This window comes from Brachybacterium sp. Z12, from assembly GCF_014400405.1.
Classification (GTDB): Bacteria; Actinomycetota; Actinomycetes; order Actinomycetales; family Dermabacteraceae; genus Brachybacterium.
The window spans coordinates 1,406,573-1,463,186 of record NZ_CP060496.1 but is presented as its reverse complement, the minus strand read 5'-3'; the positions used below and the strand labels follow the sequence as shown (position 1 = coordinate 1,463,186).

At 70.1% G+C, this 56,614-nt stretch carries 48 protein-coding genes and 10 pseudogenes (2 of these 58 cut by a window edge); 26 read left to right on the top strand and 32 right to left on the bottom strand.

Going from position 1 to position 56,614, the window contains the following annotated elements:
- The 7 genes and pseudogenes from H3H54_RS07800 to H3H54_RS07770 all read left to right on the top strand — a co-directional run.
- Positions 1–1,565, top strand: a pseudogene (locus H3H54_RS07800) (lactate utilization protein B); it begins 27 nt to the left of the window's first position.
- Positions 1,562–2,302, top strand: coding sequence for an LUD domain-containing protein (locus H3H54_RS07795; protein WP_262426166.1), 741 nt, complete (start codon positions 1,562–1,564; stop codon positions 2,300–2,302). The pseudogene H3H54_RS07800 and the gene H3H54_RS07795 overlap by 4 nt, the downstream one beginning before the upstream one ends.
- Positions 2,299–2,463 (top strand): hypothetical protein, encoded by a 165-nt coding sequence (locus H3H54_RS07790; protein ID WP_262426568.1) that lies wholly within the window; start codon positions 2,299–2,301, stop codon positions 2,461–2,463. Before H3H54_RS07795 ends, H3H54_RS07790 begins: the two co-directional genes overlap by 4 nt.
- A pseudogene (locus H3H54_RS07785) lies at positions 2,406–3,265 on the top strand (aldose 1-epimerase family protein). Before H3H54_RS07790 ends, H3H54_RS07785 begins: the two are co-directional and overlap by 58 nt.
- A gap of 137 nt (positions 3,266–3,402) precedes the next feature.
- Positions 3,403–4,878: a sugar ABC transporter ATP-binding protein gene (locus H3H54_RS07780; RefSeq protein WP_262426430.1), complete on the top strand. Its 1,476-nt coding sequence runs from the start codon at positions 3,403–3,405 to the stop codon at positions 4,876–4,878.
- Positions 4,879–4,945: 67 nt separating this feature from the next.
- A complete protein-coding gene (locus H3H54_RS07775) occupies positions 4,946–5,950 on the top strand; it encodes an ABC transporter permease (RefSeq protein WP_395963745.1) in 1,005 nt (334 codons plus the stop codon).
- A 165-nt stretch (positions 5,951–6,115) separates the two neighbouring features.
- Positions 6,116–7,172: pseudogene (locus H3H54_RS07770) on the top strand (substrate-binding domain-containing protein).
- Between the two features lie 103 nt (positions 7,173–7,275).
- Here H3H54_RS07770 and H3H54_RS07765 read toward each other — a convergent pair.
- The 17 genes and pseudogenes from H3H54_RS07765 to H3H54_RS07690 form a co-directional block, all read right to left on the bottom strand.
- Complete coding sequence (locus H3H54_RS07765; RefSeq protein WP_262426164.1) at positions 7,276–7,605, bottom strand: Lsr2 family protein; 330 nt, start codon at positions 7,603–7,605, stop codon at positions 7,276–7,278.
- 115 nt (positions 7,606–7,720) lie between these two features.
- The gene (locus H3H54_RS07760; RefSeq protein WP_262426163.1) at positions 7,721–7,903 is read right to left on the bottom strand and encodes a hypothetical protein; all 183 of its coding nucleotides are present in this window, start codon (positions 7,901–7,903) and stop codon (positions 7,721–7,723) included.
- A gap of 1 nt (position 7,904) precedes the next feature.
- Complete coding sequence (gene lysS, locus H3H54_RS07755) at positions 7,905–9,413, bottom strand: lysine--tRNA ligase (RefSeq protein ID WP_262426162.1); 1,509 nt, start codon at positions 9,411–9,413, stop codon at positions 7,905–7,907.
- 44 nt (positions 9,414–9,457) lie between these two features.
- Positions 9,458–10,333 (bottom strand): pantoate--beta-alanine ligase, encoded by an 876-nt coding sequence (gene panC, locus H3H54_RS07750; RefSeq protein WP_262426161.1) that lies wholly within the window; start codon positions 10,331–10,333, stop codon positions 9,458–9,460.
- Positions 10,330–11,239, bottom strand: a pseudogene (locus H3H54_RS07745) (Rossmann-like and DUF2520 domain-containing protein). The gene panC and the pseudogene H3H54_RS07745 overlap by 4 nt, the downstream one beginning before the upstream one ends.
- Positions 11,236–12,270 (bottom strand): PH domain-containing protein, encoded by a 1,035-nt coding sequence (locus H3H54_RS07740; protein ID WP_262426160.1) that lies wholly within the window; start codon positions 12,268–12,270, stop codon positions 11,236–11,238. The pseudogene H3H54_RS07745 and the gene H3H54_RS07740 overlap by 4 nt, the downstream one beginning before the upstream one ends.
- Complete coding sequence (locus H3H54_RS07735; RefSeq protein WP_262426159.1) at positions 12,159–12,821, bottom strand: PH domain-containing protein; 663 nt, start codon at positions 12,819–12,821, stop codon at positions 12,159–12,161. The genes H3H54_RS07740 and H3H54_RS07735 overlap by 112 nt, the downstream gene beginning before the upstream one ends.
- Positions 12,822–12,953: 132 nt before the next feature.
- On the bottom strand, positions 12,954–13,499 hold the full coding sequence (locus tag H3H54_RS07730) for a PH domain-containing protein (protein WP_262426158.1): 546 nt from the start codon (positions 13,497–13,499) through the stop codon (positions 12,954–12,956).
- A 103-nt stretch (positions 13,500–13,602) separates the two neighbouring features.
- The gene (locus H3H54_RS07725; RefSeq protein WP_262426157.1) at positions 13,603–14,112 is read right to left on the bottom strand and encodes a DUF3180 domain-containing protein; all 510 of its coding nucleotides are present in this window, start codon (positions 14,110–14,112) and stop codon (positions 13,603–13,605) included.
- Positions 14,109–15,032 carry a 2-amino-4-hydroxy-6-hydroxymethyldihydropteridine diphosphokinase gene (gene folK / locus H3H54_RS07720; RefSeq protein WP_262426156.1) on the bottom strand — a complete coding sequence of 308 codons (924 nt, stop codon included), beginning with the start codon at positions 15,030–15,032 and terminating at the stop codon, positions 14,109–14,111. The genes H3H54_RS07725 and folK overlap by 4 nt, the downstream gene beginning before the upstream one ends.
- Positions 15,029–15,886: a dihydropteroate synthase gene (folP, locus tag H3H54_RS07715; protein WP_262426155.1), complete on the bottom strand. Its 858-nt coding sequence runs from the start codon at positions 15,884–15,886 to the stop codon at positions 15,029–15,031. Before folP ends, folK begins: the two co-directional genes overlap by 4 nt.
- Positions 15,887–15,891: 5 nt before the next feature.
- The gene (gene folE / locus H3H54_RS07710) at positions 15,892–16,458 is read right to left on the bottom strand and encodes a GTP cyclohydrolase I FolE (protein WP_262426154.1); all 567 of its coding nucleotides are present in this window, start codon (positions 16,456–16,458) and stop codon (positions 15,892–15,894) included.
- A 1-nt stretch (position 16,459) separates the two neighbouring features.
- Positions 16,460–18,483: pseudogene (ftsH, locus tag H3H54_RS07705) on the bottom strand (ATP-dependent zinc metalloprotease FtsH).
- Positions 18,484–18,595: 112 nt separating this feature from the next.
- Positions 18,596–19,150, bottom strand: a complete 555-nt coding sequence (gene hpt / locus H3H54_RS07700) for a hypoxanthine phosphoribosyltransferase (protein ID WP_262426153.1) — start codon at positions 19,148–19,150, stop codon at positions 18,596–18,598.
- A gap of 44 nt (positions 19,151–19,194) precedes the next feature.
- Positions 19,195–19,695: a hypothetical protein gene (locus tag H3H54_RS18835; RefSeq protein WP_316249163.1), complete on the bottom strand. Its 501-nt coding sequence runs from the start codon at positions 19,693–19,695 to the stop codon at positions 19,195–19,197.
- The gene (tilS, locus tag H3H54_RS18830) at positions 19,662–20,234 is read right to left on the bottom strand and encodes a tRNA lysidine(34) synthetase TilS (protein ID WP_316249162.1); all 573 of its coding nucleotides are present in this window, start codon (positions 20,232–20,234) and stop codon (positions 19,662–19,664) included. The genes H3H54_RS18835 and tilS overlap by 34 nt, the downstream gene beginning before the upstream one ends.
- 52 nt (positions 20,235–20,286) lie before the next feature.
- Positions 20,287–21,693 (bottom strand): D-alanyl-D-alanine carboxypeptidase/D-alanyl-D-alanine-endopeptidase, encoded by a 1,407-nt coding sequence (locus tag H3H54_RS07690; RefSeq protein ID WP_262426152.1) that lies wholly within the window; start codon positions 21,691–21,693, stop codon positions 20,287–20,289.
- 67 nt (positions 21,694–21,760) lie between these two features.
- Here H3H54_RS07690 and H3H54_RS07685 point away from each other — a divergent pair, with 67 nt between their 5' ends.
- Complete coding sequence (locus tag H3H54_RS07685; protein WP_262426151.1) at positions 21,761–22,273, top strand: inorganic diphosphatase; 513 nt, start codon at positions 21,761–21,763, stop codon at positions 22,271–22,273.
- A gap of 109 nt (positions 22,274–22,382) precedes the next feature.
- On the opposite strand, the gene H3H54_RS07680 is transcribed toward H3H54_RS07685, so the two are convergent.
- Together H3H54_RS07680 and H3H54_RS07675 are read right to left on the bottom strand one after the other, a co-directional pair.
- A complete protein-coding gene (locus tag H3H54_RS07680) occupies positions 22,383–23,135 on the bottom strand; it encodes a hypothetical protein (protein ID WP_262426150.1) in 753 nt (250 codons plus the stop codon).
- Between the two features lie 132 nt (positions 23,136–23,267).
- Positions 23,268–23,948: a peptide deformylase gene (locus H3H54_RS07675; RefSeq protein WP_262426149.1), complete on the bottom strand. Its 681-nt coding sequence runs from the start codon at positions 23,946–23,948 to the stop codon at positions 23,268–23,270.
- Positions 23,949–24,184: 236 nt separating this feature from the next.
- On the opposite strand from H3H54_RS07675, the pseudogene H3H54_RS07670 reads away from it, so the two are divergent.
- From H3H54_RS07670 to H3H54_RS07660, 3 genes and pseudogenes are all read left to right on the top strand, one after another.
- Positions 24,185–25,269 (top strand): annotated as a pseudogene (locus H3H54_RS07670) (ABC transporter ATP-binding protein).
- Positions 25,270–25,424: 155 nt separating this feature from the next.
- Entirely contained in the window at positions 25,425–26,666 is a 1,242-nt protein-coding gene (locus H3H54_RS07665) for a DUF4032 domain-containing protein (RefSeq protein WP_262426148.1), read from the top strand.
- Between the two features lie 16 nt (positions 26,667–26,682).
- Positions 26,683–27,393 carry a YitT family protein gene (locus tag H3H54_RS07660; RefSeq protein ID WP_262426147.1) on the top strand — a complete coding sequence of 237 codons (711 nt, stop codon included), beginning with the start codon at positions 26,683–26,685 and terminating at the stop codon, positions 27,391–27,393.
- On the opposite strand, the gene rlmB is transcribed toward H3H54_RS07660, so the two are convergent.
- The 4 genes from rlmB to H3H54_RS07640 form a co-directional block, all read right to left on the bottom strand.
- A complete protein-coding gene (gene rlmB, locus H3H54_RS07655; protein ID WP_262426146.1) occupies positions 27,378–28,352 on the bottom strand; it encodes a 23S rRNA (guanosine(2251)-2'-O)-methyltransferase RlmB in 975 nt (324 codons plus the stop codon). The two genes, H3H54_RS07660 and rlmB, sit on opposite strands and share 16 nt — an antisense overlap.
- 19 nt (positions 28,353–28,371) lie before the next feature.
- Positions 28,372–29,811, bottom strand: a complete 1,440-nt coding sequence (gene cysS / locus H3H54_RS07650; protein WP_262426145.1) for a cysteine--tRNA ligase — start codon at positions 29,809–29,811, stop codon at positions 28,372–28,374.
- An 80-nt stretch (positions 29,812–29,891) separates the two neighbouring features.
- The gene (locus H3H54_RS07645; RefSeq protein ID WP_262426144.1) at positions 29,892–30,374 is read right to left on the bottom strand and encodes a phage holin family protein; all 483 of its coding nucleotides are present in this window, start codon (positions 30,372–30,374) and stop codon (positions 29,892–29,894) included.
- Positions 30,375–30,425: 51 nt separating this feature from the next.
- Positions 30,426–31,613 (bottom strand): LacI family DNA-binding transcriptional regulator, encoded by a 1,188-nt coding sequence (locus H3H54_RS07640; RefSeq protein WP_262426143.1) that lies wholly within the window; start codon positions 31,611–31,613, stop codon positions 30,426–30,428.
- A 145-nt stretch (positions 31,614–31,758) separates the two neighbouring features.
- Between H3H54_RS07640 and H3H54_RS07635 the strand changes: the two genes are divergently transcribed.
- The 4 genes and pseudogenes from H3H54_RS07635 to H3H54_RS07620 all read left to right on the top strand — a co-directional run bounded on the left by H3H54_RS07635 (position 31,759) and on the right by H3H54_RS07620 (position 34,783).
- Positions 31,759–33,084, top strand: coding sequence for a sensor histidine kinase (locus tag H3H54_RS07635; RefSeq protein WP_262426142.1), 1,326 nt, complete (start codon positions 31,759–31,761; stop codon positions 33,082–33,084).
- Positions 33,081–33,733, top strand: a pseudogene (locus H3H54_RS07630) (response regulator). Before H3H54_RS07635 ends, H3H54_RS07630 begins: the two are co-directional and overlap by 4 nt.
- 133 nt (positions 33,734–33,866) lie before the next feature.
- Entirely contained in the window at positions 33,867–34,166 is a 300-nt protein-coding gene (locus H3H54_RS07625; RefSeq protein ID WP_262426141.1) for a hypothetical protein, read from the top strand.
- A gap of 32 nt (positions 34,167–34,198) precedes the next feature.
- Positions 34,199–34,783 (top strand): DUF4097 domain-containing protein, encoded by a 585-nt coding sequence (locus H3H54_RS07620; RefSeq protein ID WP_262426140.1) that lies wholly within the window; start codon positions 34,199–34,201, stop codon positions 34,781–34,783.
- A gap of 2 nt (positions 34,784–34,785) precedes the next feature.
- Here H3H54_RS07620 and acs read toward each other — a convergent pair whose 3' ends face one another.
- On the bottom strand, positions 34,786–36,765 hold the full coding sequence (acs, locus tag H3H54_RS07615; RefSeq protein WP_262426139.1) for an acetate--CoA ligase: 1,980 nt from the start codon (positions 36,763–36,765) through the stop codon (positions 34,786–34,788).
- A gap of 293 nt (positions 36,766–37,058) precedes the next feature.
- Here acs and H3H54_RS07610 point away from each other — a divergent pair, with 293 nt between their 5' ends.
- Both H3H54_RS07610 and H3H54_RS07605 read left to right on the top strand, forming a co-directional pair.
- Positions 37,059–38,165, top strand: a complete 1,107-nt coding sequence (locus H3H54_RS07610) for an NADH:flavin oxidoreductase/NADH oxidase (RefSeq protein ID WP_262426138.1) — start codon at positions 37,059–37,061, stop codon at positions 38,163–38,165.
- A gap of 19 nt (positions 38,166–38,184) precedes the next feature.
- On the top strand, positions 38,185–40,065 hold the full coding sequence (locus H3H54_RS07605) for an SDR family NAD(P)-dependent oxidoreductase (protein WP_262426137.1): 1,881 nt from the start codon (positions 38,185–38,187) through the stop codon (positions 40,063–40,065).
- Here the strand turns inward: H3H54_RS07605 and H3H54_RS07600 are convergent.
- Together H3H54_RS07600 and H3H54_RS07595 are read right to left on the bottom strand one after the other, a co-directional pair.
- Positions 40,046–41,438: pseudogene (locus tag H3H54_RS07600) on the bottom strand (L-serine ammonia-lyase). The gene H3H54_RS07605 and the pseudogene H3H54_RS07600 overlap by 20 nt on opposite strands.
- 53 nt (positions 41,439–41,491) lie before the next feature.
- A complete protein-coding gene (locus tag H3H54_RS07595) occupies positions 41,492–43,078 on the bottom strand; it encodes a DEAD/DEAH box helicase (protein WP_262426136.1) in 1,587 nt (528 codons plus the stop codon).
- A gap of 119 nt (positions 43,079–43,197) precedes the next feature.
- On the opposite strand from H3H54_RS07595, the gene panD reads away from it, so the two are divergent.
- The 6 genes and pseudogenes from panD (at position 43,198) to H3H54_RS07565 (ending at position 49,194) form a co-directional block, all read left to right on the top strand.
- The gene (gene panD, locus H3H54_RS07590) at positions 43,198–43,623 is read left to right on the top strand and encodes an aspartate 1-decarboxylase (RefSeq protein WP_262426135.1); all 426 of its coding nucleotides are present in this window, start codon (positions 43,198–43,200) and stop codon (positions 43,621–43,623) included.
- A gap of 147 nt (positions 43,624–43,770) precedes the next feature.
- A pseudogene (locus H3H54_RS07585) lies at positions 43,771–44,097 on the top strand (AEC family transporter); the annotation flags it as partial.
- A gap of 101 nt (positions 44,098–44,198) precedes the next feature.
- Positions 44,199–44,657: an AEC family transporter gene (locus tag H3H54_RS07580; RefSeq protein WP_316249161.1), complete on the top strand. Its 459-nt coding sequence runs from the start codon at positions 44,199–44,201 to the stop codon at positions 44,655–44,657.
- Between the two features lie 230 nt (positions 44,658–44,887).
- Positions 44,888–47,854: pseudogene (gene leuS, locus H3H54_RS07575) on the top strand (leucine--tRNA ligase).
- Between the two features lie 163 nt (positions 47,855–48,017).
- Positions 48,018–48,371 (top strand): hypothetical protein, encoded by a 354-nt coding sequence (locus H3H54_RS07570; protein WP_262426133.1) that lies wholly within the window; start codon positions 48,018–48,020, stop codon positions 48,369–48,371.
- Between the two features lie 28 nt (positions 48,372–48,399).
- Positions 48,400–49,194: a hypothetical protein gene (locus H3H54_RS07565; protein WP_262426132.1), complete on the top strand. Its 795-nt coding sequence runs from the start codon at positions 48,400–48,402 to the stop codon at positions 49,192–49,194.
- Positions 49,195–49,212: 18 nt separating this feature from the next.
- Here H3H54_RS07565 and H3H54_RS07560 read toward each other — a convergent pair whose 3' ends face one another.
- Positions 49,213–51,843, bottom strand: a complete 2,631-nt coding sequence (locus H3H54_RS07560; protein WP_262426131.1) for an ATP-dependent Clp protease ATP-binding subunit — start codon at positions 51,841–51,843, stop codon at positions 49,213–49,215.
- 323 nt (positions 51,844–52,166) lie between these two features.
- Between H3H54_RS07560 and H3H54_RS07555 the strand changes: the two genes are divergently transcribed.
- Both H3H54_RS07555 and H3H54_RS07550 read left to right on the top strand, forming a co-directional pair.
- The gene (locus tag H3H54_RS07555; RefSeq protein WP_262426130.1) at positions 52,167–53,090 is read left to right on the top strand and encodes a PrsW family intramembrane metalloprotease; all 924 of its coding nucleotides are present in this window, start codon (positions 52,167–52,169) and stop codon (positions 53,088–53,090) included.
- The gene (locus tag H3H54_RS07550; protein WP_262426129.1) at positions 53,048–53,524 is read left to right on the top strand and encodes a hypothetical protein; all 477 of its coding nucleotides are present in this window, start codon (positions 53,048–53,050) and stop codon (positions 53,522–53,524) included. Before H3H54_RS07555 ends, H3H54_RS07550 begins: the two co-directional genes overlap by 43 nt.
- A gap of 71 nt (positions 53,525–53,595) precedes the next feature.
- Here the strand turns inward: H3H54_RS07550 and H3H54_RS07545 are convergent, their stop codons facing one another.
- From H3H54_RS07545 to H3H54_RS07525, 5 genes are read right to left on the bottom strand one after another with little or no spacing between them, the layout of a single operon-like run.
- Entirely contained in the window at positions 53,596–54,027 is a 432-nt protein-coding gene (locus H3H54_RS07545) for an RNA-binding S4 domain-containing protein (RefSeq protein ID WP_262426128.1), read from the bottom strand.
- Positions 54,024–55,484: an amidase gene (locus H3H54_RS07540; RefSeq protein WP_262426127.1), complete on the bottom strand. Its 1,461-nt coding sequence runs from the start codon at positions 55,482–55,484 to the stop codon at positions 54,024–54,026. Before H3H54_RS07540 ends, H3H54_RS07545 begins: the two co-directional genes overlap by 4 nt.
- Positions 55,481–55,996 carry a low molecular weight protein-tyrosine-phosphatase gene (locus tag H3H54_RS07535; protein WP_262426126.1) on the bottom strand — a complete coding sequence of 172 codons (516 nt, stop codon included), beginning with the start codon at positions 55,994–55,996 and terminating at the stop codon, positions 55,481–55,483. The genes H3H54_RS07540 and H3H54_RS07535 overlap by 4 nt, the downstream gene beginning before the upstream one ends.
- On the bottom strand, positions 55,993–56,253 hold the full coding sequence (locus tag H3H54_RS07530; protein WP_262426125.1) for a GNAT family N-acetyltransferase: 261 nt from the start codon (positions 56,251–56,253) through the stop codon (positions 55,993–55,995). The genes H3H54_RS07535 and H3H54_RS07530 overlap by 4 nt, the downstream gene beginning before the upstream one ends.
- A complete protein-coding gene (locus H3H54_RS07525; protein WP_262426124.1) occupies positions 56,207–56,359 on the bottom strand; it encodes a hypothetical protein in 153 nt (50 codons plus the stop codon). The genes H3H54_RS07530 and H3H54_RS07525 overlap by 47 nt, the downstream gene beginning before the upstream one ends.
- Before the next feature lie 24 nt (positions 56,360–56,383).
- Here H3H54_RS07525 and H3H54_RS07520 point away from each other — a divergent pair, with 24 nt between their 5' ends.
- Positions 56,384–56,614 carry the 5' portion of a DUF952 domain-containing protein gene (locus H3H54_RS07520; protein WP_262426123.1) on the top strand. 135 nt of this gene lie beyond the right edge of the window, so only the first 231 of its 366 coding nucleotides appear in the window; the start codon lies at positions 56,384–56,386; its stop codon lies beyond the right edge, outside the window.

Sequence of the window (56,614 nt, the reverse complement as noted above, 5' to 3'; positions counted from 1 at the left end):
TCGATCCGTCCGCAGCATGCCTCTCCCGGCTCGACCCTGCGCGGGCAGCGCGGGTTCCCGGAGGCGGCCCGCGAGGACCTCGCCGACGGCACCCTGCGGCAGAACCTGCGGCAGGCCACCTCCACGATCCAGTCCAAGCGCAGCGCGGCGGTGCGAGAGGTGCGGGACTGGCAGAAGCTCCGCAACGCGGGCAGCGCCTTGAAGTGGCAGGTCACCGACCATCTGCCCGAGATGCTGGAGCAGCTCGAGGACTCCGTGACCGCCGCTGGCGGAGTGGTGCACTGGGCCCGCGACGCCGACGAGGCCGGAGACATCGTCACCCGCCTGACCCTCGAGCGCGGTGCGAGCGAGGTGCTCAAGGTCAAGTCGATGGCGACACTGGAGATCAACCTCAACGAGGTGCTGGCCAATGCCGGCATCCGCGCGATCGAGTCCGATCTCGCCGAGCTCATCGTGCAGCTCGCCGATGACACCCCAGCCACATCCTGGTCCCCGCGATCCACCGCAACCGGGCAGAGATCCGCGAGATCTTCCTCGCCGCGATGCCGGATCTGGACCCCTCGATCACCGATGAGCCCTCCGAGCTGGCGGAGGCGGCACGACGCTTCCTGCGGGAGAAGTTCCTGGACATGCCGGGGTCGGTCGCGATCTCCGGGGCGAACTTCGCGGTCGCAGAGACCGGCACCATGGTGGTCGTCGAGTCCGAGGGCAACGGCCGCATGTGCCTGACCCTCCCCAAAACGCTCATCTCCGTGGTCGGCATCGAGAAGATCGTCCCCACGTTCCAGGACCTCGAGGTGTTCCTGCAGCTGCTGCCCCGCTCCTCCACCGGGGAGCGGATGAACCCGTACACCACGATGTTCACCGGGGTCCACGAGGGCGACGGCCCCGAGGAGTTCCACCTGGTGCTGCTGGACAACGGCCGCTCCGCGGTGCTCGAGGATCCGGAGGGTCGCAGCGCTCTGCACTGTATCCGCTGCTCCGCGTGCCTGAACGTGTGCCCGGTCTACGCACGCACGGGCGGCCATGCCTACGGTTCGACCTATCCCGGCCCGATCGGCGCGATCCTCTCGCCGCAGATGACGGGGATGAGCGGGACCGACGACCCGAACTCGACCCTCCCCTACGCCTCCAGCCTCTGCGGAGCCTGCTACGACGTGTGCCCCGTCAAGATCAACATCCCGGAGATCCTGGTGCACCTGCGGGCGAAGGATGTCGACCGCCGCCGAGAGACCCGCGGGGACTTCCACAGCACCTGGGACATGGCGCTGCAGGGCGCGAGCAAGCTGATGGCTTCTCCTCGCGCCTATGACCTCGCCGTGCGCTCGGCCGGCCCGCTGTCGTCGGTGCTGCGCGGGAAGAACATCGGAAAGGTCCCCGGTGTGCTCCCCCTGGTGCCCGGCTGGACCGATCATCGGGACCTTCCGAAGCCGGGCACGTCCTTCCGCTCGTGGTGGGATCAGCATGAGAAGGACCGCGACGCGAAGCAGGCAGACCCCGCACAGGTGCCCTCGGACGAGCCTTCAGCACAGGACGGCACCACCACGCCCGAGGAGCAGGGATGAACGACTGGAACGATGCGCGCCCGTCCCGGGCTCCCGGGATGAGCGCGAAGGAGGAGATCCTCGCCCGCGTCCGCACAGCGCTGTCCGCCCCGCGCCGTGATGAGGTCACCACAGCGGAGGAAGTGCCGCGCAGCTACCAGCGCGCGGATGACAAGCAGGAGCTGCGGACCGCACCCGAGAAGGTGCGCGGAGTGCTGGTCCAGCGTTTGGAGGACTACACCGCGATCGTGCATCGGACCACCCCGTCGAAGGCCCCTGAGGCCATCGCCGCCGCGCTGGCTGATGCGCGCACCGTCGTGATCCCCGCTGCTCTGCCCGGTACGTGGACCAGCGAGGTGGAGTCCGAGCTGATCATCGACGACGGCAGCGCCGACCCGCATGAGCTCGATGCAATCGATGCCGTGCTCACCGGCTGTCACACCGCGATCGCGCTGACGGGCACGATCGTGCTGCGGGGCGATGGCCGGGGAGGCCGGCGCGCGATCTCGCTGGTGCCGGACCATCACGTGGTGGTGGTCGAGGCCGATCAGGTGGTCCTCGGCGTCCCCAAGGCGATCGAGCGCATGTCCGAGGATCCCCGCGCCGCCTGGACGATGATCTCCGGCCCGAGCGCGACCAGCGATATCGAGCTGGAGCGCGTCGAGGGCGTCCATGGGCCGCGCCGCCTCGAGGTGGTGCTCATCGAGCCCGAACCAGAGCCTGAAGCCGAAGCCGTCGAGCAGGAGAAGACCTCATGAACGATTCCACCACCACCACCGCCGGTATCGAGCTGCCGGTCGAGGGCACCCCCGCGACCGCGGCGAGCTGTTCCGCCTCACCGCAGGGTCCTACTCCGCCGAGATCTCGGCGGTGGGTGCGACCCTCGAAGGGCTCAGCATCGATGGTCGCGACCTGCTAGTGCGAAGCCCCGAGACGGGACCGATGCAGGTCTACCGCGGCGCGATCGTGGCACCGTGGCCCAACCGGATCGGGACGGCGCCTACACGTGGGACGGGCAGGAGATCCAGACCGCCCTCACCGAGCCCGAGCGGGGCAACGCACTCCACGGGCTGGTGTCCTTCCAGCTGTTCACCCCTGTGACGGTGGCCGAGGACGAGCTCGTGCTGAGCACCCGGCTGTTCCCCTCCACGGGGTACCCGTTCCACCTCCTGCTGTCGGTGCACTACGCACTGGACCCTGAGGAGGGCCTGACCACGACGGTCACCGCCCGCAACCTCGGCGAGCAGGACGCGCCCTACGGAGTGTGCCCGCATCCGTACCTGGTCGCCGGGACGGAACCCCTGAATACGTGGTCACTGCAGGTCGAGGCCGCGACGGTGCTGACCGTCACCGAGGACCGGCTGCTGCCCATTGGGACCGCCCCCGTGGAGCCCGGCAGCGAGTTCGACTTCCGCAGCGCCAAAGTGCTCGGGGAGCTGTTCATCGACCATGCCTTCACCGACCTCGGCCGCGACGAGAAGGGGCAGCTGACGGTCACCGTGACCGCCCCCGGCGGCACCGGGGTCCAGCTCGCTGCAGGCCCTGAGTGCCCCTGGTTGCAGGTGCACACCGGTGATCGCCCAGAGCCCGAGAATGATCGGCTGGGCCTGGCGGTGGAGCCCATGACCTGCCCGCCCGATGCGTTCCGCAGCGGGACGGACGTGGTGCGACTGCGCCCCGGCGCCGAGCATGCGGCAGCCTGGACCCTCCGGGGCTGGTGAGCTCGCCCGCCGCCATGCGGTAAGGGTCCTCGGCATGCCCCCGAGCCCCACCCTTTTGTCTGACTGTAAAAAATCTCCGATACTATAGTGATCATGATCACTGACGCTCCCCAGCAGCGCTGCTGCGCGTGACGAACCTGATCAAGCACTTCCCCGGAGCGAAGGCGCTTGACGGAGTGGACTTCGACGTCCGCGCCGGCGAGGTCCACTGCCTGCTCGGGCAGAACGGTGCGGGCAAGTCCACTCTCATCAAGGTCCTCGCCGGCGCCCACCAGCCCGATGACGGCGAGATCCGCTGGCAGGATCAGGTGGTGACGATCCCGTCGCCCACCAAAGCGCTCGACCTCGGCGTGGCCACCATGTATCAGGAGCTCGACGTGGTCGACGGCCTGACGGTGGCGGAGAACATCTATCTGGGGCACGAGCTCTCCCGCGGCGGGTTCCTGCGGCACTCCGAGGCGCGCTCTCGCACCAAGGACCTGCTGCACCGGCTCGGCCACCCGGAGATCCGCCCGGGCCAGGACGTGGGGTCCCTCTCCGCGGCCGGCAAGCAGATCGTCTCGATGGCGCGCGCCCTGTCCCATGACGCGCGCGTGATCGTCATGGACGAGCCCTCCGCCGTGCTCGACCCGGAGGAGGTGGACAACCTCTTCCACGTCGTCGAGTCGCTCACCGCCGAGGGTCTGGCCGTCATCTACATCTCCCACCGGCTCGAGGAGATCCGCCGCATCGGGGACCGGATCACCGTGCTCAAGGACGGCAGGACCGTCACCTCCGGGCTCGCAGTGGCGGACACCCCGACCGGCGACCTCATCGAGATGATGACCGGCCGCCGGGTCGAGAGCGACTTCGGCGGTGCCGGAGTCGAGGAGTTCGGCGACGTGGTGCTGCAGGTCGACGGCCTCGCACTGTCCGACGTGTTCGAGGACGTGAGCTTCGAGGTCCGAGCTGGGCAGGTCCTCGGGTTGGCGGGCCTCGTCGGCGCCGGGCGCTCCGAGATCCTCGAGACGCTCTACGGCGCCCGTCCAGCGGCCGCGGGCACCGTCACGCTCGGCGGACGACCGCTGCGCACCGGCTCCGTCGTCCGCGCCGTGAACCGGGGCATCGGGCTGGCTCCCGAGGAACGCAAGAGCCAGGGACTGCTGCTGGACGAACCGGTCTACCGCAATATCACCCTGTCCACCTTCGCGAGATTCGCACGCGGCGGCTTTCTCGACGAGCGTGCAGAACGTCGGGCGGCCAAGGAACAGATCGCGGCCCTCCAGCTCGCCCCCGACGATCCCGACCGCCCGATCCGGACCCTCTCCGGAGGCAACCAGCAGAAGGCGATGCTGGCCCGCTGGCTGGTGCACGGCTGCGAGGTTCTCCTGCTGGACGAGCCCACGCGCGGTGTCGACGTCGGTGCGCGCGCCGAGATCTACGGACTGATCCGTCGGCTGGCACGCCAGGGCACCGCCGTCGTCATGGTCTCCAGCGAGATCGACGAGGTGCTCGGGCTCGCCGACCAGGTCCTCGTCATCGCGGACGGCGCAGTCGTGCACAACGGGCCCACCGATCAGATCGACGAGCACGGTGTGCTCGACCTCGTCATGGAAGGAACCGCACATGAATGATCAGGCACAGCGCAGTGTCGGAGGGGAAGAGCCGGACAGCGGCTCGGTGCCGCTGGGGAATCGCGCCATGCTGCCCGTGCCGGACGGAGGCGAGAAGGGCGTGCGCGCCCGCCCCGGCAGCAGCGCCGGGCTGGTCCGCAACCTCGGGCTCGTCATCGCCCTCCTCCTGATCTGCGTCGTGGGCGCCCTGACCACCGGTGACCGTTTCCTCGACGTCGCCAACTTCCTCACCATCGTCCGCGGGGCCGCGGTCCTCGGAGTGGTGAGCATCGGGATGACCTTCGTCATCACCGCCGGCGGCATCGACCTGTCAGTCGGCTCGGTGCTGGGACTGGCGAGCGTCTGGGCGACCACGCTGGCCACACAGGCCATGGCTGAGGACGTGCACTGGGTCGTCATGGTCTTCACCGCGGTCGCGGTCGGCACTGCGGCCGGGATCGTCAACGGGATCGTCGTCTCCTACGGCAGGGTCGTCTCCTTCATCGCCACCTTCGCCATGCTGATCGCCGCCCGCGGACTCGCCGAGATCATCTCCGGTCGCGGGACCCAGCTGGTCCGCAACGACGGCTTCGACAACTTCTTCAGCGGCAGCTTCCTCGGCATTCCGACCATCGTGTGGATGTTCCTGGTGGTCGCGGCGATCGGCTGGGTGGTGCTGAACCGGACCACCTTCGGCCGCCGCACCGTCGCGGTCGGCGGCAACGCGGAGGCCGCCCGACTGGCGGGCATCAACATCAAGCGCCACACCGTCTACGTCTTCGCCCTGAGCGGCTTCACCGCCGGGCTCGCAGCGGTGATGATGCTGGGACGCACGGGCGCCGGCAGCTCGACCAACGGGACGCTGTACGAGCTCGATGCGATCGCGGCCGTCGTCGTCGGCGGCACGCTCCTCATCGGTGGGCGAGGCACGATCGTCGGCACCGTGTTCGGCGTGCTCATCTTCCAGACGCTGTCCAACGTCTTCGTGCTGAACAACCTGTCCACCTCGGTCCAGGCGCTGGTGCAGGGCGCGATCATCGTGGTCGCGGTCCTCCTCCAGCAGCGGTTCGTCGTCCGCGCCAGATCGACCTGAGCGGATCCGCACCCCGGCCCTGGCCCTCCCCACCCGGTTCGTCGACTGCGGCCGGTCGTTCGTCGTCCTTCCCGTTCTCCGCATTCGTTCCGTTCACCCAATCCGTCCCGTCCGTCCCATCCGTTCCATTCGTCCCGTTCGTCCCCACACCAAGGAGCACCTCCCATGACTGCATCACTGACGCTGCGTCGCCGTGTCACGGCCGCTTTCGCGATACTCGCCTCGACAGCCCTCCTCGCCTCGTGCACCGGCAACACGCCGGAGGCAACCGGCGAGGCCGGCGGCGGCGGGTCGGACGCCGGCAGCAGCAACGATGAGACGGGTGAGACCGTCACCATCGGTTTCTCCGCCCCGGCCGCCGATCACGGCTGGATGGGTGCGATGAGCACCCGCGCGCAGGAAGCGGCCGACGGGTACGACGACGTCGAGCTGCTGGTCGCCGAGGGCACCAACGACGTCAACCTGCAGATCAGCCAGATCGAGACGTTCATCAACAACGATGAGGTGGACGCGATCGTGGTGGTGCCCTTCGACGGTGCCGCACTGACCGGCGTCGCGCTGGAAGCGATGAAGGCCGGGATTCCGGTCATCAACGTCGACCGCGAGTTCTCCGATCCCAACGCAGCACGCGTGACCGTGGTGGGCGACAACTACGGGATGGGCCACAACGCCGGTGAGTACATCTGCGAACGGGTGGGCGATGATCCCGAGGCCGTGATCGCCGAGGTCACCGGCATCTCCTCCCTGCCCCTGACTGAGGAACGCACTCAAGGGTTCGAGGATGCGCTCAGCGAATGCGGACAGGACGTCGACAACCGGGTCGCCGCGGACTTCACCGTCCAGGGCGGCGAGTCGTCCACCGCCAACCTGCTGCAGGCCGCGCCCGAGATCGACGCCATCTGGAACCACGACGATGACCAGGGCGTGGGTGTGCTGGCCGCCATCGAGAACGCTGGCCGCGACGAGTTCTTCATGGTCGGCGGAGCTGGCTCGGCGAACATGATGCGCCACATCCAGGAGGGTGACTCCGTGGTCGAGGCCACCGTGGTCTACCCCTCCCACTCAGGCCGCTAACGGCGTGGCGCTGGCACGGCTGCTCGCCCAGGACAAGGCGCTCTCGGACCTCGTCGAGAACGAGATCCCCCGTCAGGTCCAGCTCTTCGCCCCGGTGGTGACCAAGGAGAACGTCGAGGAGTACATCGGCACGGCATTCGAGTCCTGAGCACACGAGACAGCGAAGAGGCCCGTCACCGAGTGGTGACGGGCCTCTTCGCTGCTGAGGGATCCCACAGGTCGCGTGCCTCAGCGCCTGCGGGAAGCGGGGATCACGCCCCGTGGGCCTCTTCGTAGGCCTTGCGAATCGTGCCGGAGATCCGGCCGCGATCGGGGACCTCGTAGCCCGCCTCGCGGGCCCACTCACGAATCCGCGCAGAGTCGTTCGAGCTGCTGCGGGAGGTGGCGGTGCCACGCGCCCGACGGCCGCCTACGCGACGCGACTTCTCCACCCAGGTGCCCAGCGCCTCGCGGAGCTTCTTCGCGTTCTCCTCGGTGAGGTCGATCTCGTAAGCGACGCCATCCAGGGCGAAATTCACCGTCTCGTCGGCCTTATCCCCGGTGAGATCGTCGATGAGCTCCACGTACGTCTTCCGTGCCATAGGGGTTCTCCTCGTTGGTCTGACTTCAAAGTTCCGCACGATCTCTCACGAGATCGGCGTCAGACCCAAGTATCGGGCTCCACCTCGTGAATATCAATACCATTCCGATATTCAATCAGGTGGAGTGATTCTGTTCATCCCGGTCACGACGTTCACGGTATTCGCGTTCGGCTTCTCGTTCCATATCGCGCTCTCCGCGATCCGCACGCATAATCGCGCGAATCACGAACCAGAACAGCAGGCCCACGCCGATCGACGGGAGCAGCGCCCCCGCCTCGAACCAGAATCCGGATCCCATCTCAGGCCTCCGGCTTCACGAGCGGGAACAGGATCGTCTCGCGGATCCCCAGGCCGGTGATCGCCATCAACAGGCGATCCACTCCCAGGCCCATGCCACCCGTGGGCGGCAGCGCGTACTCCATCGCCTCGAGGAAGTCCTCATCCAGGCGCATCGCCTCGTCATCGCCCTGCGCGGCGAGCTCTGCCTGCTGCGCGAAGCGCTCACGCTGGATGACCGGGTCCACGAGCTCCGAATAGCCGGTCCCGAGCTCGAAGCCCCGCACGTACAGATCCCACTTCTCGACCACGCCGGGCTGCGAGCGGTGCGCGCGCACGAGCGGGCTGGTCTCGACGGGAAAGTCCCGGACGAAAGTCGGTTCGTGGAGGTGGTCGCTGACGCGGTTCTCGAACAGCTCCTCGACCAGCTTCCCGTGCCCGTACTTCGGATGATCGAGATCCAGGTCGAGAGATCGTGCGATCTCGCGCAGGCGCTCCGGCGTGGTCTCGGGAGTGATCTCCTCGCCGAGGGAGTCCGAGAGGGAGCCGTAGACGGTGATCTTGGCCCATTCCCCGGAGAAGTCGTACTCGGAGCCGTCGACGAGTGTGACCACCTGAGAGCCGGTCGCGCGCTCAGCGGCTTCCTGGACCAGGGTTCGGGTCAGATCGCCGATGGTGTCGTAGTCGCCGTACGCCTGGTAGGCCTCGAGCATCGCGAACTCCGGAGAATGCGTGGAATCCGCGCCCTCGTTGCGGAAATTCCGATTGATCTCGAAGACCTTCTCCAGGCCGCCGACGGCCGCGCGCTTGAGGAAGAGCTCGGGAGCGATCCGCAGATAGAGGTCCAGGTCGAAAGCATTCATGTGGGTGACGAAAGGTCGTGCCGCCGCACCGGAGGGGATCACCTGCAGCATCGGCGTCTCGATCTCCACGTACTCGCGATCGTGGAAGGAGGTGCGCAGCGAATGCATGACCTCGGCGCGCTGGCGCACGGTGTCCCGCGCCTCCTGGCGCACGATCAGGTCGACGTAGCGGTGGCGGACCCGGGACTCCTCGGAGAGGCCGGCATGGAGCACCGGGAGCGGACGCACCGCCTTGGCCGCCATCTGCCAGGTGTCAGCGAAGATGCTCAGCTCGCCACGGCGGGAGGCGCCCACCCTGCCGTGGAAGAACACGTGGTCGCCGAGATCGACATCGGCCTTGAGGTCCGCCAGGCGCTGCTCGCCGATGACCGCCTGGGAGGCCATGACCTGCAGTCGCTGCCCGGCACCGTCCTGGAGGGTGATGAAGGCGAGCTTGCCGGTGTTGCGCTGGAAGACGACGCGGCCGGCGATGCCGACGACGTCCTGGGTCTCCTCACCGGCCTCGAGGTGGCCGTACTGGGCACGCACCTCGGCGATGGTGGTGGTCACCGGGACGGAGACGGGGTAGGCCTCCTCGCCGCGCGCCAGCAGTCGCTCCCGCTTGGACTTTCGGACCGCGACCTGGTCGGAGGTGTCCGTCGTGTCGGGGGCAGGGAGATTCTCGCTCATAGGGGCGATTGTCTCATCACCGCCGTGGGGAATGCCCGTGAGGATCACGGGGCTGTAGCCACTGCCACAGCCGCATCCAGCAGCCGGGTGCCCTCGACCCGGCCGGCGAGCACCAGCAGCACCTCTCCGCGATGGTCCGGTCCGATCATCTCGAGGGTGTCCGGATCCAGGGCATGGGCGTAGTCCCAGTCGATCTCGGCGCGGTCGACTGCGGCGTCGAGAGCATCACGGATCCCGGCGGCCGAGGGCGCGGCCGCGAGGGCTTCGGCGAGGGTGCGGGACAGCGCGAGCGCCTGTTCCCGGCCCTGCTCGCTGAGGTAGACGTTGCGGCTGGAGCGGGCGAGCCCCGTCGGCTCGCGCTGGATCTCGACCGGTTCGATCCGGACCGGCAGGTCGAGATCGGCGACCAGGCGCTGGATGATGGCCAGCTGCTGGGCGTCCTTGCGCCCGAACACGCTCAGGTGCGGTGCGGTCAGCTGCAGCAGCTTGGCGACCACGGTCACCACCCCGTCGAAGTGCCCGGGCCGTGCGGCTCCTTCGAGGATCGTCCCGGCGTGTCCGGCCGTGACGGAGACCGTCGGCGGGAGAACCGGGTACATCTCCTGGACCGAGGGGGCGAACACCACGTCGACCAGCCCGTCGACCAGCGCGAGATCTCCTTCGAGGTCACGCGGGTACGCCTCGAAGTCTTCACCCGGCCCGAACTGGAGAGGGTTGACAAAATCGGTGAGGATCACGTGGTCGGCGAGCTCACGCGCCCGTTCCACCAGTGCCAGGTGTCCGCTGTGCAGGGAACCCATCGTCAGCACGGCGGCGACGGTGCCGGGCATCGCCGCGCGGTGCTCGCGCAGCGCGTCCTTGGTGGTGAGGAGAGTCGTGGTGACGCCTCGCGCCGTCGCAGCAGTGCGGTCCGGGGTCATCGGTCCTCCTCCATGGGCGGGTGGTCCTCCAGCAGGCCCTGGATCGCTGCGCGGGACTCCTCGGGGAGTCTGGCACGGCTGAGCGCAGCCTTCGCGAGGGCGCGGTACGTGGCGGAGGTGTCGCCGTGCTCGCCCGGCACGCCGGTGACGTCGAGGTCGTCGAGGGCCTCGAGGTGAGAGGCGACCGTGCCGGCGTCCCCGCGGACGACCACCGGCCCGGTCAGGGCCTTCCTGCCGTGGCGCAGGGACTCGTCCAGCGCGGCCTCCAGCAGTGGGCGCAGGTAGGCGCCGGGATCCTCGATGCCGAGCCTCGTCAGCGCCTCGCGGGCCTGGTCGACCAGCACCACCAGGTGATTCGCCGCGTGCGCGAGGGAGGCGTGGTAGAGGGAGCGGTCCCCTTCGGCGAGCACGGTCGCCTCTCCCCCCGAGCTCGACCACCAGCGCGGCCGCGATCGGCAGCAGCTCCGGCGGTGCGGTGATGCCCATCGGGCAGCCCACCAGACGCCTGAGATCGGTGGGGGTGCCGGTGAAGGTCATCGCCGGGTGGATGGCCAGGGTGGCGCTGCCGGCTTGGGCGAGCGGGGCGAGGACCTCGGTGCCGTAGCGACCGGAGGTGTGCACCACGAGCTGGCCTCCGGGCATCATCCCGGTCGCAGCGATGCCTGCGGCCAGCGGCGCCAGCTGATCGTCGGGGACGGCCAGGAGGAGCATCTCGCTGCGTTCGACCAGTGCGGGGACATCCAGCAGCGGCACTCCGGGCAGCAGCAGGGCGGCGCGTTCCCGGGAGGCGTCCGAGACGGCGTAGGCCCCGGTGATCGCGTGGCCCTCGGCCCGCAGCGCGGCACCGAGCACGGCGCCTACGCGGCCGGCGCCGATCACCCCGATGCCGAGGCGGGGCGGGGTCATCGCTGCTCCTCGGGCTGTGACGGGCCCGGCGACTGACCGGCTGGTGCGGCGAGGCTGAGGGCGGGCTGCGGCCAGTGCTGCCGGTCCCGGTAGCGGCGCAGCGTGGCCGCATCGTGCGAGAGCGTGGCATGGAGGTCGAGCACCTGCCTGCGGGGCAGGTTGCTCACGGCCACCGTCTCCCCGGCGATCCCCACCTGCAGATCCAGGACGCCGAGCTTCCTGTTCAGGGGGCCGTCGTCGACGGAGAGCTGCTGGATGCGTTCGCGGGGGACGATCTCGATGTGCTTGGTCAGCAGTCCCCCACGCTTCACGAGCGCGCCGGGCAGCAGCACGCTCACCTCGGTGCGGCGGGCGATCCAGTACATCCGCACCCGCGTGCGGAATCCGTCGATCTCGCGGGCCGGGGCGGTGAGCAGGTGCTCGATGAAGGCGGTGTCGTCCGCGGTGCCGAGCGGCACGGCGAGGTGGCCGAGCGTCGCCTGCAGCTCCTCGCGGGTGCCGACGGGCAGCACGTTCTCGGCGCCGTTCTCGCTGTCGTCGTCGATCCCGGCGACGGTGGCGGTGGCAGCGGTCCAGCCGGGACCGCGCCAGAGCAGCGGACGGCGCAGCTCGATGCGCTGGATGCGCCCGGAGACGATGTTGTCGGTGCGAGTGTTGGCCAGGCCGCGGCGCATCCGCAGGCCGCGCTCGGTGATCCTGGAGACGAAGCCCCACCCGGACTCGATGCGGCCGAAGATGTACTTCGGGACGGCGATCGCGGCGGGCGCCAGGGCGATGAACATCGCGATGTTGATGCCGTCCTGCCAGATCGCGAGCGCCACGGCGACGGCCACGCCGACGATGCTCATCACCACGCCGATGAGGAAGCCGATGTCCCGCAGCAGGGAGCGGATGAGGCGCTCGGTGGGCACGTGCGCGATCAGTTCGCCGTCGGTGACCCCGTCGGAGAGGAGCTGCTCGAGCCGCCCGGAGGCGGCACCGGCGGCGTTCGCGTCCTGTGCGCTCTGGTCACCGGGCTCCGAGGGAGGCATCGCCTCGGCGGCGGTGTCCGTGGCCGGCTCGCCCGGAGTGTCCGGGGCGGCGAGCTCGGCGATGCCGAGGATCCCCGGCGGAGGTCCTCTGCCGCGGCGGACTTCACGTATTCGATGTCGAGGTAGGACTCGCCGCCTCCGGCGACCTCGACCCGCACCTTCGCCAGGCCCAGCAGCCGGGCCAGCAGCGGGCGTTCGACCGAGACCGATTCGATGCGGGCACGAGGCGCATATTCGCGGGAGCGGCTGATCATGCCGCTGTGCAGGGAGACGCCGTCCTCGTCGACCGCGTAGGTGGTGAACCACCAGCTGAGGGTCGAGAAGACGATCGCGATGATCGCTGCGGCGAGCAGCAGGCCGGCCCCGATGAGAGCGCGCTGGAGCGTGAACTCGTTGAGCAGCTGCGCGATGTTCTGTGCCGCGATCACTGCGATCACGCCCACCACCAGCTTCCAGCCGGTCACCAGCGGGGTGATCGGGTGGGTGCGGCGACGCGGGGTCGAGGGGTCCGGTACGGTCGCCGTGGGCTGCTCCGCTGTGGTCGGTGGCACGCTCTCTTCGGGAGCCGGACTGGCCGGGCTGGAAGGGCTGGTCTGGCTGGACGGGCTGGACAGAGGCGTGCTCACAGCGCCGCCATCAGCTCGATGCCGCGGTCGGCAAGCAGGACCCGCAGACGCTCCGCCTCAGCCTTCGGGAGCCCGGGCAGGGTCTCCGTGCCGCCACCCCGCAGCGGTGGTGATGGTGAGGGTCGCCAGCCCGTAGCGCCGCTCGACAGGGCCCTCACCGATCTTCACGGACTGGACGCGGCCGTAGGGGATCGTGTGGACGGAGCGGAACATGATGCCGCTGGCGATCGTGAGGTCCTCCTCGCCGTCCAGGTAGCCGATGGCCCGTACCCGGCGCGGGGTCAGCAGCAGGCTCTGGGCGATGAGCACCAGCGGCAGCAGGCCGCAGGCCGCGATCCACCACCACCCGGTCAGCACGGTGCCCACGATCGCGGCGATGACCAGCAGCAGCCAGAAGACGTTCCCGGCGATGCCGCCCACGTAGCGGGCGGGGATCAGCTTCGGGGAGACCGGGCGCAGCCCGTCCGCGCCGAGCCGGCCGGAGGGATCGTCGGAAAGGGTGCGAGCAGGCGCCGCGGGGGCAGTGGGAGCCGCCGCCGGGGCCTCGTCGAGCGATGCGGACTGTGAGATCGGGGGCTCGTGGGGGTCGGGCGCTGAGGTCATGGGAACCATCGTGTCATCCCCAGGCCCCGACCCGCTCCGCCCCGGGGCGGGAGAAGATCCGCCGAAGGTCGAAGGATGCCGGGCACGCTCGTGGCCGAACGGCTCAGCTGCCGGCCCCAGCACCCTCCGCCGAGCCCTCTCCGTCCTCGGGAGGCAGCTGTCCCCAACGCTCGACGATGACGCCCAGCGCCCCGAGCACGATCCCCGCGACCGCCGCGACCGCGGTGGGGAGGATCCCGAGCAGCGGGTCCCCGATGCCGGTGATGAGCAGGAACAATGCCTGGCCGGTGAAGATCCCTCCCACCACCGCGCCGGTGTACGCGCAGGCGCGGGCCAGCAGCACGGTGCGGTAGGCGGTGGGCAGGTCGATCTGGTGGCGGCGCGGCGCGAAGCTGGGGTGCTCCTTGCGCTCGGCGCTCTCGAGCATGTAGCGCCGCAGGGGCAGGCCGTGGACGAGCAGCACGGCGGCCAGCACCAGCAGCACCACGGTGGTCAGCCAGCCGGCGATCGGCAGCGAGTGGCCCCGTGCGGAGAGGGTCTCGAGCATCTGCGCCCCGAAACCTGCCCCGACCACGAGGATCAGCAGCAGGACCGGTACGTTCAGGGGCTTCACGAGATCCCGAACCCCTCGACCTCAGGTCCTTCCTGCAGACCGTCGCGGTCGGTGGTGCGGGCCAGCAGGGCCTCGATCGGGCCGTGGCCGGGCAGCTCCGCCTCAGGGCGGGCCGCATGCCAGGGGGCCAGGACGAAGGCGCGCTCATGGGCGCGAGGGTGCGGCACCGTCAGGGTCGGGTCCTCGCTGGTCCAGTCGCCGTAGGTGATGAGGTCGACGTCGAGGGTGCGCGGCCCCCAGCGCACCAGGCGCTCGCGGTGGGCCGCATGCTCAGCCCGATGGGCCGCGTCGAGCAGCGCATATGGTCCCAGCACCGTGCTCACCGCGATCACGGAGTTCAGGAAGGCGCCCTGGCCCTCGGGCCCGCCGACGGGAGCGGTCTCCAGGACCGGCCCGGCCCACTCCAGCTCGATCCCCTCGGTCGCGGTGAGGCGGGCGAGCGCTCCGCGGAGGTGCTGCTCTCGCTCCCCCAGGTTGGTGCCGAGCGCGAGCACCGCGGTGACCGGGGCGGCATCTCTTTCAATGCTCACGGTGACGTCGCCGACGGGGAGCCCGATGGGCGCGGCGGGTTTGTGGACCTGGATCCCGACGCGGCGCACCAGGGGGTGCCCGGTGTCGGTGAGGATCCGCTGCGCGATCTGCTCTGCGAGGGTCTCGACCAGATCGTAGGGGCCGCCGGTCATCTCCTCATGGACGGCGAGGGCGACCTCGGCGTAGTTCACGGTGCGGGAGAGCGCATCCGCGGTGCCGGCCGGGGTGGTGGACAGGTGGAGGGTCACGTCGACCGCGAACTCCTGGCCCATCCGCTTCTCCTCGGCGAGGACGCCGTGATGGCCCCAGGCGCGGATCCCGGTCACCTCGATGCGGTCCAGGCGCGAGAAGGCATCATCGCAGCGGTGGGAGCAGGGCGGTGTGCTCATCGGCGCACGCTCCGGCGCAGTCGGTCGCCCACCCGCACCGAGGCGAGGGAGGATCCGACGTCGTGGACCCGCACCGCCCAGGCACCGTGCTGGGCGCTGTAGGCGCTGATGGCGGCGGTGGCGAGGTCCCGGTCCACGCCGAGCGCGCTGACGAAGCGCTTGCGGGAGGCACCGATCAGGAGCGGCAGCCCGTGGGAGGCCATCGTCGGCCAGTCCGCCAGCAGCTGCCAGTTCTGCTCACCGGTCTTGGAGAATCCCAGACCGGGATCCGCCACCAGGAAGCGGTCCTCCACCCCCGCCTCGCGCAGCGACTGCAGACGCTCTGCGAGCTCGGCGGCGCTGTCCCGTGCCACGTCCTCGTAGACGGCCAGTTCGTTCATGACGTCGCTGTGGCCGCGCCAGTGCATCGCGATGAAGACCGGCGGAGTGCCCCTGCTCGTGCGCAGCCGGCCCATCTCCCGTCCCATGTCCTCGTCGGCCCGGCCGGCGGAGACGTCGTTGACGATCAGCGCGCCGGCCTCGATGCTCGCGGCGGCGACGGAGGCGCGCATGGTGTCGACGCTGACCACGACGTCCTCCGCGGCGAGGGCGGCGACGACGGGCAGCACCCGGCGCAGCTCCTCGTCCTCGTCGACGCGGGGCGCGCCGGGCCGGGTGGATTCGCCTCCGACGTCGACGATCGCAGCTCCCTGCTCGATCAGCCGCAGGCCGTGGTCGATCGCGGAGGGTGCGTCGTCGTGCTCACCGCCGTCGGAGAAGGAGTCGGGGGTGACGTTGAGGACGCCCATCACCAGCGTGTCGTCTCCGCCGAGACGCTCGGGGAGGCCATCGGGGCGGCGGGACGCGGTGTGCATGTGCCTCACGCCCTGTTGATCAGTGCCATGGCCTCGCCGCGGGTGCTGGCGCTGTCCCGCAGCATGCCGCGCACCGCGCTGGTGACGGTGCGGGCACCGGCGGCGCGCACCCCGCGCATCGACATGCACATGTGCTCGGCCTCGATCACCACGATCGCTCCGTCGGCGCCGAGCTCGTCCATCAGCGCGTCCGCGATCTGGAAGGTCAGCCGCTCCTGGACCTGGGGGCGGCGGGCGTACACGTTCACCAGCCGGGCGAGCTTGCTCAGCCCGGTCACGACGCCACCGCCGGGGATGTACCCGACGTGGGCGGTGCCGTGGAAGGGCAGCAGGTGGTGCTCGCACATCGAGTAGAAGGCGATGTCGCGCACCAGCACCAGCTCCTGGTGCTGGATGTCGAAGGTGGTCGAGAGAGGCTCCTGCGCATCCTGGCCGAGCCCCTCGAAGACCTCGGAGTACATCCGGGCGACACGGGCCGGGGTGTCCAGCAGCCCGTCGCGGTCCGGGTCCTCGCCGATCGCGGCGAGGATCTCGCGCACTGCGGCTTCGACCCGGGGCTGGTCCACGCTCATCTCAGCGCTCCGTCCCGTCGCTGCTCCCGTAGCCGTAGCCGGTGCCGCCATCGCCCGGACCGCCCCCGTGCGGGGCGCCGGGGATCTGGGGCCCATCGCCACCGGGGTGCGGCAGCTCGGGCGCGCCCGGCTGCAGCGGCTCGCCGGCGTCCGAGGACTCGGTCCCGGTGCCGGTCGTGGTCGCACCCACGGAGGGTGCGGCCAGCGCGGGACGCTCAGAGCTGGAGACCCAGACCTCGCGCGGCGGCTGCTTCTTCACGTCGCGGAAGATCTCGGCGAGCTCGTGCTCGTTGAGGGTCTCCCGCTCGAGCAGCTCCTCCACCAGGCGATCCAGCACGTGGCGGTTCTCCACGATCACCGCCCAGGCCTCATCCAGCGCGGTGTCCAGCAAGGTGCGGACCTCCTGGTCGATGAGGCTCGCGGTCTCGGCGCTGAAGCGGGGGCCCTGGGCCTGCTGCATGCCCACGAACACCTCGTCCTGCTCACCGGCCAGTGCGACCTGGCCCACGGCGTCGCTCATGCCCAGCTGCATCACCATGGTGCGCGCGATCTTGGTGGCGTTCTGCAGGTCGGAGCTGGGGCCGGTGGGGTGACGTCGTGGAAGATGCTCTCCTCCACGGCGTAGCCGCCGAGCGCGTAGGCGAGGCGGTCCAGCAGCTCGTTGCGGGACTGGTAGTTGCGGTCCTGGGTGGGCACCACCATCGTGTATCCACCGGCGCGGCCGCGCGGCAGGATCGTCACCTTGGTGACCGGCGCGGAGTTGTTCATGGCGGCCGCGACCAGGGCGTGGCCGCCCTCGTGGTAGGCCGTCATCTGGCGCTCGCGCTCGCTCATCACCTTCGAGTACCGCTGCGGGCCCATCGACACACGGTCGATCGCCTCGTCCAGGGCCCGGTTGTCGATGATCTGGTTGCCCGAGCGGGCGGTCAGCAGCGCCGCCTCGTTGAGCACGTTCGCGAGATCCGCGCCGGACATCCCGATGGTGCGCTTGGCGACGTGCTCGAGGTCGACGTCGTGCGCGAGCGGCTTGCCCTTGGAGTGCACGCCGAGGATGTGCAGGCGGCCCTTGAGGTCGGGAGCCTCGACCGCGATCTGGCGGTCGAAGCGGCCCGGGCGCAGGAGCGCAGGGTCGAGGATGTCCACCCGGTTGGTGGCGGCGATGAGGATGACGTTCTGGTTCTCGTCGAACCCGTCCATCTCCACCAGCATCTGGTTCAGGGTCTGCTCGCGCTCGTCGTGGCCGCCGCCCATGCCGGCGCCGCGGTGACGGCCCACGGCATCGATCTCATCGATGAAGATGATCGCCGGGGAGTTCTCCTTGGCGGTGTTGAACAGGTCGCGCACGCGGCTCGCGCCGACGCCGACGAACATCTCCACGAAGTCGGAGCCGGAGATGGAGTAGAAGGGCACGTTCGCCTCGCCGGCGACAGCCTTCGCCAGCAGGGTCTTGCCGGTGCCGGGAGGGCCGTACAGCAGCACGCCCTTGGGGATCTTCGCGCCGACGGCCTGGTACCGGCCCGGATCGACCAGGAACTGCTTGATCTCGTCGAGCTCCTCGACGGCCTCCTCGGCGCCCGCCACGTCGGCGAAGGTGACCTTCGGAGCCTCCTTGTTGAACAGCTTGGCCTTGGATTTGCCGAACTGCATGGCCTTGCCGCCGCCCTGGGCGTTCATGATCAGGAACCAGAACAGGCCGATGAAGATCAGCAGGGGCAGGAAGGACAGCAGCAGCGTCGACCACCAGGAGCTGGAGGCGATCTCGTCGGTGTAGCCCTTGGCCGGCGCCGCCTCCTCGACGGCCTGGACGATCGCGTCTCCTCGCGCATCGACGTAGGCGAAGCGCACCTCGGTGCCCTTCTTCTCCTCGCCGTCGACGAACTCCTCGGTGAGGACCAGGTCCACCCGCTGCTGGTTGCCGCCGGTGATCTTCGCCTGCTCGACGGTGTCCCCGGCGAGCAGCTCGAGACCCTGCTGGGTGTCGATCTGCTGATAGCCGTCGCGACCGAACAGCGAGAACATGGCCATGCCCAGCAGCAGCGCGACGACGATCCACAGCGCGATGCTCGAGAACGGGCGGCGCTTCTTGCTGCCGGAGCTCTTGTTGCTGCCGGAGCTCTTGGGGGATTCTGCCACGGGATCAGTCCTCGTAGACCGAGCGTGCGAGGACGCCCACGTAGGGAAGGTTGCGGTAGTTCTCGGCGTAGTCCAGCCCGTAGCCGATGACGAATTCGTTCGGGATGTCGAAGCCGATGTACTTCACGTCGATCTCCACCCGCGCGGCATCGGGCTTGCGCAGCAGGGCGGCGATCTCCACGCTCTTAGGCCCGCGCGAGCGCAGGTTCGACAGCAGCCACTTCAGGGTGAGCCCCGAGTCGATGATGTCCTCGACGATGAGCACGTTGCGCCCGGTGATGTCACCGGAGAGGTCCTTGAGGATGCGCACCACGCCGGAGGATTTCGTCCCCGACCCGTAGGAGGAGACGGCCATCCAGTCCATCTCGACCTTGAGGTCGATCTGGCGTGCGAGATCGGCCATCACCATCACCGCGCCTCGCAGGACGCCGACCAGGACCGGCGGCTCGTCCGCGTAGTCCGCGGCGATCTGCTGACCGAGCTCGGCGAGCCGGTCGCGGATCTGCTGCTCGTCCAGCAGCACGCGGTCGACATCGGGGTGGGGGTGCGTCTGGGGCACGCGGATCTCCTCCATGAAACGTGGTGGGGTGCGTCAGCCGCGGATCACGGATCGAGGCGGCGCCACACCAACAGGCCGTCGCGGCGAGCGACTTCGATCCTACCCGGAACGGGCACGGCAGCCTGACCGCGCCATGAGACGACCAGCGCATCGATCGCGAGCACCTGTCGCCGAAGCAGGGACTTCGTCGAACCTGAGGAGCGGTCGGGGCGGATTGCGCGGTCAGCGGAACGTGAGGCGTCGCGCAGGATCCGGGTGCGCAGCGGTGCCGGTGCGGCGGCCAGGGCGTGCACGTCCAGCAGGAGCAGGTCGCCGTCCTCGCGCAGCTCGCCGCCGTCCCGGCGCAGGGAGACCAGCAGCTCCCGGGCCTCCTCGTCGAGGTGGTCGACGTCGGGGCGCACCAGGTCCGCGGTGCGTGCGAGGTTCTCGTCGATCTGGTCGCCGAGGATCTCCCGTAGGAGCGGCAGCGCACGGTGGCGCACGCGGGAGCGCAGCAGCGTCTCGTCCGCGTTCATGGGGTCCTCCCACCACTCCAGGTCGTGCACGCGGCAGATCTCCTCGGTGTCGGCGCGGCGCAGGGCGGTGCTCTCGTCCCTCCCGGTCCCCAGGAAGGGCCGCAGCAGCGCGCCGCGGGTGCGGGGGATCCCCGCCAGCGCCCGGGGCCGGCTCCGCGGGCCAGGCCCATCAGCACCTGCTCGGCCTGGTCGTCGAGGGTGTGGGCCATCAGCAGGGCGATCGCCCCGCGCTCCTCGAGGGCCGCCTCGAGGGCGGCGTGGCGTGCGATCCGGGCGGCGTTCTCGATCCCGCCGGGCGCGTCGGCGTCGACGTCGACGCGCAGCACGTGCGTTTGGACGCCGAGCCGCTGCGCCTGGACGAGCGCACGCTCGGCGACCTGTGCGGAAGATTCCTGCAGCCCGTGGTCGACGATCGCCGCCTCGGTCTCGAGCCCCATCCGGGACCCGACCCAGGCGGTGGTCGCGAGCAGGGCGAGGGAGTCCGCTCCCCCACTGCAGCCGACGAGCAGGCGGGGCGAGAGATGGCCGACGGCGGTGTCGTCCGCGAGCTGCTCGAGACGCGCGGTCACCGCCGCGCGTACGGCGGTGCGGGCACGGGCGACGACGGGAGGGGGCCGGCCATCATCGGACCACCATCTCGGCCGCGATCTGGTCGACGGCGGCACGTGCGGCATCAGCATCGGCCCCGTCGAAGCCGTGCACCACGATCGAGTAGCCGACAGTGCGGTCATCAGGCAGCACGGCGACGCCGGCCAGCGTGGCGGCTCCGCCGAGGTAGCCGGTTTTGCCACGCACCAGCCCGCTGGCCTCGTCGGTTCCCTCTGCATCGAAGCGTTCCGCCAGCGTGCCGGAGAGACCGGCGATGGGGATGTCGAAGAGGATCTGCTCGAGGCTGGGCACCTCACCGGAGGCCACCTCGGCGAGGACCGCGGACAGCAGCGCGGGCGGCACCCGGTTCTGACGCGAGAGGCCGGAGCCGTCGTGCAGCTCGAGGGAGGCGAGCGCCTCCGCCGGCACCGCGAGCTCTTCGGCCAGCTCTCGGATCTCGGCCTCGACCGCGGCGGCGGCCCCGGCAGGCGTGGTCTCCTCCCCTCGGGAGAGGGCCACCAGGTGGGCGAGCAGCTCCGACGTGGTGTTGTCGGAGATCAGCAGGGTTCGGCGCACGATCTCCTCGAGCGGCTCGGAGTGGATCTCGACCGAGGGCGCCGCATCGGGCGCGGCGCCCTCGGAGACCTCACCGGTGACCTCGATCCCGGCATCGGACAGGAGCTGCGCGAACCGTTCGGCGGCGTCGCCGGCCGGGTCGAGCGATTTCGGCCCGTACTGCTGGCCGTCCAGCCATCCGCCGTCAAGCGCGAGCGACGCGGTGGGGGTCACCCAGCCGTCGGCGGCGCCGTTGTTGCCCCAGGCCGCGTTGTGCCCACCGACCAGATAGCTGTCGTCGTAGGCGACCGAGACCTCGTCGATCTCCTGAGTCGATGCCAGCTCGGCCGCCTGGGTCGCGAGATCGCGCAGCTCCGCCTCACTGAGAGTCATGTCACCGCCGCCCACGAGGGTGACCACACCGTCCTGGACCGTGGCCCGCGTGGTGAGCACCTCGTCGCCGCTGTACTGGCGAAGCACCGCCGCGGCGGTGAGGAGCTTGAGGGTCGAGGCGGGCACGAGAGCGGTGCCGGACTGGCGCTCGGCGACCACCTCCCCGCTGTCGGCATCGACCACGCTGAAGGCGAGGCCTCCGTCGACGACGGGCAGCGCCGCCCCGGCTGCCATGCGTTCTTCGAGGTCAGTCACACCTTCGGGGGCAGCCGATGGCGCGGCGGGGGACAGCAGATCCTCGGCGCTCAGCCGCTCCCAGTCCTCGGCGACGGCTCGCGGGCCGGATGCCGGTCCCTCCTCGACGGTGCGCACCGTGATCACCCCGGGGAAGGCGTCGGTGAGGTCTCCGAGCACGTAGAAGCTCGTGGGCACCGCCGCGCACATCACGATCGCAGTGGTGCGCCAGATACGATCTGTTGCTCTCAGCGCCATGCCCCCACGATATGGTGCTCTGGTCATTACCAGTGGCCCATGGGGCCGGAGCAATGGAGCGGCTGTCGTGGAATTCGACGTGACCATCGAGATCCCTCGCGGAAATCGAAACAAGTACGAGGTGGACCACCACAACGGACGGATCCGGCTTGACCGGATGCTGTTCACCGCCACTCGCTACCCGGATGACTACGGCTTCATCGAGGGGACTCTCGGCGAGGACGGCGATCCGCTGGACTGTCTGGTCCTGCTCGAGGAGCCCACGTTCCCGGGCTGCCTGATCCGCTGTCGCGCGCTCGGCATGTTCCGCATGCGCGATGAGGCGGGCGGCGACGACAAGATCGTGGCGGTGCCCGTGGGCGATCGCCGTCAGGTCCGTCGCCAGGAGCTCACCGACGTCTCGGAGTTCCATCGCCTGGAGATCCAGCACTTCTTCGAGGTCTACAAGGACCTCGAGCCGGGCAAGAGCGTCGAGGGCGCACATTGGGAGGGCCGCAGCGACGCGGAGGCGGAGATCCGCCGTTCCTACCAGCGTGCCGTCGGCACCGAGCACGCCAACGACTTCACCCAGGACGTGTGAGGTTTCCCGGGAGCCGCGGCTCCCGGGAAACCTCACCGTGCAGCAGAAGAGGGCCGACCCTGTGGGGCCGGCCCTCTTCTGCTGCGGCCGCCGAGGGGCGGAGCGGAGCTCAGGCCGTGAGGCCGCCCTGCTGGGCGAGCTCGCCCTCGAGTGTGGGCCCGTGCGCGAAGATCTCGAGCATCGCCTCCACGACCGACCTGGACACGGCCCTGGCGCCGAAGCCGCCGAGCACGGCACCGATCCCGAAGGGCAGCAGCCGCATGAGCCACAGCTTGCCGGTCCGCGCCACCACCCGGCGGCGCACATAGCGCGAGACCTGCTTGCTGATCAGGCCCGGCACGAAGCCGCCTCCTCCGCCCAGCACCGCCTGCCACTGCAGTCCCTGCTTGCCCATCGTCTTGGCGATGATCTCGGTGCCGCGCTCTCCGCCGAGCACGCCCATCAGCACCAGACGCCGGGTGTTCTTGTCCGTCATGTCGACGCCGTGGATCTCGGCGGAGGCGAGGGTGAGGAAGGCGCACGCCTCGGCGAAGGAGACGCCTTCACCGACCGTGAGGGCGAGGGCGGCCGCAGTGCCCAGTCCGGGCAGCGCTGCGACACCGCCGATGCCCGCCCCGGTGAGCGTGGTCAGGGCTGTGAAGCGCTTGGTGACGTGCTCGAGGAGCTGCCGGTCGGTGGCCTCGGGATGCTTCTGGCGAAGTTTCGCCACATAGCTGTGGGCGAGCGGGGACTGCACCTTCAGCGCGGTGTCGATCAGCCCCAGCCAGCGCTCGTCGATCTGCTCGACCAGCTCATCGTTCCCGGGCAGCGCCTCAGGTCCGTGCGGGTCGTGGTTCGGGGTGTTCGGGTCGCTCTTTGCCACCGTCGGCTCCGTTCTGTCGGTTGGGGAACAGGGTCAAGCTATCGCGACGACCCGGGACATCCTGAAGGGTTCGTCGATCGCCCCGGCGCGGCGGGACACTGCGGCGGGCGGCTGCGCGAGCCGCCGCGCGCCTCAGCCGATCACGACCTCACCCTCGCCCAGCTCGGTGATCTCACCGGTCAGTCCGAGCCGTCGCACCGCGTCATCCAGGTCGGCGTAGTGCCCGGCGTATCCGGCATCCATGAAGGAGCGCGGGACCGCCACGTCATGGCAGAGCGTCCCGGCCAGGTGGTCGGTCTCGTGCTGGAAGATGCGGGCGGTCCAGCCAACGTGCTCCTCGTCGATCTCCTGCATCCGCCCGTCCTGCAGCAGCTCTGTGGCGCGCAGGCGCACCCGGCGCGATCGCGGCACGATGGACTGCCAGCCATCGACCGAGAGGCACCCCTCGAAGGCGTAGACCCGCTCGGTGCCGAGCGGCTCGACGACCGGATCGAGCAGGAGGCGGAGGGCCAGCGGTCGCCGCTCGAACAGATCGTCGTCAGGGTCCTCCTCATCGGAGGCGAAGCTGTCCTCGACCACGTAGAACCGCAGCGGCAGGCCGATCTGCGGTGCCGCCAGGCCCACGCCCGGGGCGTCACGCATCGTGATCGTCATCGCCTCGGCGAGCTCGAGCAGCAGCTCGACGTCGAGCCGTTCGAGGGCGGTCACCGCCTTCCGGCGCAGCGCGGGATGCCCTGCCTGCACGATCCGCAGGGGAGCACTCTCCTTCTCGCGGCGGTCGAGGATCTTCCGGGTCAGCTCAGTGATGTCCACTCCCCCAGTATCCCGCAGGCGCACCCCTTCCCACGCACTGCCGACCGCCCCGCCGGAGAACGCTGTCCCGACACGCGAGACGGACGGCCTGGGTTGTCTCCGCGCGAGTGAGAGCTGGGATACACTCACTCGAGCCGGTGCGAAGAAGCACCTCCCGTGAGAGCGACCTCGTCCCGGCCACGTATCACTTCACAACGGACCGTCCGGCACGTACCTGCCGGTGAAGGAGAACCACCATGGCAACAGTCACGTTCGACAGCGCCTCGCGCGTCTACCCGGGCCAGGAGCGCCCGGCCGTCGACAACCTCAACATCGAGATCGGCGACGGCGAGTTCCTCGTCCTGGTCGGCCCCTCCGGTTGCGGCAAGTCGACCTCGCTGCGCATGCTCGCCGGCCTCGAGGAGATCGACGCCGGCCGCATCCTCATCGGTGACCGCGACGTCACCGATGTGCCGCCGAAGGACCGCGACATCGCGATGGTGTTCCAGAACTACGCGCTCTACCCCCACATGTCGGTCGCCGACAACATGGGCTTCGCCCTGAAGATCGCGGGCAACCCGAAGGCCGAGATCCGCAAGCGCGTCGAGGACGCCGCCGAGATCCTCGACCTCACCGAGTACCTCGACCGCAAGCCGAAGGCCCTCTCCGGTGGTCAGCGTCAGCGTGTGGCCATGGGCCGCGCGATCGTGCGCTCGCCCCAGGTGTTCCTCATGGATGAGCCGCTGTCGAACCTCGACGCGAAACTCCGCGTCTCCACCCGTACCCAGATCGCGTCTCTGCAGCGTCGTCTGGGCGTCACCACCGTCTACGTGACCCACGACCAGACCGAGGCGATGACGATGGGCGACCGCGTGGCCGTCCTCGATCGTGGCGTGCTCCAGCAGATCGACTCCCCCGCCGCATGTACGACCACCCGGACAACGTGTTCGTGGCCGGCTTCATCGGCTCCCCCGCGATGAACCTGTTCGACGCCCCGCTGTCCGATCAGGGTGTCGAGTTCGGCGGCGCCGTGATCCCCGTGGACCGCTCCACCCTCTCCGAGACCGATCAGACCACGGTCACCGTGGGTGTGCGTCCCGAGGATCTCGAGCTCGCCCCCGACAACCAGGGTCTCGCCGTCGAGGTCGACCTCGTCGAGGAGCTGGGCGCGGACGCGTTCATCTACGGCCGCCGCGCCGGCAGCGACGAGACGGCCAAGCCGTTCATCGCTCGCGTCGACGCCCGTCGTCCTCCGGCCAAGGGCGAGACGGTGTACTTCCGTCCCTCGCCGGAGCACACCCACCTCTTCGATGCGAAGAACGGTCAGCGCCTGGGCGACTGAACCGCAGCAGAAGCACCGCGCGACGGGCGTCCGGCTGCTGCCGGGCGCCCGTCGCCGTCGTCCGAGGCCCTGCCTCGCGGTGTGCTGTCCGTCCCGTTGACGTGACATCATGCCGGGAGTGCTCGAAGCGTCTTCGCTCGGGAGAGAATGGAGCAATGGCACCCCTGGAGATCACCGCGTCCCGTGCAGATCCGGCACTGCTGGACCTGCCGTGGGAGCAACCGCTCGAGCAGTGGCCCGAGGACATGCTCGCCGCGCTCCCGCGTGGCATCTCCCGTCACGTCGTGCGTTTCGTGCGCGTCTCGGGACGGGTCCTCGCGCTGAAGGAGATCTCCCGCGATCTCGCACAGCGCGAGTACGACATGCTCCGCATCCTCGGCCGGCTCGGCATCCCCTGCGTGGAGCCCTTCGCCGTGATCTCGGGCCGGAGCACGCCGACGGGAGAGCCGCTCGACGCGATGCTGATCACCCGGCACCTCCAGTTCTCCCTGCCGTACCGCGCAGTGTTCAGCCAGGTCTCGCGCCCGGACACGGCCCACCGGCTGCTGGACGCCCTGGCGGTGCTGCTCGTCCACCTCCACCTCGAGGGCTTCTACTGGGGTGACGTCTCCCTGTCCAACACGCTCTTCCGCCGCGACGCGGGGGCCTTCGCCGCCTACCTCGTCGACGTCGAGACCGGTGTCCTCCATGAGCGGCTCACTGTCGGTCAGCGCCGCTACGACCTCGACCTGGCACGCACCAACATCATCGGCGAGCTGATGGACCTCCAGGCCGGGGACATGTTCGATCCCGAGGCTGACCCGATTGCGGTAGGTGATGACCTGGTCTCCCGCTACGAGGAGCTGTGGGAGACGCTGACCTCCCGGGAGCGGTTCTCCGCCGATGAGCGCTGGCGCGTCTCCGCCCGCATCGAGAAGCTCAATGCGCTGGGCTTCGACGTGGGCGAGCTCGAGATCACCACGGACCTCGACGGCACCTCGCTGTCGATCATGCCGAAGGTGGTCGATGCAGGGCATCATGCACGCCGGTTGATGCGCCTGACCGGCATCGACGCGCAGGAGAATCAGGCTCGCCGCCTCCTCAACGACCTCGACCAGTTCCGTGCCGACACCGAACAGCAGCTCGAGGACGAGGAGTTCGTGGCCCACGAGTGGCTGAAGGATCACTATGAGCCGGTGGTCCGTGCGGTGCCGCGCTCGATGCGCTCCAAGCTCGAGCCGCCGGAGTTCTTCCACGAGATCCTCGAGCACAAGTGGTTCCTCTCCGAGCAGGCTGGGCAGGATGTCAGCCTCGACGACACCGTGCGCCACTACATCCTCAACGTCCTCATCCACCGTCCGGACGAGCGCTCGCTGGTGACGACGGAGACGTCCGCACTGCCGATCTTCGAGTCCTGAGAGGGTCGGGCGTCCCATGCGCCGTGCACGCGACAGCGCTCCGGCGCGGCTGAACAATCTCTCCCTCCGCGACCAGCTGGGGGCCGACCGGCTCGCCCTGCGCCTGCTCCAGATGATGGCGGGGCTCACCGGTTTCGGGTTCTCCCTGGCGCTGCTGCTCGAGTCAGGACTGGGAGGAGCACCGTGGGACGTGCTGCATGCGGCGATCGCAGATCACATCGGGCTGACCGTGGGGACGGTGAGCATCGCAGTGAGCTTCGTGCTGCTGCTGGTGTGGGTGCCGCTGCGGGAGAGGGTCGGGATCGGCACGGTCGCGAACGCGATCTGGGTGGGCGTCAGCGTCGACCTGGGGATGCTGCTGCTCCCCGAGGCCCGCACAGTGCCGATCGCCCTGGCGATGATGGCCTCGGGAGTGCTCCTGAACGGGATCAGCGGCGCGGCGTACATCGGTGCCCAGCTCGGCGCTGGGCCGCGTGACGGGCTGATGACGGGGCTGGGGCGGGTGCTCAGCAGGCCCGTGGGGCCGGTGCGCATCGTCTTGGAGGTGACCGTGCTGGTGACCGGTTGGGCGCTGGGCGGCCCGCTCGGGGTGGGCACCGTGGTCTACGCGATCGCGCTGGGGCCGGTCATCCAGCTCACGCTCCCGCACGTGACGCTGTCCGTGCGGACGGTGCGCGGCCGGGAGGTCTCCCGGCCGCTGCCCCGCTCGCCTCAGCCCAGTCCCTGACTCTCCCTGACCCCGGAGAGTTCGTAGAGCGCGATCGCGGCGGCCACCGAGGCGTTGAGCGACTCCGCGCGCCCGCCCATCGGGATCGAGACCACCTGGTCGCTGATCTCCCTGGCCAGGCGGGAGAGCCCCTTGCCCTCCGCACCGACGACCAGGGCGACCGGCTGGGTGCCCAGCTCGAGCTCCCGCGTGGTCACATCGCCCTCGGCATCGAGGCCGAGCACGAACACGCCCTGCTCCTTGAGGGAGGTCAGGGTGCGGTTGAGGTTGGTGACCTGGGCGACCCGGATACGGCCTGCGGCGCCCGCGGCGACCTTCCAGACGCTCGCGGTCATCGACACGCTGCGCCGCTCGGGCAGGATCACCCCGTGCGCACCGAAGGCGTCCGCAGAGCGGAGGATCGCGCCGAGGTTGCGGGGATCGGTGATGCCGTCGAGAGCGACCAGCAGCGGCGGCTCGAAGCGATCCGCGGCGATGCTCAGCAGCTCATCGACCTCGGCGTACTCGTACGGCGGGATGGTCAGCGCCACACCCTGATGCACGGAATGATCGGTCATGCGGTCGAGGTCGGTGCGGGTGGCCTCTGCGATCGGCAGGCCGCGCGCGGTGGCCAGTCGCATGATCTCGCCCACCCGCTCGTCGGTGTCGAGGCGGACCATGACCGTCAGCTTGGTGGCGGGCACGTCCTCCCGCAGCGCTTCGAGCACGGAGTTGCGGCCTGCGACCTGATCGCTGCCGAGCTGCTTGCGCGCGCTCTTGGCGCCGCCGGGCGCTCGGCGCCCGGTGGATCCGCCGGCGGATCCAGAGGCCCCCTTGTACGCCTTATGAGCGGGACGGTCCTCGGCCCTGGGGGTCGGGCCCTTGCCTTCGAGAGCTCGACGACGCACACCGCCGGAGCCGACGGTCGCGCCCTTCTTGCCCTTGCGCACCGCACCGCGGCGCGAGCTGTTTCCTGCCATCTGGCGTCTCCTCAGTCCTTCAGTTCTTGGTCTCGAGGGCCCATCGGGCGCCCTCCTGGCCGTCCTCGATACGGATCCCGGCAGCGGTCAGCGCGTCGCGCAGCGCATCGGCGCGGGCCCAGTCCTTCTCGGCGCGCGCCGCTTCGCGGGCTGCGAGCTGGCTGGTGATCAGTGCATCCAGCGCGGCATGCTCAGCGCCTGCCGCCCCAGAGGTGCCGCCCCATTGAGGGGACAGCGGGTCCAGGCCCAGCACGTCCAGCATGGCGCGGAGCCGGCCGAGTCCGGAGGCGACCTCGGGGCCCAGCGCGCCGGCGGCGAGCAGGGAGTTCAGCGCCGACTGCTCGCGGTGGATGACGGCGAGGGCCTCGGGCACTGCGAGGTCGTCATCCATCGCTGCGACGAAGTCCGCGGGCAGCTCGATCGTGCTCAGCTCCGCCTCAGGAGCCGCGGAGGGGTCCTCGCCGAGCAGCTCGGCGGCGCGCCGCGCGGTGGCGCTGAAGCGTTCCCAGACCGTCTCCGCCTCGCGCATCGCGGTCGCGTTGTACTCGACGGTGGCCCGGTAGTGCCCGCTCACCAGAGCGAGCCGCACGGCCGGCGTCGGGTGCTCGGCCAGAGCTTGCGCGGAGGTCACGAAGTTGTCGAGGCTCTTGCCCATCTTCTGCCCGTCCACGGTGAGCACCCCGGAGTGCATCCAGAGCTGGGCGAAGCCGAAGCCCGCGGCGTGCGACTGGGCCTGCTCGTTCTCGTGGTGGGGGAAGCGGAGGTCGAGGCCTCCGGCATGGATGTCGAAGGTCTCGCCGAGGTACTTGCGGCTCATGGCGGAGCATTCGAGGTGCCAGCCCGGTCGTCCCCGACCGAAAGGCGTGTCCCAGGACGCGGAGGCCGGCTCCTTCGGCTTCGCCGCCTTCCACAGCGCGAAATCGCGAGGGTCCCGCTTGCCGGGTTCCATCTCCTCGCCGGCGTCCTGCATGTCCTCGAGGGACTGGCGGGTGAGCGAGCCGTAGCTCGGGTGGGAGGCGACGTCGAAGTAGACCGAGCCGTTCCCGTCGGCGTAGGCGTGCCCGCGCTCGATGAGCAGCTGCATCAGCTGGATCATCTCGGGCACGTGCCCGGTGGCGCGCGGCTCGTAGCTGGGGCGGCGGTTGCCGATGCGGTCCAGGGCGTCCTGGAACTCGCGCTCGAAGCGCAGGGACCACGCCCACCAGTCGGCATCCGCCTCGGCGGACTTCACGAGGATCTTGTCGTCGATGTCGGTGACGTTGCGGACATGGGTCACCGCGAGGCCGCTGCGCTCGAGCCAGCGCACAAGCACGTCGAAGGCGAGGAAGGTGCGCAGATGTCCGAGGTGCGGGGCACCCTGTGTGGTCGGACCGCAGACATACAACGACACCGCCCCCTCGCGCACCGGGGTGAACGGTGCGGCGGTACGGGTGGCGGTGTCGTGCAGGTGGAGAGTCACTCCCCCAGGGTACTGCCCCGCAGCGCGGCGGATGGCCCCGGCTCGCGCGGGGGCAGGCGCGTGGGTGGTGCGTGGGCTGCTCAGTCGGTGCGGGCGCTGACCTGCTTGCCGTAGAGCTCCTCGAAGGTGTCGTCATAGGAGACGGCGTTCTGACGCCGCTTGCCCTGGACCGCGTTGACGGCGGCCTGGGCGGTCTCGATCGTGGTCTCGGGGGCCTTGAGCTTCTTCGACACCAGGAAGGCGACCAGTCCGAAGATCGCGCCGAGCAGGACGAACACTCCCGCGACGATCAGGAATGCGCCCCAGGCGGGAAGGCCCAGCGCCTCGAGGCCGGTGGCGGCGGCGAACAGCAGCATCACCCAGGCCGAGAGGAGGAGGAACAGCAGCACGGCTGCGCAGGCGGCGATGATGCCGACCTTGATCGCAAGTGCCGTGAACTCCTTCTTGGCGATGTCGATCTCGTGGTGCACGACACCGAGGAGCTCGTCACGGATGGACTGGACGAGCTCTCCGATGGACCGCTGGGTGGGCGGCGTGCTCGGGTCGTTCGTGGTGTTGATCATGATCGGAGCCTATCGCAGGGAGGAGGGCGTTCGTGAGTTCCGGGGGCGGGGTCAGTCGACCGAGATCCGCTTGCGCTTGGTGGTCTCGGGGCGCGGGCCCGCGGAGGTCGTGCGGCGCACCACGATGGACGGCGCCACCGCCACATCGCGCGACGGACCCTCGTGACCGGAGACTCGTTCGACGAGGAACTGTGCGGCGAGCGCACCGAGCCGATCGGAGTTGGGGTCGACGCTGGTCAGCTGCGAGACGCCGGAGGAGGCGAGGGAGGTGTTGCCGTACCCGGCCACCGCCAGCTCCTCGGGGACGGAGAAGCCGGCGTCGCGGGCCGCAGAGAGCACTCCGACGGCGGTGACGTCGTTGGCGCAGGTGACAGCGGTGGGCACCCGGCTTCCTCGCAGCAGCATCGAACCGGCGGTCTGGCCGACCTGCTCGGTGAAATCACCGGGTTCGACCCGTGCCGCCTCTCCGAGGCCGTGACGCTCCGTGGCCTTGCGGAAGGCCTCCGCCCGCTCACGGGCCACTGCCGCCCCGACTCCGCCGACGTGGGCGATCTCGCGATGCCCCAGGCTGACCAGGTGGTCCACGAGCAGCCCCTGACCCACCTCATCATCGATGCGGACGGTGTCGAAGCGGCCGACGAATCCCTTCGAGCAGCCGATGCCGACCACGGGACGGTTGCCGGCGGCCTCGAGCACGCTGTCCATGTCTGCGAGGTCGGAGATCATCAGGAAGCCGTCGACCCCGAGGTGGACCAGGTTCTCGATCGCGTCGGTGTCCGCGGCGACCGGGTACTCGGGGAGACGACGACGAGTGGGGACGACGACAGCGGTGCGCCCGGTCGCGGTCAGCTCGATGCGGATGGCGCGCACCAGATCGGAGATCCAGGTGTTTCGCATCGTGTTGACGAGCACCGCGACCACGCCGCGATGCTCGGTCTCCTCGCTGAGCTCTGCGAGCGGGAAGTTCAGCCGCTCGGCGGTCTCCCGGACGCGGCGCATCATCTGCGGCTTGATCTCGTCGGACTCGCGCAGGGCACGCAGCGCGACCGCGCTGGAGATCCCCAGGGAGTTCGCGACGTCGTGCAGGGTGCCACGGTCCTGGCCGTCGTCGCTGAGCTCCGCGGCGGTCCGCTCGACGTTCTCGATGACCTGGCCGATGGTACCGGCATCACGCTGTGGGTCCCCGGAGTCGGAGATGGGGTCGATGGACTCGTCGGATGAAGTGGCGTCACTGCTCATGCACCCATTGAACCGCATTCTGAGCCCCGATCCGCATCGGTCCGAGCGGAGTTGCGTCACGGAGCGACCCGACCGGGGTTTTCCCCGGTGGAGCGGAGGGCGGGCACCCTGGGGTGCCCGGCATCGGTCCGCATAGTGTCATGGCATGGACGACACCTCTGCCCGGGGCGCACCGCGACCGCGTTCCCGGCTCACCCCCGCCTCCCTCGCCTCCGTGGTCGTGGGCGGACTCCTGTTCTGCAGCTGGTTCTGGATCAGTCTGACGCTCTTCGTGGCCGGCCTGACGAGCCTGCCGGCGCTCGGCACCGGACTGCTCCTGCTGATCCCCTGGACGCTGCTGATGCAGCTGGCCGTGCGGGTCGAGCGGCGCCGGGCGGTCGCGATCCACGGCATCCCCGTGATCCTGCCGCCCCTCCGCCGCTCCCGCCGCGCTGGTGCCGCCGGCTGGCTGCAGAACCGCTGGTTCGAACTCGGCACCGGCGCGTTCTGGCGCGGGGTGCTGCACCATCATCTGGCGATCCTGGTCGCAGGGGCCTTCTTCACGGCCTTCCTGCTGCTGCTGTGGCTCGGCTGGGCGGGATGGGAGACCGCGCTCGCCCACGGACCGGTGGAGCTGGGAACGCTCGAGCTGTCCCGCTGGACGCTCGGCGGGATCGGCACGGTGAGCCTGCTCCTGGCTGTGGTGATGCTGGCACTCGGCGCCCTGGCAGATCGCGGACTAGCCCGCGGGCTGGTCTCCGGCTCCGAGGACGACCTGCGAGTGCAGGTCGCCGAGCTGGCCGAGCGACGACAGGGTGCCGTGGACGCCGCGGCCCAGGAACGGCTGCGCATCGAGCGCGATCTCCACGACGGCGTGCAGCCCCGCCTGGTGAACCTCGCGATGACACTGGGGATCGCCAAGAACACCGTCCGGACCGACCCCGAGCGCGCTGAGCAGCTGGTGGGCGAGGCCCACGCGGAAGCCAAGTCGGTCATGACCGATCTGCGGCAGCTCGCCCGCGGCATCCACCCTGCCGTCCTCACCGACCGTGGGCTGGATGCGGCCCTGTCCGCACTCGTCGCCCGGTCGCTCGTCCCGGTGGAGCTGCGGGTGGAGCTGAGGAATGACACCGGGCCGGGGCTCGACCGGGAGCTCGAGGCCGTCGCGTATTTCGTGGTCGCCGAAGCGCTGACGAACGTCGCCAAGCATGCCGAGGCCTCCACCGCGGATGTCTCGGTGACCCGGAACAACGACGTGCTGCGGGTGCGTGTCGAGGACGACGGGCGCGGTGGTGCACAGGTGCGCCGTGACGGGCTGTCCACCGGCCTCGCCGGGCTCACCGACCGGGTTCGCGCCACCGGCGGCCTGCTCGAGGTGGCGAGCCCACCCGGAGGCGGCACGGTGCTGGTCGCCGTGATCCCGCTGACGGGACGCACCGATCCCGTTGCCACCACCATCTCTCACCCCACCACCCAGGAGGCCCTCCGATGAGGATCGTGATCGCCGATGACGCCGTGCTGCTGCGCGCAGGGCTCGAACGACTGCTCACCGATGCGGGCCACGAGGTGGTCGCTGCCGTCGGCGATGGCACAGCACTGCTGAGCGCGGTCTCCCAGCACCGCCCTGATCTCGCGGTGATCGATGTGAGGATGCCGCCCACCTTCACCGATGAGGGGATCCGGGCCGCTGTGCTGATCCGCAACCAGGATCCGGAGGTGCCGCTGCTCGTCCTCTCTCAGTACGTCGAGGAGCGCTATGCCTCCGAGCTGATCGCGGACTCCCCACCGGGCTGGGGTACGTGCTCAAGGACCGGGTCGCGGACGTCGACGACTTCCTGGGAGTCGTGGCCGATGTCGGCTCCGGGGGCACCTGGCTGGATCCCGAGGTGATCCAGCAGATCTTCATCCGCTCCCGTCGCCGGCGCACCCTCGAGGGCCTCACCCCGCGTGAACGCGAGGTGCTCTCGCTGATGGCCCAGGGCCGTTCGAACCAGGCGATCGCCGACACCCTGTTCGTCTCCGCCGGCAGCGTGGAGAAGCACATCTCCTCGCTGCTCGGCAAGCTCGACCTCCCGCCCGTGGACGGGGAGAACCGACGCGTCATGGCAGTCCTGCGCTATCTGGAATCAGAGGAACGATGATGACCACTGCTCCCCCGCTCACCCGGCGCAGACCGCACAGGCTCCGCCGCCCCCTTCGCAGCAGCCTCTGTTCCTCCCCGGCCAACAGCTGACCCCGTCACCCGACCGGGACCGGCCCTGGCGGGTGCTCACGGTGCTGCTGGGCTCCGCGGTCGTGCTAATGCTGATCAGCGGGCTCACCCTGGCCACCGCGGCGAGCTGGGCGACCGGTCGTGGGTACTCCGAGGTGTCGGCCACCACGGGGCTCGGCACCCCCACCTCGCTGAGTCTGACCAGCGAGGTGGGCTCTGTCCGGGTGCTCCCCTCGGAGGACGTCGACGAGGTGACCCTGGCCCTGGTGGAGCCGGGCGCGACGGCTCTCCCCCGCCGCAGGAGACGGTGCGCGCCCGCATCACCCGTGGCACCGATTCGCAGGGCGCCACGGCAGTCGTGAGCCAGCCTCAGCGATACTCCGTGCTGCCCTGGATGAACCCCAGCCACGACCTGCTGCTGCTCGTCCCCGTCGGCCACGAGCTGTCCCTCGACCTGCGCGCCGAGGTCGGCAACGTCATGGTCGACGGCGAGTTCGACACGCTCAGCGTGCACGCCGATGTGGGTGACCTCGTGCTCGGGCCGCTCACCGCCACCGAGAGGCTCACCGCGACGTCCGAGGTGGGCAATATCGACATCGAGCTCGCTTCGCCCGCGCCTGCCTCCGTGGACATCACTGCCGCGGTGGGGGATGTCGATCTGCTGCTGCCCGTGGATGCCGGCGGTGACGTCGCGATCACCGCAGAGCTCGGCAGCGTCGATGTCGCGCTGCCCGGGTCAGCCCGCTGGGAGGTGGCCGCCGAGTCCGAGCTCGGGAGCGTCGATGTGGATCGGTCGCTCACGGGTGGCACGACCGCCGTGAACGGCACCCTCACGGTGACCTCTGAACTCGGGGGATCACCATCTCTCGATGACCCTGCTGCGCTCAGCGGAGCCGGAAAGAGGAGGGCGGGTGCCCGGTCGATCGACCGGGAACCCGCCCTGTTCCTGTCCCGTGCCCGGTCAGATGCCGAGTCGTAGGCTCAGTCCTTGCTGGTGAGACCCTTCTGGATCAGATCCATCACGGAGGCGTCGGCCAGGGTCTGGGTGTCGCCCACCTGACGGTTCTCGGCGACGTCCCGCAGCAGTCGACGCATGATCTTGCCGGAGCGGGTCTTGGGCAGCTCGGAGACGAGCAGGACCTTCTTCGGCTTGGCGATCGGGCCGATCTCACGGCCCACGTGGGCGCGCAGCATCTCGGGGACGGCGTCCTCACCGCCGTCCGCGGCGATGGCGTCCTCGTTGCCGGAGCGGAGGATCACGAAGGCGACCGGCACCTGGCCGGTGGTCTCGTCGTTCGCGCCGACCACAGCGGCCTCGGCCACCCACTCGTGGCTGACCAGCGCGGACTCGATCTCCATGGTGGACAGGCGGTGGCCGGAGACGTTCATGACGTCGTCCACACGACCGAGCAGCCAGATGTCGCCATCCTCGTCGCGCTTGGCGCCGTCGCCGGCGAAGTAGAGGCCCTCGAAGCGAGACCAGTAGGTCTCCTTGAAACGCTCGGGGTCGCCCCAGATGCCGCGCAGCATGCCCGGCCAGGGCTCATCGAGCACGAGGTAGCCGCCCTCCCCGTTCGCGACGGGCTCACCGGCATCATTGCGGACATCAGCGCTCATGCCCGGGAGCGGCTGCTGAGCCGAGCCGGGCTTCGTCGCGGTGACGCCCGGCAGCGGCGAGATCATGATGCCGCCGGTCTCCGTCTGCCACCAGGTGTCCACGATCGGGCAGCGGTCGCCGCCGATGACCCGGCGGTACCACATCCATGCCTCGGGATTGATGGCCTCACCGACGCTGCCGAGCAGGCGCAGCGAGGACAGGTCGAACTTGGCGGGGATGTCCTCGCCCCACTTCATCGCGGTGCGGATCGCGGTGGGCGAGGAGTAGAACAGCGACACCTTGTGCTTCTCGATGATCTCCCACCAGCGTCCCTGGTGCGGGGTGTCCGGGGTGCCCTCGTAGATGACCTGCGTGGCGCGGTTGGCCATCGGGCCGTACACCACGTAGGTGTGGCCGGTGACCCAGCCGACGTCCGCGGTGCACCAGTAGACGTCCGTGGAGGGCTTGAGGTCGAAGACGTTGCGGTGGGTGTACGCCGCCTGGGTGAGGTATCCGCCGGTGGTGTGGATGATCCCCTTGGGCTTTCCGGTGGTGCCGGAGGTGTAGAGGATGAACAGCGGGTGCTCCGCCTCCACCACGACAGGCGCGTGCTCGTTCGAGGCGGTCTCGCGGGCCTCGTGCCACCACACGTCCCGGCCCTCGGCCCACTCGACGTCGCCGCCGGTACGGCGCACCACGAGGACCTTCTCGACGGAGGCGCCGCCGCCGGCGAGCGCTTCGTCCACAGCGGTCTTGAGCGGGAGCTGCTTGCCGCGACGGTTCTGGCCGTCCGCGGTGATGACCACCCGGGCCTCGGCATCCTCGATGCGGGAGCGCAGCGCCTCGGCGCTGAAGCCTCCGAACACCACCGAATGCGGTGCACCGATGCGTGCGCAGGCGAGCATCGCGAAGACCGCCTCGGGGACCATCGGCAGGTAGATCACGACCCGGTCGCCGGTCTTGACCCCGAGATCGGTCAGGACGTTGGCCATCCGGGAGATCTCGTCCTTGACGTCGGCGTAGGTGAAGGACGCGTCGGAGCCGTCCTCGTACTCCGCCAGCAGCGCGACCTGCGAACCGTGCCCGGACTCGACGTGACGGTCCACGCAGTTGTACGCGACATTCAGCGTGCCGTCGGCGAACCAGCGCGCGAAGGGCGGGTTGGACCAGTCGAGAGTCTCGGTGAACGGAGTCTCCCAGCTCAGCAGGCTCGCCCGTGAGCGCCAGAACGCCAGACGATCACGCTCGGCCTCCTGGTAGAGGGAGGGACGGCCGACCGAGTTCTGCACGAATTCGGTGGGCGGGGAGAAGGTGCGGCTCTCCTGCGAGAGGTTCTCGATCCCGGTCTTCGCGTCGTCAGACATCAACACTCCTGCTTCACGGGCCCCGGTCGACCGGGGCGGATGGACGCGGACACCGTATCGCAGGAGACGCACGTCACGCGCCTTCGTCACACAGCTCGGTCGCTGCGCGCTCCTGACGAGGACCCGGTTGCCGGTTCACCGTGCGGGTCCCGAGTGGATCTCGAGATGCTCGCCATCAGGGTCCGTCGTGTGCACGCCCGCACACCGCCCTCTGCGGTCACACGGGCGGGATACCCCGCCGCGACCAGCCGGCAGGCGCGGGCTCGCAGGTGGGGCGACTACCGTAGGGGACCATGCTCTCCGATCCCGTCGCCGCTTCGCCGGCGCTCCTGGCACCTGCACGGCTGCGTTCCCTCGAGATGCGCAATCGCATCTGGCTCGCGCCCATGTGCCAGTACATGGTCGAGGACGAGGACGGCATCCCCACCGACTGGCATCTGGTGCATCTGGGAGCCCGTGCCACCGGCGGTTTCGGTCTGATCGTCACGGAGGCCACGGCCGTGAGCCCCGAGGGCCGCATCAGCCCTCGGGACACGGGGCTGTGGAACGACCAGCAGGCCCAGGCCTGGCGCCGGATCACCGGCTTCTGCCAGCAGCAGGGGGCTCCGGTCGCGGTCCAGCTCGCCCACGCCGGGCGAAAGGCCTCGACCTGGCCCGCGCTTCCTCGGTTCCGCGCCCGCCGCGGCACTGTGCCCGAGTTCGCCTCGGGCTGGCGCGCCGTCGGCCCCACCTCCGATCCCTTCCCGGGCCTCGATGCCCCGGACGAGCTCAGCCGCGAGGAGATCCGGTTGGTCGTCGAGGACTTCGTCGCTGCCGCTCGCCGCGCCGAGGAGGCCGGCTTCGATGCGCTCGAGCTCCACTTCGCGCATGGCTATCTGGTCCACGAATTCCTCTCCCCGCTGGTGAACACCCGCACCGACGAGTACGGCGGGGACGGGCCGGGTCGGCGCCGCTTCGCGCTCGAGATCGCTGCCGCGGTGCGGGAGCAGTGGCCCGCTGATCGTCCGGTGATCGTCCGCATCAGCGCCACGGACTGGATCGACGGCGGCTGGGACATCGAGCAGTCCGTCGAGCTCGCCCGCGAGCTCGAGAAGGTGGGCATCGACGCTCTGCACGTCTCCACCGGCGGCGCGGTGATCGCAGACATCGCCGTCGGCCCCGAGTACCAGGTGGGCTTCGCCCGCACCCTGCGCGATGCCGTCTCGCTGCCGGTGGCCGCCGTGGGCCTGATCACCGACCCCGCCGGCGCCCAGGCGGTGCTGGACCGGGGCGACGCGGACTACGTGGCGGTGGGCCGTGCCGCGCTGCGTGAGCCGGGCTGGCCGCAGCGCGCCGCGCACGAGCTGGAGGTGCGCGATGCCGCGCTGTATCCCGGCGCCTATCAGCGGGGCTCCTGGTGAGCCGCGCCCACGGTCACCGATGATCCTGGTCACCGGGGCGAGCGGTGGCGTGGGCCGCGCCGTCTGCCTTCAGCTGGCCGCACGTGGGGAGCACCTGCTGCTCACCGCCCGCGACGAGGACCGTCTCACAGCCCTGGCCGCCGAGGTGCACGCGGCAGGCGGCACTGCCCGGGTGCTGCCCTGCGATCTGCGTGACCAGCAGGCGGTCGCGCGGCTGGCCGAGGCCGTCCTCGCCGAGCACGGCACCCCGTCCGCGGTGATCTCCCTGGCGGGTCACTCGATCCGCCGCAGCCTCGAGGCGAGCTTCGGCCGGCCCCACGACCTGGTGCGCCTGACCGGAACGAACCTGCTGGGCCCGGCGACGCTGCTGCTGGCGATGCTCGAGGCGATGTGCGGGGCCGGGAGCGGGCGCATCATCGCCGTCACGAGCGCCTCCGCACGGATCCCCACTCCGGGATGGGCGGCTTACGGCGCCTCGAAGGCAGCACTCGATGCCTGGCTGCGGGCCGTGCGCCCTCAGGCCTCCCGGCACGGCGTGCGGATCGCGATCGTGGAGCTCCCCCTGGTCGCCACCGCCATGGCCGCCCCCACCTACGGCAGCGCCCCGCGCGGCGCCCTCCCCCGACCGGGCCGCGCGGCGGGTGCTCCACGCGCTCGATGCGCGCCGCACCCTGCTCTCGCCGCCCTGGGCGCGCGTCGGGGCGGTGCTCTCCCAGGCCGCTCCGTCGTCCGGGGCGTCCATGGCGGGCCGCGCCGCGGAGCTGACCCGTCGCCTCGCCGCACCGGGAAGGGGGTCCCGGGGATGAAGCTCCTGCAGGCGTCCACCGCATTGCGCGCCCGCGTCGCCCTGCGCCCCCGCTCGGTGGCGCTCGTGGATCGTCATGGCGAGCTGACCGCGGGCGAGCTCCTCGATCTGGTGCACCTGCACCGCCGTCGGTCCCGGGCGACGGCGCCGACCGGTCTGGGCGCATTGCCGGCCACCGCCCCGCTGCGCCAGGTGCTGGTCGCGGCGCTGGCCGGTGACGGCACGCTCGAGCTGCGTTCGAGCGGCAGCACCGCCGCTCCTCGTCTCCAGCGCCGGGGCCCGCTCTCCCCGGCCCAGCTGGCCACCCTCGCAGACCTCGGCCGCCGCATCGGGCTGCGACCCGGCCGGACGATCGCCTGCGCGGCACCGGGCGTCCACGGCCACGGATTGCTGGTCGCCCTGGGCACGCTCGCCGTGGGCGCACCGCTGGTGGACCTCAGCCACCTGCCGGCCGCTGAACGGGTGGAGCTGCTCCACCGCACCTCCCCGGATCTGCTCACCGGCGTCCCTGTGCATCTGCTGGACCTCCTGCACGCAGACCGCACGCTCGGCCGAGGGCGCCCGCTGCGCATCCCGCGGGTGGTCTCCGGCTCCGATGTGCTGCTCCCGGCTCTCCGTGCAGACCTGACCCGCCACTTCCGGGCCCGGGTCCATGACGTCTACGGCACCACCGAGACCGGTTCGCTGACGGTAGACGGCAGGCCGCTGCGCGGGGTGCGCCTGCGCGAGGTCGACGGTCTGCTGCACGCCCGCACTCCGTTCACCGGCGGGCGGGAGCTGGTCACCGACCGCGGGGAGATCGCTCGAGGCGCCGTCCGCGTGCTCGGCCGCGCGGATGGAGGGCTCTCCTCCGGCGGGATGCTCCACGACCCCGTGGCTGTGGCGCGCGTGCTGTGCGCCCACGATGGGGTGCGGGACGCCCGCCTGCTGGTCGTGCCTGACGAGCGCTTCGGGGTGCGGACGGTCGCCGAGGTGACGCTCGAACCGTCAGCGGAGACGGTCCCGGGCGCCGAGGAGCTGAGAGCCCTGGTGCGCGACCGGCTGGGCGCGGCGGCGGTGCCGCGCGAGGTGCGGCTCAGCAGTCCGGGACGCTGACCGGGACGGCAGTCACCGCGAGCCCGCCCATCGCGGTCTCCTTGTACCGCGCGTTCATGTCCCTGCCCGTCTGGCGCATGGTCTCGATGACCGTGTCCAGGGAGACGAAGTGCTCTCCGGTGCCGCGCAGTGCGAAGCGAGCTGCGGTGATCGCCTTGACCGCCGCCATCGCATTCCGCTCGATGCAGGGGATCTGGACCAGACCGCCGATGGGGTCGCAGGTCAGCCCGAGGTTGTGCTCCATCGCGATCTCGGCGGCATTCTCCACCTGGGCAGGTTTGCCACCCATCGCCTCGCACAGGGCCGCCGCCGCCATCGAGCAGGCCGAGCCCACCTCCCCTGGCATCCCACCTCGGCGCCGGAGATGGAGGCGTGCTCCTTGTACAGGGAACCGATCGCGCCGGCGGTGAGCAGGAAGCGCACCGCGATCTCGTCGGGGTCGACGCCCTCGAGGTAGGTGGTGGCGAAGAACAGCACGGCCGGGACGATCCCGGCGGCGCCGTTGGTGGGGGCGGTGACCACGCGCCCCCGGCGGCGTTCTCCTCGTTCACGGCCAGCGCCGCGAGCGAGACCCATTCGAAGGCGTTCATCGGCAGGCGCACCGGGTCCTCGACGCTCAGCGAGTCATACCAGGAGGCGGCTCGACGCCTGACCTCGAGCCCTCCGGGGAGGATCCCGCTGGTGTGGGTGCCGCGCTCGATGCAGTCGTCCATGGCGCGCCAGATGGTGAGCAGACCGCTGCGGATCTCCTCGTCGCTGCGCCATTGCCGTTCCCGCAGCAGCATCGCCTCGGAGATCGAGATCCCACGGTCCTCGCAGACCTTCAGCAGCTCATCCCCGGTGGTGAAGATGGTGCGGCCCTCGTCCTCGGCCGCGACCTCGGCGATCGAGCGGTCCATATCGGCCTCGTCGACCACGAACCCTCCGCCGACGGAGAACATCGGACGCCGCAGAAGCTCCTGCCCCAGCGCGTCCAGCGCGATGAAGGTGATCCCGTTGGAATGCTGGGGGAGGAAGGTCAGCGGGTGCGTCACGATCGTGGAGGGCCGCAGGCTCACCGGCAACGTGCCGTCGAGCAGCAGCCCGCCCGCGGATTCGATCTGCGCGACACGCTCCCGGCCTGCGACTGGGTCCACGGTCTCGGGATCGGCCCCCTCCAGCCCCATCACGACCGCGTCCAGGGTGCCGTGCCCCACCGCGGTGGCGGCGAGGGAGCCGTAGAGGTGGACGGAGACATCGGCGACCCGCGGGCCGAGCTCGGGATCGGCGAGCAGTTCGCGGGCGAACAGCCCGGCGGCGCGCATCGGACCCACCGTGTGGGAGCTCGACGGACCGATCCCGATCTTGAACAAGTCGAAGGTGCTGATGCTCATCGCGTGCCTCCTCGGCGCCTCACCGGCTCGTCATCGAGCCATGCATCCGGGACTCATCGTCCCCCACGCCGGCGCGGCGCCCGCGTCGGCGCGCCGGATCGCCCGCGACCCTGGCCCTTGCCGGTGCCCTCGCTGCGTCCGCGCCGCTCCCCACCGGCGGCGCCATCGGACCTACCGCGCCGCTCCCCGCCGGCGGCGCCATCGGACCTTCCACGCCTATCGCGCGTGTTGCCGGATTTCTCGTCCGACGGGCGGCCCCGGCCGCCGGCTGCCCCGGCGGTCCGTCCCCGTCCCCCGCCCTTGCGGTCGGGTCCGCGTCCGGCACGGGCACCGTCACGGCCTTCTCCGGGCTCTGAATCCTCCCAGGAGGATCGCCGCTCCTCGTTCGCGCGCCGCTCCTCCGCCTTGCGGGTATCGGCACCGCTGGCGCGGGTGAGGTTGAGCTTGCGCGGAGCACCCTTGTACTTCACGGTCGCCGGGTCCTCTGCGGGTTCACCGGCAGGCGTCCTCCCGCCGAGCTCAGCGAGGGCGGGAACCTCCGCAGAATCGACGTCATCAACCCAGGTCGGCTCTACCTTGGCTCCCGAGAGGACATTGCGGGTCTTCGCGATCTGGTGCGGCAGAGCGAGCGTGACGACGCTGCCTGTGGCTCCCGCACGGGCGGTGCGCCCCGAGCGGTGCACATACTCCTTGACGTCATCGGAGGGGTCGACGTGAACCACCATCGTCACGTCGTCGATATGGAGCCCGCGGGCCGCGACATCGGTGGCGACCAGCACGGGATATGCGCCCTCACGGAAACCGGCCAGCACATTGGTGCGCAGCCCCTGTTGCTTGTTGCCGTGCAGGGCCGCAGCGCCGATGCCGACCTCGACCAGCTCCTGCGCCACCCGCTCGGCACCCAGCTGGGTGCGCGTGAACATCAGGGTGCGTCCCTCGCGGGCACCGAGCTGGGCGGTGACCTCGCGCTTGGCGGAGGGCTCGATGGCCAGCACGTGATGGTCCATGGTCGCCACAGCGGCGGTGACCGGGGTGGTCTCGTGGCTGATCGGATCGACCAGGAAGGTGTCGACGATCTGCTCGACCTGCCCGTCCAGGGTCGCGGAGAAGAGCATCTTCTGGGTGCCCATCGGGATCGCGGCGAGGATGTCGCTGACGTCCGGCAGGAAGCCGAGGTCGGCCATGTGGTCCGCCTCATCGATGATCGTGGTCTCGACCAGGTCCAGCTGCAGCGCACCGCGCTCGGCGAGGTCGATCAGGCGCCCCGGGGTGGCCACCACGATCGAGACCCCGCGGGCCACGGCGTCGGCCTGCTTCTCGATGTTCATGCCGCCGGAGACCAGCTGCGCTTTGATGCCCACGGCCCGGGCGAAGGGGTGGATCGTGTCGACGACCTGCACCGCCAGCTCTCGGGTGGGCACCAGCACCACACCCAGCGGGCGCTTGCGATGCATCTTGCGCCCGCGGAAGCGGGAGGTCATCGCGAGGGTGAACGCGAGGGTCTTGCCGGAGCCGGTCTCGGCCCGAGCCAGCACATCACGGCCCGCGAGGGCGTCGGGCAGGATCACCGACTGGATCTCGAAGGCGCGCTCGAGGCCCTGATCGGCGAGGACGCCGAGCAGCTCATCGGGCAGCGCCATATCCTCGAACCGCTGAGAACGGCGTGCTGAACTGCGGCGGGCCTTGGGCATGGTGATCCTCCTGACGAAACGGACGCTCCCATCATCCAGCATGCGGCAGTGATGGGAGAATAGAGGCGATGTTGCGCACTCTGATGACCTCGAAGATCCACCGGGCCACCGTCACGCAGGCAGATCTGCACTACGTGGGCTCGGTGACGATCGACCCTGCCCTCACGGAGGCCGCGGGGCTGGTCGAGAATGAACAGGTCACGATCGTCGACATCACCAATGGTCATCGCCTGATCACCTACGTGATCGAGGGTGAGCGCGACAGCGGCGTGATCGGGATCAACGGCGCCGCGGCTCATCTCGTGGCCCCGGGCGATCTCGTCATCATCATCGCGTACGGGCAGCTGGACGAGACCGAGGTCTCCGCGCACCGTCCCCGCGTCGTCCACGTGGATGAGAGCAATCGCATCGTTGCCCTCGGTTCCGACGGCGCGCAGCCTGTTCCCGGCATGGATGATCAGATCGACGGCCGCACCTCGCACGGGATGCGCTGACCCCACCTCCTGTGACAGTTTCCGTCCGGCAGCTGAACGCGGGAAGGCCCTTTCCTGCAGGTGGTCTAGGATCGGTCCGGTGATCACGACTTCCTCCCGAACTCTCCTGTGAGCGGGGTTCTCGCCGGCTTCTTCATCGTCTGGGCCATGATCGGCGTGGGCTGGGTGGTGGGCCGCACCGGTGTGCTCGGCCCGCATGGCCGCTACGTCCTGAACCGCTCCACCTTCTTCATCGCCTCCCCCGCTCTGGTGCTGATCGGGCTGCTCGAATCCGAGGTGCGCGAGGTGCTCTCGCGACCGATGCTGGTCGCAGCCATCTCCGGTCTCCTCACCGGCGTGATCGTGCTCCTGGCCGTCGCGGTGTTCACCAAGCGCCGGGGCGCGGACCTGATCATGACCGCCATCAGCGGTTCCGTGGTCAACGGCGCGAACATGGGATTCCCGATCGCCGCCTATGTTCTCGGCGACATCTCCCACGCCCTGCCCGTGATCCTGTTCCAGCAAGCGGTGTACACGCCGCTCTACCTCTTCGTGCTCCACCGCGTCACCGTGGAGGACTCCCCGGCACCGCCGGCGTGCTGCGCAGCATCGTCGCGAACCCCACCATCATCGCCTCGACCATCGGCCTGCTCCTGGTGCTGGCGGGCGTGCAGATCCCGCCGGTGGCCCTCGAGCCGGTCCGCTCCCTCGCGAACATGGCGATCCCCGCGATGCTGCTGGCCTACGGCTTGTCCCTGTACGGCTCGAGACCGCTCGCGAAGGACGACGGCTACCGCGGCCTGATCGCCGTCGCCTCGAGCTCCAAGCTGCTGCTGATGCCGGTGATCGCGGTAGGTGTGGGGCTGCTGCTGGGCCTGCGGGGCGTCTCCCTGTACGAGGTCGTGGTGATGGCGGCGCTTCCCACAGCGCAGAACGTCTATGTCGCTGCAGCGCGTTACCGCGCCTCCGAGAACCTGGCCCGCGACACGGTGCTGATCACGACCATCGGCACCGTGCTGGTGCTGCTGCTGATCTCTGCCGTGCTCGGCGTCTGAGCCTGGCCCCGGCTGCGCCCCTGAGCGCGGTAGGATGGCCCGGTGACTCGACGGCTCCTGCTTATGCAGCCGCGTCGGACAAGGCCCGCGCCCACCCCGCGCTCCTGAGAGCGTGCCCGGTGCGCACGTGAGGCACCGATGCGGCTCCCCTCGCCTGCGCGAGGGTTTTTTCATGTCACGAGATGCCTGGCGGCACCTGCCGCACTGATCCTTCGGAGGACGATTCACCCATGAGCGAGGCCCCGCACCGCTATACCGCCACGGTGGCGGACGAGATCGAGCGCCGCTGGCAGCAGCGCTGGGACGAGGACGGCACCTTCCGTGCCGACAATCCCGTCGGCGAGCTGCGCGGCACGGCCGAGTCCGCGTCCGAGGCGGCCACGGCGGCTACATCGTCCGCGTCCGAGAAGATGTTCATCATGGACATGTTCCCCTACCCCTCGGGAGCAGGGCTCCATGTGGGCCATCCGCTGGGCTACATCGCGACCGATGTGGTCGCCCGCCATCAGCGCATGATGGGCAAGAACGTCCTGTACACGATGGGTTACGACGCCTTCGGCCTGCCTGCGGAGCAGTACGCGGTGCAGACCGGCACCCATCCGCGCACCACCACCGAGTCGAACATCGCCAACATGCGCCGTCAGCTGCACCGGCTGGGGCTGTCCCACGACTCCCGCCGCTCGCTGGCCACCACCGATCCCGAGTTCGTGAAGTGGACCCAGTGGATCTTCCTTCGGATCTTCGACTCCTGGTACGACCCCGAGGCCCCCAACGCCGACGGCATCACGGGGCGGGCGCGCCCGATCGCGGAGCTGCGCGAGGAGCTGCGCAGCGGCGCGGTGGATCCCTACGCGCTCGCGGACCGTCAGGGCATCGAGCTGCCCGCGGCCTGGGCCGACCGCAGCGCCGATGACGTCACGGGAGCGAGCGATGCCGAGATCGCCGAGCTGGCCGATTCCTTCCGCCTGACCTACATCTCCGAGACCCCGGTGAACTGGTGCCCGGGGCTGGGCACCGTGTTGGCCAACGAGGAGGTCACCGCCGAGGGTCGCTCCGAGCGCGGCAACTTCCCGGTCTTCACCCGCCGTCTGCGGCAGTGGAACATGCGCATCACCGCCTACGCGGATCGCCTCATCGACGACCTGGACCGGGTGGACTGGCCCGAGTCGATCCGCTCGATGCAGCGCAACTGGATCGGTCGCAGCCACGGCGCGCAGATCACCTTCCCCGCCACGGGCCTGACCTCCGCCCCCGAGGCGACCTTCGACGTCTTCACCACCCGTGCGGACACCCTGTTCGGGGCGACGTTCTGCGTCCTGTCCCCCGAGCATGCACTGCTCTCGGACCCCTCGGCCCTGCCGGCGTCCTGGCCGGAGGGCACCGCGCAGTCCCTGGACCGGCGGCGCGGCGAGCCCTCGCGAGGCCGTCGCGGCCTACCGGGCTCGCGCCGCCGCCCTCGACGAGGACGAGCGCACGGCCGACGACCGCGAGAAGACCGGTGTGTTCACCGGTCTGATCGCGACCAATCCGATGGACGGCCGCCAGCTGCCGGTCTTCACCGCGGACTACGTGCTGACCGGCTACGGCACCGGCGCGATCATGGCGGTCCCCGCCGAGGACGCGCGGGACTTCGAGTTCGCCGCGAAGTTCGACCTGCCGGTGATCCGCACCGTGCGCCCGCCCGCCGATTTCGACGGCGGGGCCTGGACCGGGGACGGCGAGAAGATCAACTCCGCGAGCGCCGATCTGGACCTCAACGGGCTCGACAAGGACGAGGCGAAGGACCGAGCCACCGAGCACGCGCAGGCACGAGGCTTCGGCCGTGCCCGCACCACCTACCGTCTGCGCGACTGGCTCTTCTCCCGCCAGCGCTACTGGGGCGAGCCCTTCCCCCCGTGGTGTACGACCCCGAGCACCCCGAGGTGCCGATCCCGCTCCCCACCTCGATGCTGCCCGTGGACCTGCCCGAGGTGGAGGACTTCTCCCCCAGGACCTTCGATCCGCTGGACGCGGACACCGAGCCCCAGACCCCGCTGTCACGGGCGCAGGACTGGGTCGAGGTCGAGCTGGACCTGGGCGAAGGGCCCAAGACCTACCTGCGCGAGACGAACACGATGCCGCAGTGGGCCGGCTCCTCCTGGTACCACCTGCGCTACATCGACCCCACCGAGGACGATGTCCTGGTGCGCCCGGAGAACGAGAAGTACTGGCTGGGCGCCCGTGAGGACGGCGGCGTGGGCGGCGTGGACCTCTACGTCGGCGGTGTGGAGCACGCGGTGCTGCACCTGCTGTACGCACGGTTCTGGCACAAGGTGCTGTTCGACCGCGGCGATGTCTCCAGCCAGGAGCCGTTCCACCGCCTGTTCAACCAGGGCTATATCCAGGCCTACGCCTACACCGACGCCCGCGGCGTCTACGTGCCCGCCGAGGAGGTCGTCGCCGAGGCCGACGGCACCTTCACCTACCAGGGCGAGCCCGTCACCCAGGAATACGGGAAGATGGGCAAGTCGCTGAAGAACGCGGTCGCCCCGGACGACATGTACGAGGAGTACGGCGCCGACACCCTGCGCGTCTACGAGATGTCGATGGGCCCGCTGGACCTCTCCCGTCCCTGGGAGACCCGTGCGGTCGTCGGCTCCCAGCGCTTCCTGCAGCGTCTGTGGCGCCTGGTGGTCGATGAGGAGACCGGCGAGCTGAACGTCTCCGACGAGCCCGCCGCCCTCGACATCCAGCAGGCGACGCACCGCACCATCGACGGGGTCACCCGAGACATGGAGCGGATGCACTTCAACACCGCGATCGCGAAGCTGATCGAGCTGGTGAATCACCTGACCAAGCACCTGATCGCCACCGGATCCACGCCCCGTGAGGCTGTCGAGCCGCTGCTGCTGCTGATGGTCTCGCCGCTCGCGCCGCACGTGGCCGAGGAGCTGTGGGCACGCCTGGGCCACACCGGGAGCATCTCTCGCATCGCCTTCCCGGCAGCTGATCCGGAGCTGCTCAAGGCGGAGCGCGTGACCTGCGTGATCCAGATCAAGGGCAAGGTGCGCCACCGCATCGAGGTCGATCCGGAGATCTCCGAGACCGACCTCGAGGCCGCGGTGATGGCCGAGGAGCGCGTCCAGGAGCTGCTGGAGGGTCAGACGGTCCGCAAGCTGATCATCCGCGCGCCGAAGATCGTGAACATCGTGGTCTGAGCCGGCAGCGGCGCTGACGCGTCCCGGGGCCCTGCGGGGTCACGGGACGCGCCATGTCCGGGCCCGTCACCGCTCTGCCTGACTGTTCCTCCACAGCGTGCAGCCGTCCACAATCCGGGGGCGAGTCCGGCGGGGACCGGGCATGGTTCTCTACGGTCGCGCCATGAACACTTTCTGGGGATGCGAGCCCGAGGCCCTGACCGAGCTGTCCGCCGCCTACGGAGCCGGTGCCGCCCGGATGCGGCACTTGATCGACAAGATCGTGGAGGCGTTGCGCAGCACGGCCTGGCAGGGCCCTGACGCGGACGAGCACCGCCTCCGCACCGCAGGCGCCGTCGAGATGATGACGGACCTGATCGGGGCGATCCGGAAGCTCGAGAAGCTGCTTCGCCAGGAAGCAGCGGAGCAGACAGCCTGTTCGTTCGCGCCGAGGCAGGCTCCGCGCGTGCAGACGATCCGCTCGGGGTCAGAGCCGCTCCGCCCTGGGTCAGCGGCCCCGTGGACCTGCCGCGGCTGAGCGGCGCCGACCCCAGCCATGGGGACCGATGATCGGCGGACCGTTCGCGGCGAAGGATCCCTTCGCTGTCGCGGACCGGCTGCCCCGCCTGCCCGACCTGGGGGACATCGGTCCCATGATCGGCGGTCCCTTCATGTCGACGGACCCTCAGCCGATCCCCGCGCCGCGGCAGGTCGCCGAGGGCCCGGAGTTCGGCATCGACCCCGAGATCCTGGCAGAGGCGCAGCAGACTCGTCGGGTCACGCTCGGCGCGATCCCCGCCGTCGGCACGGCCCAGATGCTGATGGGAGCTCATGCCGCGGTCGGCGACACGTTCGACCGCACGGAGCAGAACCTCCAGGAGAGCGGTCTGGGAGCTCTCACCCCGGTGGTCTCCCTGGCGCGGGTCCCCCACTCGGTCGCGGGGATCGCGCTCGGGGAGAAGTCGGTGCTCGGCCAGGCGACCTCGGGCGTCGACGCCTCGATCGCCAACACCATGCAGACCAGCGACGAGATCTCCGCCGCTATCGGTGACGGTGACCTCGCCGGAGTCGTCAGCGCCGGCGAGCGCGGCATGTTCCGCCAGGCGGGGGTGACGGCAGACGTCCTGACCGCCACCCCCGTCCCCGCGCTCACGGAGTCGACGGCGGATGTGTTCGGCGCCGGGGCGCACGTAGTCGAGACAGTCAGTCCCGAGGCCGCGGCGCCCCTGCGGGAGGTCGAGCAGGCGAGCCGAGAGGCCGGCGAGAGCTGGGAGAGCGGACGGGGCCGCTTGACCGACGCCGAGCGCTACTACGACACCCGCCGGCAGTACGCACCGATGCCCTGGGACCCACAGGGATGAGCACCCTTAGGCGATCGCTCACTGCGGGGAGGAGGTCACCGCCTCGGGTTCGGCGCCGGACACGGAGAGCGTGAGCCCTGCCTCGCCCGCGCCGACCTGGACCGTCTGCCCGTCCTGGACCTCGCCCGTCAGGATCAGCCGTGCCAACCCGTCGCCGATCTCCTTCTGCACCAGGCGCTTGAGCGGACGCGCCCCGTAGAGCGGATCGAAGCCCTCTGCCGCGAGCCAGCTGGTCGCCGCCTCGTCGACCTCGAGCGAGATCCGGCGGTCCCGCAGCCGCGCGGCGACCTCATCGACCTGCAGCGTCACGATGTGGGTGAGCTGCTCTCGGGTGAGGGAGTCGAACATGACAATGTCATCGAGACGGTTGAGGAACTCGGGTTTGAAGGAGGCCCGCACCACCTGCATGACACGGTCGTGCTTCTCCTGTTCGTTGAGCATCTGGTCCTGCAGCGCATGGGCGCCGAGGTTCGAGGTGAGGACCAGGATCGTCGAGCGGAAGTCGACCGTCCGTCCCTGCCCGTCGGTGAGGCGGCCGTCGTCGAGCACCTGGAGCAGCACATCGAACACGTCCGGATGCGCCTTCTCGATCTCGTCGAGCAGCACCACCGAGTAGGGCCTGCGCCGCACGGCCTCGGTGAGCTGGCCGCCCTCGTCATAGCCGACGTACCCCGGCGGGGCGCCGACCAGGCGGGCCACCGTGTGCTTCTCGCTGTACTCCGACATGTCCACGCGGATCATGGCCCGCTCGTCGTCGAAGAGGAACTCCGCCAGCGCCTTGGCCAGCTCGGTCTTGCCCACCCCGGTCGGTCCCAGGAACAGGAAGGAGCCGGTAGGACGGTCCGGATCGGAGATCCCTGCGCGTGCACGTCGCACCGCATCCGAGACCTCTCGCACGGCCTGCTCCTGGCCGATCAGGCGCTGGCCGATGATGTCCTCCATCTGGAGGAGCTTCTCGGTCTCTCCCCGCAGCAGCCGGCCGGCCGGGATGCCGGTCCAGGCCGAGACCACATCCGCGATGTCATCGGGCCCCACATGGTCGGCGACCATCGGGCGCTCCTGATCTCCCTCGCCCCCGGCCTCCTGCTCCTCCGCCTCGCGCAGCTGCTCCTTGAGTGCGGGGATGTCACCGTAGAGGATCTTGGAGGCTGCGGTGAGGTCGCCTTCGCGCTGTGCGCGGTCGGCCTGCATGCGCAGCTGCTCGAGCTGAGCCTTGAGATCGCCCACGAGGTTCAGGCCCGCCTTCTCCCGCTCCCAGCGGGCGGAGAGCTCCTCCATCTGCTCGGTGCGATCGGCGAGCTGGGAGCGCACGGAGTCGAGCTGGGCGATGCTGCCCGGGTCCTCGCTGCCCGCCAGCGCGAGCTCCTCCATCTTCAACCGGTCCACCTGACGCCGCAGGATGTCCAGCTGCTCGGGCGAGGAGTCCAGCTCCATCCGCTGCCGGGAGGCCGCCTCGTCGACCAGATCGATCGCCTTGTCCGGCAGCTGCCGGCCCGAGATGTAGCGCGAGGACAGGGTCGCGGCGGCCACCAGGGCGGCGTCGGTGATCGTGACCTTGTGGTGCGCCTCGTACTTGTCCTTGAGCCCACGCAGGATCGTCACGGAATCCTCGACGCTCGGCTCTCCCACGAACACCTGCTGGAACCGCCGCTCGAGGGCGGGGTCCTTCTCGATGTTCTCGCGGTACTCGTCCAGCGTGGTCGCGCCGACCATCCGCAGCTCGCCGCGGGCGAGCATGGGCTTGAGCATGTTGCCCGCGTCCATCGAGCCATCGCCGGAGCCGCCGGCACCGACCACGGTGTGGAGCTCGTCGATGAAGGTGACGATCTGCCCGTTGCTGGTGCGGATCTCGTCGAGGACGGCTTTCATGCGCTCCTCGAACTCTCCGCGGTACTTCGAGCCCGCGACCATCGAGGAGAGGTCCAGCGAGATCAGTCGCTTGCCGCGCAGGGAATCCGGGACGTCGCCGGCCACGATGCGCTGGGCGAGGCCCTCGACCACGGCCGTCTTGCCGACGCCGGGCTCACCGATCAGCACCGGGTTGTTCTTGGTGCGCCGTGAGAGCACCTGGACCACGCGGCGGATCTCGGCGTCACGGCCGATCACCGGGTCCAGCCGGCCCTCACGGGCGAGCTCGGTGAGGTCGACACCGAACTTCTCCAGGCTCTGGAAGGTGCTCTCGGGGTTCTGTGAATCCATCTGGTTCATGCGGTCATCTCCTGGGCTCAGTTGTGAGACGGCATCGCGGAGTGCTCGGGGCGTGGCTCCGGCTGCGGTGAGCAGCCGGGCTGCGGCGTCTTTGCCGAGCGCGATACCGATCATCAGGTGCTCGGTGGACAGGTGGGTGCGGCGGGTGGAGTCGGCCTCGTGCCGGGCCGCCTCGAGGGCGTCGAAGCCGGTGCCGATGAAGGTGGGCGAGGCTCCGCCGCTGGCGCGCGGGAGCCCATCGATCGCCTGTTCAGCGCGACGGATCACATCGCCGGGATCCGCGCCGGCGGCGGCCAGGGAGGCACGACCGATGCCGTCCTCCTGTCCCGCCAGAGCCCACAGCAGGTGCATGGAGCTGATCTGAGGGTTGCCGAGCTCGGCGGCCTTCTCCGCGGCGGCGGTGACGGCCTCCTGCGAGCGGGTGGTGAACTGGAACTCCACGGTGCTCCTCTTCTGCGTCAGGTGGGTGGTGCGGTGTTCGACGGGGTCAACGCCGCGCAAGTTGAGTCTATTCCGCTCAACCCTGAGATCTCTCGACTTCCGGTGGCGTGAGCACCTCGGGCGTCATCCACAATCGTTCCTCGCGCCTTCGGCTTTCCGCGATGATGGGAGTGCACAGCTGTAGCATCGCACTGGTGCCGTGGCTCGGCCGTCCGGGGAACCGACGTCGATCACGCGCCCGGCATCCCTCCTCCTGTACCTCCTGCCGCTGAAACAGAGGCCCTCATGTCCCATCCCCCTCCCAGCCGCAAGGCGGCCAGTACATGCCCAACGGCCGTCCGCGCCCGGGCGCGCCGAGCTCGGCGCCCGGCGCTCCGTCGTTCCAGTCCCAGCCCCGGTACATCGACTACGGCAACCCTCGCGCCTACGACACCTCTGTGCGGCCGGCCTCGGGGCTCACCGCGGCCCGTTTCGCCCCGGCTCAGATCCAGCGGCCCGGCCAGGCCCAGCCGCAGTCGGCCTGGTCCACGCAGACCCGGCGGGTGCAGGAGGTCTCGCAGGAGGCCACGAAGCTTCCCGCAGTGAACATCGCGGTCTGGATCGTGGTGGTCGCCCTCGGGTTCAGCCTGCTGTTCGTCCTGGGCTGGTTCTTCCTCGAGTTCGTGCTGACCGCGAGCTCGAGCCCGGTGTGGTGGCCGGTCACCGCCTTCCTCGCCCTGCTCTCGCTGGTGGTCATCTCCTTGATCATGTTGCTGGCCGACCGCTGGGACCCCCAGCCCCTGCCGCTGCTGATCATCGCGGTGTTCTGGGGAGCAGCGATCGCGGCCTTCTCCAGCTACTGGCTGAACACGCTGAACTCGCTGCTGGTCTACATCGTGACCGGCAGCGAGGCGGCTGTGAACTTCGCCGGTCCCGTGATCAGCGCTCCCCTGGTGGAGGAGACCACCAAGGGGCTCGGGCTGCTGGTGCTGATGCTGCTCGCGCGCCGCTACTTCAACGGGCCTCTGGACGGGCTGATCTACGGCGCACTGATCGGCGGCGGCTTCGCTTTCACCGAGAACATCATCTACTACACCCGCATCCTCGAGGAGCTGGGCGCCGGCGGCGTGCTGATCCTCGTCATCATGCGCGGTGTCCTGAACATCTTCGGCCATGCGATCTACACGGCGCTGACCGGCATCATCGTCGGCTTCGTGGTCCGCAAGTGGGCACGATCATGGGCTTCCTGGTCTTCATCCCGGCACTGATCCCCGGGATGCTGATCCATGCCGCATGGAACTTCTTCGCAGGGCTCGGCGGCGGCATCGCAGTGATGCTGCTGATGTACGGCGCGAAGGCTTTCATCTCGCTGCTGTGGCTGATCTCGATCGGCGTGCTGATCTGGGACGAGTCCCGCCTCACCCGCATCCGTCTGGGCGACTACGCCAACCAGGGCTGGCTCACGCATGAAGAGGTGGACATGCTCGCCACCTGGAAGGGGCGGCGCGAGGGCAAGCGCTGGGCCGCACAGATCGGTGCCAGGCCCGTGATGAAGAGGTTCATCCGCGAAAGCGCCGATCTCGCCTCGATCCGGCAGCGCCTGCTCGCGGACGGCGCGAACCCCAAGGTGGTCGGGATCGAGCGGAACCTGCTGAACCGCCTGACCTCGAACCGTCAGGAGCTGCTCTCCTACGCCCGCTGACCCGGCGGAGGACCGCCTCACCGCCTGGAGCCGGAGGGCCCTGCGTCATCGACGCGGGGCCCTCCGCGTTCTCAGTCCCGAGGATCTTCCCAGGGCGCAGCGGCGCCGCCGGCATCGCGCCCCCGCAGCCGGTCGAACTGCCGTCGCTCCCGCTTGGTGGGCCTTCCGGTGCCGCGCTCCCGACGAGGCGGTGCCGCCGCGAGCTGCGGGGCCGGCTCCGGAGTGTGGTCCTCGTAGCATTCACGGGCGACCGGTGCACCCACTCGCTTCGTGAGGATCCGGGTGACCACCACGATCCGCTCCCGGCCCGGTGAACGCACTCTCAGCTCGTCCCCCACCACGATCTTCTGGGCCGCTTTGACCGGGTCACCGTTGCGGCGCACATGCCCGCCCCGGCAGGCCGCGGTCGCCGCTGAGCGGGTGGGCATCAGCCGAGCGCTCCACAGCCAGACGTCCAGGCGCACGCTCTGCGGGCCGGTGTCGCCGGTCCCGGCAGTGTTCATGCTGCGTGCGGCAGGCGCGTCAGCGGCCACGGGTCATGGGCCTCCAGCTGGGCGGCCAGGGACAGCAGCAGCGCGTCGTCACCGTGCCGGGCGGCACCGAGCTGCACCCCGAAGGGCAGCTCGATCCCGTCGATGGACTCTCGATGGATCGGCACGGCGATCGCGGCGGCGCCGAGCATGTTCCAGGTGCTGGTCCACGGGGTGAAAGCCCGCTGGGCGTCGAAGTCGGCGGCGCCGTCGGCCAGCTGCAGACGGTCGGGGAAGGCCGGTGGCTCGGCGAGCGCCGGGGTGATCACCACGTCGAACGGGGAGAACGCCTCGGACGTGCGTCGGGCCAGCGACTGCACCCCGGAGAAGGCCTGGGCGAGCTCGACCCCGCTGTAGGCGCGGCCACGCTCCCGCAGCCAGCGGGTGAGCTCGAGGATCTTGCTCTCCTGCTCCGCGTCCAGCGGGATGGTCGCGGCGCCCACCGTCCACAGCGGCATGAAGGCGGTCCAGTCCTCGGGGCCGAACGGGGCCGGGATCTCGGTGATCTCGTGCCCGAGAGCACGCAGCACGTCCAGGGCGCGCTCGAGTCCGCGCAGGGCGGCCGGGTGCACGTCCGTCTCGGCGGCGAGGGGCTCGCGCAGCACCGCGATGCGCAGCGTCTGCGGCACAGCGCCCGGGCCCTCGAGGTGGGCGAGGTACCCGCCGGACGCCTTCGCTGCGGGCGTGAAGTCACCGGTCCTGGGGCCGGCGATGAGGTCGAGGCCGGCGGCGGCATCGCGCACGCTGCGTGCGAGCACTCCGTCGGTCACCAGCCCCATCCCCTCGGCGCCGTACGGCCCGGGCGAGACCACGCCGCGGGAGGGCTTGATGCCCACGATGCCGCAGCAGGCCGCTGGGATCCGCACCGAGCCTCCGCCGTCGGAGCCGTGGGCGAGGGGTGCGATGCCCGCGGCGACCGCGACGGCCGCACCGCCGCTGGAACCGCCGGCGGTGCGGCGCAGGTCCCATGGGGTGCGGGCCGGGGCACCGGTGGCGGGCTCCGTGTATCCGGGCAGACCGAACTCCGGGGTGGTGGTCTTGCCGACGGTGAGGGTTCCGGCGTCGAGGATCTTCTGCGCGACACCGTCGGTCACCGTGGCGATGTTGCCCGCCATCGCCGCACTGCCGGCCTCGAAGGGGGCGCCGGCGATCTGGGTGAGGTCCTTGATCGGCATGGGCACGCCGAGCAGAGGCAGAGCTGCGCCGAGCTCCTGCTCTCCCCCGGTGCGGCGCGCCTCCTCGAGGCGCTCCGCGGCGGCTCGTGCCTGCTCATGGGTGAGGTCCTCCAGGAGGTGGGCGAATGCTCCGGCCTCCTGGCCGATCCCGCGCGCCGCCTCGAGGGTCTGCTCAGCGAGCTCGAGCACGTCGAGGTGTCCGGAGCGGAGTGCGGCGGCGGTCTCCAGCGCTCCCAGCGGTTCCTGGGCCGTCACCGTCGCTCTCCTGCCGTATCGGGCTGGGTGCTCGGCGCCACGTGTTCCCGCACATGGTCCACGATCCCGCCGACGGCCTCGTCGATCTGCTCCCAGGCGGTCTCGAAGTCGGTCTCGTCCCCGTACCAGGGATCGCGGATGCCGGTGTCCTCGACAGGTGTCGGCGCGAAGTCCCGCACCATCCGGACCGTCTCGTCGGCCCGGGGGCCGAGCGCCCTGCGGAGGGGTTCGACGTGGTCGTGATCCAGGGCGAGCACCAGGTCCGCCTGGTGCAGCTCCTCATCGCTCATCTGCCGGGCGAGATGATCCGCGCTGTCGATCCCGTGGCGGCGCAGGAGGGCGCCGGCGCGCGGATCGATGGGGTTGCCGGCCTCCCAGCTCGAGGTCCCCACGGATGCCACCTGGGCGCGGTCGCCGAATCCGGCGTGTGCGAGGGCTTCTCGCAGGGCGTACTCGACCATGGGTGAGCGGCAGATGTTGCCGGTGCAGACGGTCAGGATCCGGAAGGTCATGGGGCCTCCTCGTGGGTGTGGGGAGACGGGGTCTCCAGCAGATCGGCGTACTCGGGGTGCCGCTCGACCCAGCCTTTCACGAACCAGCAGGTGGGGCGGATCTTCATCCCCTTGCCGCGGATGTCGTCGAGGGCGAAGCGGACGATCGCGGAGCCGATGCCCTGCCCGGAGCGTTCCGGGAGACCACGGTCGAGCGCAGATCGCGCACCTTCATGCCCAGTCCGTCGCCGTCGCCCGGCGGGGGTCCTCGTCACCATGGGCGAGGACGGCGACAAGCTCCTCGCCGTCGAGGGCTTCGTAGCGGTCGCGATCATCATCGTGGACCAGGCGCACCGCGCCCGGCCCGGCGGAGGTCTCATCCATGCCGGTCACGGTACACTGCTGCTCATGCCCGCGCCCCTGATCTGGCACATCACCGAACTGCCCGTCTGGGAGGCGGCCGTTCGGTCGGGCTCCTACACCCGCGCGACCCGGGGCCGCGATCTGGCCGAGGAGGGTTTCCTCCACGCATCCTGGCCGGAGCAGGTCTCGAAGGTCGCCAAGCGGGTCTACCCGGACCGTCCCTCGGATCTGGTGATCCTTGAGATCGACGTGGGCCGTGTGGAGGCCGCTGGCATC

Bases quoted from the DNA above. Each gene is read 5' to 3' on its own strand.
- H3H54_RS07620 (WP_262426140.1), top strand. From the start codon at position 34,199: ATGAACCCCAGCCACGACCTGCTGCTGCTCGTCCCCGTCGGCCACGAG.
- H3H54_RS07795 (WP_262426166.1), top strand. From the start codon at position 1,562: ATGAACGACTGGAACGATGCGCGCCCGTCCCGGGCTCCCGGGATGAGC.
- H3H54_RS07565 (WP_262426132.1), top strand. From the start codon at position 48,400: ATGATCGGCGGACCGTTCGCGGCGAAGGATCCCTTCGCTGTCGCGGAC.
- rlmB (WP_262426146.1), bottom strand. From the start codon at position 28,352: ATGGCAGGAAACAGCTCGCGCCGCGGTGCGGTGCGCAAGGGCAAGAAG.
- H3H54_RS07765 (WP_262426164.1), bottom strand. From the start codon at position 7,605: ATGGCACGGAAGACGTACGTGGAGCTCATCGACGATCTCACCGGGGAT.
- panD (WP_262426135.1), top strand. From the start codon at position 43,198: ATGTTGCGCACTCTGATGACCTCGAAGATCCACCGGGCCACCGTCACG.
- H3H54_RS07535 (WP_262426126.1), bottom strand. From the start codon at position 55,996: ATGACCTTCCGGATCCTGACCGTCTGCACCGGCAACATCTGCCGCTCA.
- folE (WP_262426154.1), bottom strand. From the start codon at position 16,458: ATGAGCGTGGACCAGCCCCGGGTCGAAGCCGCAGTGCGCGAGATCCTC.
- H3H54_RS07640 (WP_262426143.1), bottom strand. From the start codon at position 31,613: ATGAGCAGTGACGCCACTTCATCCGACGAGTCCATCGACCCCATCTCC.
- H3H54_RS07740 (WP_262426160.1), bottom strand. From the start codon at position 12,270: ATGCCTCCCTCGGAGCCCGGTGACCAGAGCGCACAGGACGCGAACGCC.
- H3H54_RS07790 (WP_262426568.1), top strand. From the start codon at position 2,299: ATGAACGATTCCACCACCACCACCGCCGGTATCGAGCTGCCGGTCGAG.
- H3H54_RS07530 (WP_262426125.1), bottom strand. From the start codon at position 56,253: ATGGTGACGAGGACCCCCGCCGGGCGACGGCGACGGACTGGGCATGAA.
- H3H54_RS07545 (WP_262426128.1), bottom strand. From the start codon at position 54,027: ATGAACACTGCCGGGACCGGCGACACCGGCCCGCAGAGCGTGCGCCTG.
- H3H54_RS07660 (WP_262426147.1), top strand. From the start codon at position 26,683: ATGCGCCGTGCACGCGACAGCGCTCCGGCGCGGCTGAACAATCTCTCC.
- acs (WP_262426139.1), bottom strand. From the start codon at position 36,765: ATGTCTGACGACGCGAAGACCGGGATCGAGAACCTCTCGCAGGAGAGC.
- H3H54_RS07570 (WP_262426133.1), top strand. From the start codon at position 48,018: ATGAACACTTTCTGGGGATGCGAGCCCGAGGCCCTGACCGAGCTGTCC.
- H3H54_RS07610 (WP_262426138.1), top strand. From the start codon at position 37,059: ATGCTCTCCGATCCCGTCGCCGCTTCGCCGGCGCTCCTGGCACCTGCA.
- H3H54_RS07645 (WP_262426144.1), bottom strand. From the start codon at position 30,374: ATGATCAACACCACGAACGACCCGAGCACGCCGCCCACCCAGCGGTCC.
- H3H54_RS07665 (WP_262426148.1), top strand. From the start codon at position 25,425: ATGGCACCCCTGGAGATCACCGCGTCCCGTGCAGATCCGGCACTGCTG.
- H3H54_RS07595 (WP_262426136.1), bottom strand. From the start codon at position 43,078: ATGGCGCTGCCCGATGAGCTGCTCGGCGTCCTCGCCGATCAGGGCCTC.
- H3H54_RS07775 (WP_395963745.1), top strand. From the start codon at position 4,946: ATGCTGCCCGTGCCGGACGGAGGCGAGAAGGGCGTGCGCGCCCGCCCC.
- folK (WP_262426156.1), bottom strand. From the start codon at position 15,032: ATGAGCACACCGCCCTGCTCCCACCGCTGCGATGATGCCTTCTCGCGC.
- H3H54_RS07605 (WP_262426137.1), top strand. From the start codon at position 38,185: ATGATCCTGGTCACCGGGGCGAGCGGTGGCGTGGGCCGCGCCGTCTGC.
- lysS (WP_262426162.1), bottom strand. From the start codon at position 9,413: ATGAGCGAGAATCTCCCTGCCCCCGACACGACGGACACCTCCGACCAG.
- panC (WP_262426161.1), bottom strand. From the start codon at position 10,333: ATGACCCCGGACCGCACTGCTGCGACGGCGCGAGGCGTCACCACGACT.
- H3H54_RS07730 (WP_262426158.1), bottom strand. From the start codon at position 13,499: ATGACCTCAGCGCCCGACCCCCACGAGCCCCCGATCTCACAGTCCGCA.
- H3H54_RS07760 (WP_262426163.1), bottom strand. From the start codon at position 7,903: ATGGGATCCGGATTCTGGTTCGAGGCGGGGGCGCTGCTCCCGTCGATC.
- H3H54_RS07555 (WP_262426130.1), top strand. From the start codon at position 52,167: ATGCCCAACGGCCGTCCGCGCCCGGGCGCGCCGAGCTCGGCGCCCGGC.
- H3H54_RS07690 (WP_262426152.1), bottom strand. From the start codon at position 21,693: ATGGCGCTGAGAGCAACAGATCGTATCTGGCGCACCACTGCGATCGTG.
- H3H54_RS07525 (WP_262426124.1), bottom strand. From the start codon at position 56,359: ATGGATGAGACCTCCGCCGGGCCGGGCGCGGTGCGCCTGGTCCACGAT.
- H3H54_RS07635 (WP_262426142.1), top strand. From the start codon at position 31,759: ATGGACGACACCTCTGCCCGGGGCGCACCGCGACCGCGTTCCCGGCTC.
- folP (WP_262426155.1), bottom strand. From the start codon at position 15,886: ATGCACACCGCGTCCCGCCGCCCCGATGGCCTCCCCGAGCGTCTCGGC.